Here is a 57,671-nt window from a genome sequence, read left to right as displayed (position 1 = left end):
AAGCAAGGATAATGCCGATTACACCAAAAGGAATTGCTAGTTTCAGCATACTCGGATCAATTTGATGCAACCTGGCATTGTACCAGAAGCTAACGTTTTGTGATACTTGAAAGTAAGAGGCAATCGCAGCGGAAAGACTGCTTAAAAAGGTTCCAATTACGGTACCGATGATGGCTAGTCGAATCGGAGAAAGCCCATTTCGAATGAGCGAACCAAAGCCAAATACGATGATGGCACCGAGTGCGGACCCGATCATAGAGGCAAATATCATCTGATAAGAAGAAAGGCTTGGGATAAAAACCATACATAAGGTAATGACAAAAACGGATCCATCCGTAACACCCATAATAGAAGGGGATGCAAGATAATTTCTTGTCATCCCCTGCATGAGTGCACCCGATATGGCTAGATATGCACCTACGAGTAATGCGCCTAGTGCTCTAGGGACTCGCGAACTTTGAATAATCGCATGATCCTGGTTGTCTGCATGATAGTGAAAGATTGCGTTCCAAACGGTCATGGGATCAAACGATTTTGCTCCGTAGAGAATGGATAGAAAAATGACTAGAACAATCAACAATGGAGCAGTCAAAATGATCATTTTAGGTACTCGATTTTTATTTACCATATCAGTGACACACCTAACTTACTTACTTTTTCATTTGTTCTGCTGCTTTTAAGAATGCAATTTTGCTCCACGCGGTTCCGCCTTGGGCCATTGGATCTACAGTGTTTACATAGACTTTTTTATTTTTGACGGCTTGGATGGTGTTCCAGATTGGATTCTTTTGCAGTTCTTCTAATGCTTGTTTCTTGTCCGCATTTTCACTTTCCGCAAATTGAACAAAAATATAGTCTGGATTGATTTCAGCAAATTTTTCTAAGGAAACGACTTCTTGTGCTTTAAGGGATTGAAGTTCTTTTGGAACGGTTAGCCCTAGATCGTTATATAAAACAGGATTGAAGTAAATATTGCTCGGATAAAGATTGATGTTTCCGCCGCGAATTCGAATAATAACGGCTTTCTTATCTTTCATAGGTTGAAGGGATTCCTTTAGTTTAGCGGCATCCTCTTTATATTTGCTGATAACCTGATCTGCTTTTTCCTTGTTTTTCGTTAGTTCTCCCATTAATTTAAGGTTCGCTTCCCAGTTTGTAGAAATATGGGAGACAGGGAGCATAGGAGCGATTTTGTTTAATTTTTCTACTACATCAGGTTGAAACTTTGATGTTCCCATAATGACATCCGGCTTTAATGTGAGGAGAGCTTCATAATTCGGTTGTTGTTTTTCGCCGATTGATTTAGCACCGTCTAATTCTTTAGCAAGATAACTAGGAAGTTTTCCTCCTACTGTAATCGAGCCTACTGGTTTTACACCTAGTACAGCGGCATCTTCCATCGATTCTAGACTAGCAGTTACGATGTTTTTTACTTGAGCAGGGACTTTATACTCTTTATTGAGATAAGAAAGGGTTTGTGTTTTACCACTTTCACTGGAAACGGTTTCGGTTTTGTTGCTACAAGCAACGAGTACGAATAACAACGTAAAAACAGCTACTAGATTAAATCTGACGAAATTCTTTTTCACTATAGTTTCTCCTTTATGTAAACAAATAGGTTACAATAACATTGATAATCATTATCATCATCAATATAGCTTTGATTCAAACTTGAGTCAATACAAAAAACACAAAAAGATAACGTATATAACAATCCTATTACAAAATTCATCTTTTTATATATAAAAAAATAATGTTACAACTAACTTAAAATTTATTGACTATTGAATTGATAATGGTTATCATTTATTTGCAACAATGACATTGAGAATCATTTTCGCTTGTTAAATATAGATACGTTTTGCTTCGAAAGGAATGAAGTTGGATGGAGAAGATAAATCGTCGGGTAGCGATCGTAACAGGTGCTGCTGGAGGAATCGGAAGGACAGTTGCTCTGGAGCTGGCTAAGAGTGGACTGTTGGTAGCGGCTTTTGATCGTGATGAACAAGGGCTCTATCAGTTAGAGACAGAGCTGAAAGAGGCTGGAACGGATGCAGCTGTCTTTCAAGTGGATATTCGAAACCGGACAGAAGTTGAGAGTGTGGTTGATCAGATTGAAGCGGAATTAGGTCCGATTGAAGTATTAGTGAATGTAGCAGGAGTATTGCGAATGGGGGCTGTTAACGTTCTAACAGACGATGACTGGGAGCAAACCTTCGCTGTTAACTCGACAGGTGTCTTTTATCTGTCACGTAGTGTAAGTCGGCGCATGGTTCCGCGAAGAAAAGGCTCGATTGTAACAGTCGGATCGAATGCGGCAAGTACACCGAGAATGTCGTTTTCTGCCTATGCATCTTCTAAAGCAGCCGCGGTGATGTTTACAAAATGTCTAGGTCTTGAACTAGCGCAATATAACATCCGTTGCAATATCGTATCTCCAGGATCGACAGAGACGGACATGCTTAAGATGCTGTGGGAAGATGATGAACGTAGCGAAGAACGATGCATTAACGGAGTGAGCGAAGACTACCGACTTGGAATTCCGCTGGGGAAGATAGCAAGACCGATTGATATAGCGGAAACGGTATTGTTCTTGGTTTCGGATCGATCATCCCATATTACGATGCAAAATATCTGCATTGATGGTGGAGCTACTTTAGGTGTTTAGCTGAGGAGGAGATAGAATGGCGAATCGTATGGTTCAGGAGGAAGTGCAAGAGAAACCGTTGCTCGATGATTATGCCGCAGGGGATTTTTATTTTGCTTCCCCAAGTAACGTTGTACACGGAACAGGCGTCTTCGAGCGAGTAGTGGGTAGTGGTGAAGTGGCTCACTTGGTTAAGCAGGCGTTGTCAGAAGCACGAGAGCAAGGACATGAGCATCCGGTGATAGTAGGAGCGATTCCGTTTGATCGTCAAAATGAGTTACAACTGGTAATTCCGGAAAAATGTGTATTTTCAGAGCCGCATCAATATGAAAAGGAATCAAATGAGAAGTTCTCAGCATTGATGCAATATGAAATTGAGCCAGTTCCAGCGCCAGAAGTGTATCGAGAAGGTGTGAATAAAGGGCTTGCTGGGATTGCCGCAGGGGATTTTGATAAGGTTGTCTTGTCTAGATCTGTAAAAGTTCATTCAACAGAGCCTATTGATCCAAAAGGGATTCTGCAAAATCTAGCTCAGTATAATCCACAAGGATTTACCTTTGCTGTTAATCTAGGAAATGAAGAGACAGTGGAAGGAAAACAGAGAACCTTTATGGGAGCAAGTCCTGAACTACTAGTCTCTAAATTACATCATACGGTGATTGCGAATCCACTTGCAGGCTCTAGACCTCGAAGTGAAGATCCAGTAGAAGATGAGAGACGGGCGAAGGAATTACTTCAATCCGATAAAGATCTTCATGAGCATCGAATTGTAGTGGAAGCTGTGAAGAAAGCTCTGCAACCTTTGTGTCGGAATCTAGAAGTTCCGAGTATGCCAACACTCATCCAAACAGAAACCATGTGGCACCTTTCAACGGTTGTAAAAGGAGAGGTACTAGATGATTCGATCTCTTCCTTGGATCTAGCTCTTGCCTTGCATCCAACACCGGCTGTTTGTGGTTATCCGACAGAACGAGCTTTTCAAGCGATTCAAGAAATCGAGCCGTTTGATCGAGGGTATTTTACCGGTATGGTTGGATGGTGTGATGAGAGTGGAGACGGAGAGTGGGCTGTTGCGATTCGCTGTGCTGAATTAGAAGGATCATCGATGTCCTTATATGCAGGAGCGGGAGTGGTAGCAGGTTCTAAGCCGGAGGATGAATTAGCGGAAACATCAGCTAAGCTACGAACGATGCTTTATGCGATGGGGATCGGGACAAAAGCCTTATAATTCAGAATGGAATGAGCGGAGGGGCATGATGTTATCAGGTTGTTCAACTTGGCCGAGTGATTTTGTGAAAAAGTACAAAGATTCCCAGTGTTGGCGGGGAGAAACGTTTGGCGAGATGTTGCGGGAGCGTGCTAACTTGTACGGGAAACGCATAGCTGTTACGGCAGGGGATCATGAAATTAGCTATCTGGAGCTAGATCATAGAGCGGATCAATTGGCATCAGGATTGCAACAGATGGGGATTCAAAAAGGAAATCGGGTAGTTGTTCAACTTCCGAATACGATTGAGTTTTTTGAAGTTTGTTTTGCATTGTTTCGATTGGGAGCGGTTCCAGTATTAGCTCTTCCGACTCATCGATATAGTGAGATTTCCTATTTTTGCGGATTTACAGAAGCAGTCGCTTACATCATCCCAGGAAGCGGTGCGGGATTTGACTATGCTTCTTTGGCTACAAAAGTGCAGGAAGAAGCCGCTTCTTTGAAACATGTATTCGTGACGGGAGAAGGGAATGGGAGTGGATTCACCTCTCTAGCTGATTTGTATGACCCGTCTCCAATGGTAGAGGTACAGATAAGTGGTGAAGATGTGGCTCTTTTCCAATTATCGGGAGGAAGCACAGGGCTGCCTAAGTTTATCCCGCGAACTCATAATGATTATATCTATAGCCTTCGTATGAGTAATGAAGTATGTCAGATGAATGTAGATAGTGTCTATCTGGCGGTGTTGCCGGTTGCACATAACTTTCCACTTAGTTCGCCTGGAGTGCTCGGTACTTTGTATGCAGGAGGAAGAGTTGTCCTATCTTCTGGTTCGAGTCCAGATGAGGCTTTTCCGCTCATCGAAAAAGAACAAGTAACGATTACCGCGATGGTTCCACCGATTGCACTTATCTGGCTTGAAGGGGTTAAAACGCGTACGTTTGATTTTTCCAGTTTGAAAGTGATGCAAGTTGGGGGAGCGAAATTTAGTACGGAGATGGCGAAGCGAGTAAAGCCTGCGTTCGGATGTACGCTCCAACAGGTGTTTGGAATGGCTGAGGGCTTGGTTAATTATACGAGACTTGATGATCCAGATCATTTGATTCATGAAACACAAGGTAGACCGATGTCATCTTTTGATGAGCTTCGAATTGTCGATGAAGAAGATCAGGAAGTGCCACAAGGAGAAGCAGGTGAGCTGTTAACTCGTGGTCCGTATACGATCCGAGGTTATTACAAAGCGGAGGAACATAATGCTCGTTCGTTTACCGCTGACGGCTTTTACCGGACGGGGGACATTGTGCGATTAAGCAAGGAAGGCTACATCATCGTGGAGGGAAGAAACAAAGATCAAATTAATCGCGGTGGAGAAAAGATCGCCGCTGAGGAAGTAGAGAATCATTTATTGGCTCATCCAGACCTCTTAGATGTATCCATCGTGTCGATGCCAGACTCATTCCTCGGAGAGAGATCGTGTGCGTTTATGATCGTAAGAGAGAATCGTCCTGCTCCCTCTGAGATTAGACGCTTCCTGCAAGATCGAGGACTCGCGGCATATAAAATTCCGGATCGGATCGAGTATATAGATCAATTTCCAAAGACACCACTCGGAAAAGTGAGTAAAAAAATGTTGCGTCAGATGATTGTGGAGAAGATGACACTTAAAAAAGTTTAAAAAGGAAGTGAAACCATGGGGATTCCATTGATTACACCCTATGCGATGCCAACCATGACCGATTTGCCTAAAAATAAAGTAGCTTGGGAGGCTGATCCAAAACGTTCTGTATTGCTGATTCACGACATGCAAAAGTACTTTATGCGGCCGTACCAAGTGGATCAATCACCTATCGTAGAATTGATGAAGCACATCGGATTTCTCAAAGAAGCATGTAAGGAACTTGGAATTCCCGTTGTCTATTCAGCTCAACCAGGGGACCAAAGCCCAGAAGACCGTGCGTTACTCATTGATTTTTGGGGACCTGGTATGGCAGAGGATCCTTTGCAGACACAGATTGTGGATGAACTCTCACCTGAAGAGAATGACCGAGTATTGACCAAATGGCGATACAGTGCATTCCAGAGAACGGACCTATTAGAGTATATGCAGGAGCAGGGACGTGACCAGCTCATCATTTGCGGAGTGTATGCTCATATCGGATGCCTCCTTACTGCTTGTGACGCGTTTATGAAAGACGTTCAGTCCTTTTTCGTGGCAGATGCGGTGGCTGATTTCTCTCTTCAAGATCATCAAATGGCGATGAATTATGCAGCTTCCCGTTGTGCTTACACTACCACAACAGAGCAGATCGTCGAGCAATTGAAAAAGGGGCAGTATTCCTATGACGTTTGAGACACTTTGTAAACAAGTAGCTCATTTATTAGATGAGCCAGAAGCAACGATTTCCGAAACAGAGAATCTACTTGATAGGGGTCTTGATTCCATCCGGATGATGAGTTTGGTGGAGAGCTGGAGGCAGGATGGCGTGGAAGTTGACTTTATTACTCTAGCGGAGAACCCAACCCTTTCTCATTGGTGGGAACTAATATCTTCTGCTAAACGACACGCTTAATTCTTACACCAACTTGTTTAAAGGTGGCAAAATACATGTTGAATCGTAGACCCCTTACTCGAGCACAATCAGGGATCTGGTATGCTCAGAAGTTAGATCCAGAGAATCCGATTTATAACACAGGTGAATATGTTGAAATAGAAGGAAGTATTGAGTTAGATAAACTAATTCAAGCAGTGAAACAGACGATGGTAGAAGCGGAATCGCTACATGTTCGGTTTCATGAAGATGAAGGGGAACCGTGGCAGGAAATTCGTAGTGATCAGGAGTGCGACGTTCTTGTCATCGATATGAGTACAGAGAGCGTTCCGCATGATTCGGCGATGAAGTGGATGAAAGAGGATTTGGCTAAACCGATCGACTTGCTTCATGGACCACTTTATAAGCAAGTCTTGTTTAAGCTGGACGACCATCGTACATTTTGGTACCAAAAGATTCACCACATCGCAATTGACGGCTTTGGATTCTCCCTCTTGTCGAAACAGGTTGCGAAAGCGTATACCGCTTTGGTAGAAGGAACTCCTTATGAAGGAGGTTTTTTCGGCTCATTTGAGCGGGTTATCGAGGAAGACATCACATACCGGGACTCACCAAAATATCAGGATGATCGTCTATTCTGGATGGAAAAGTACCAGAGTCAATCCGATATTGTTAGTTTGGCGGAACGTGCTGTTTTGTTATCAGGAAATACGGATTTGTCTACTTGTTTTTTATATCCTGATGACTTTGAACATCTGAAAAAATGGGCTAGAGAATGTGAAACGAGCTGGCAGGAGTGCATGATTGCGGCCGTGGCCATCTATGTGCACCGTTTGACTGGGTCGAAGGAGATCGTTTTAAGTTTGCCGATGATGGGGCGCATGGGCTCCGCTTCGTTAAAGGTGCCAGCCATGGTAATGAATATCGTGCCGCTTTGGTTAGAACTTCATCCGAGGCTTTCATTACGAGAGCTTACCAAACAAATTCGCCAAGCAATGGGTGATACAAGGACTCACCAGCGTTATCGGCATGAAGAGATACGTCGCGATTGTAAATTATTAGGTGAAAATAATCGTCTGTTTGGTCCGCAAGTTAATATTATGCCATTTGAATATGGACTTCGTTTTGCCGATGCTTGTGGCACAGTTCACAAACTAGCTACAGGACCTGTTGAAGATATCTCTCTCCATCTCTATGAACAACGAGGTGGACAAGGATTACGAATGGATCTTGCGGCAAATTCGGATCTCTACGAAGCGGAGGAAGTAATTCTCCATCTTCGCCGGATCCAGTCTGTAATCAAGCAGATGATCCAAACAGAGAGTTCCGATCCTCTAAGCTCCTTCGATCTCTTGCTACCGGAAGAGAGTAGGAAGGTTGTAGAGGATTGGAATCAATCGAAGCATCCACTTACCGAAAGTAGTGTGGTGGAGCTGTTCGAACAACAAGTATGGGCCCGTAAAGAAGCACCTGCTGTGATCTGTGAAGATATCACCCTTTCTTATCTGGGATTAAGTGAGCGAAGTAATCGTCTAGCGAATTTGCTTGCTTCGCGTGGTGTGGGTCCGGAGCAATTTATTGCGATTATGTTGCCTCGTGGTGTGGATATGGTGGTTACGATGCTGGCGGTTCTAAAGACCGGAGCCGGCTATCTCCCGATTGATCCGGAGTATCCGCTGGGCCGTATTTCATACATGTTAGAGGATGCGAATCCTGCTTACATCATTACGACAAGAGAGTTAGAAGGTCAACTATCGGAAGCGGCTCATGTCGCCAAGTTGCTTTTAGATAATAAGCAGTTACATAGAGAGTTAGACACATGTAGCCCTTACGAGTTTGCGCTAAGCGAAACGATTTCCCCGTTGCATCCAGCGTATATGATCTATACCTCAGGCTCTACGGGCAAACCCAAAGGGGTAGTCATACATCGGGAGAGTCTTGTAAACTTTCTATTAGCGATGCAAGATCAGTTTTCAATGAGCAAAGAGGATCGTCTACTAGCTGTTACCACGATCGCATTTGATATCTCAGCTCTGGAAATTTTCCTGCCTTTGATTAGTGGAGCGGTTTGCCAGATTGCTCAGAAAGAAGAGATTCAAACACCACCTTCTTTGGTCAAGATGATTCAAGAGAATGCCATTACACATATGCAGGCAACGCCGACACTTTGGCAAACGATTGCTTCTTATGAGGATGTTTCGATTGAAGGGTTAAACGTGTTGGTAGGGGGAGAGGCGCTTCTGAGCCATCTGGCATCTGCGCTGGTTGATTTAGGATGTGAGGTAACCAATCTCTACGGACCGACGGAAACCACGATATGGTCAACATCATGTACCCTTTCTGAGTCACAATTACTATCCCCTCCAATCGGTCGACCGTTGTGGAATACACAAGTATACATTTTGGATGCTAGTTTAAAGCCACTACCGATAGGAGTTCCGGGAGATTTATATATAGCCGGCACAGGCTTAGCGCGGGGTTACTTTGGACGTCCGGACCTTACGGCGGAACGATTTGTGGCGAATCCATATGGACCTGTGGGTTCGCGCATGTATCGAACAGGTGATATTGCCCGTTGGCGTCCAGATGGAACGATGGAGTATGTAAGTCGAGCGGATCATCAGTTCAAAATCAGAGGGTATCGGATTGAATTGGGTGAAGTGGAAGCGGTGATTGTGAGTCATGTGTTGGTTCAGCAAGTGGCTGTCATCGTGAGAGAGGATCGGCCGGGAGACAAACGATTGGTTGCCTATGTTGTCCCACCAGCTGGTGACACTTTAGACTGGACAGAGCTTCGCCAGTTTGTGGGTGAAAGTCTGCCTGCTTATATGATTCCATCCTCTTTTGTCTCGTTAGAAGAACTACCTCTTACTCCGAACGGCAAGTTAGATCGAAAGCGACTACCTGCACCTGATTTTGAATCGATTACTTCCAAGCGAGAGCCAAGAACGCCGCAAGAGGAGATCTTATGTGATCTGTTCGCTGGGGTATTGGGATTATCCCGGGTGGGCATTGATGATAACTTTTTCAACTTAGGAGGGCATTCGCTACTAGCAGGGAATTTGATGAATCGGATTCGGACCGTTTTTGATATTGAACTGGGTATTGGAAAATTATTCGAAACGCCTACTGTAGCTGGATTAGTTGGACAATTGGATCAAGGGAAGCCTGTTCGTCCACCGATCGTGCGAGTGGAAAGAACAGCAGAGGCTCCATTGTCGTTTTCTCAGAAGCGTTTATGGTTTCTCCATCAGTTAGAGGGACCGAGTCCTACTTATAACATTCCTCTTATCATCCAGTTACAGGGAAATGTGAACAAAGTAGCGTTAGAGGAAGCACTCGCTGATGTAGTGAAGCGTCATGAAGTTCTTCGAACGATTTTCCCAGATCAACAAGGTAGCACGTGCCAACTGATTTTAGAAGCGAGGCAGGCTGTTCCTAAGTTGCATGTTACTCCTTGCACGGTAGAAGAGCTTTCAGAGCTTCAACATCAGGCAGCACGGTATAGCTTTGATTTATCCAAAGAACCTGCCATTCGTGTCGAGTTGTTTGAGCTCTCAGCAGATTCCAGTGTTCTGGTACTATTGCTACATCATATCGTAGGAGATGGCTGGTCGCTTGCGCCACTCATCCAAGACTTGGAGTTTGCGTACCGAGAAAGAGTCAGAGGAGAATCTCCTTCTTTTGCTGAGTTACCTGTTCAGTATGCGGATTATGCCATTTGGCAAGAGGATTTGCTGGATCAAGATAGCGATCAAGATGGCTTAATTGCGCAGCAAATCGAATACTGGAAAGGGGCTCTGTCCCACCTTCCGGATCAGTTAGAGTTGCAAACAGACCACCCGCGTCCATTCGAATCGAGCTATCAAGGAGAAAGCCTTATCTTTGAGGTGCATCCTGAGCTTCATCATCGACTCACGAATATCGCCCGTAAAAATGGAGCCAGCCTCTTTATGATTCTACAAGCTGGATTCGCTGCTCTATTGACACGGTTGGGAGCTGGGACAGATATTCCACTTGGAAGCCCAATTGCGGGTCGGAATGATGATCGGATTGTTGATCTCGTGGGGCTATTTGTGAACACGTTAGTGCTACGAGTGGATACATCGGGTGAGCCAAGTTTTCGCGAACTGATTGAGCGAGTGAAGAAAGTGAACATCGGCGCATATGAACATCAGGATGTTCCGTTTGAAAAACTGGTGGAAGTACTAAATCCAGCCCGCTCCCGTTCCAAACACCCATTATTCCAGATTATGATCGCGATGCAAAACACACCTGATCTGAAGTGGAGTGCACCTGAGTTAGAAGCTCATTTTCATCTCAGTAATACAGGGACTGCTAAGTTTGACCTTACTCTGGAGTTTCGAGAGTCTTTTGATGCAGAAGGAAATGGAAACGGATTACAAGGTTTCTTAGAGTATAGTACCGACTTATTTGAACGAAATACGATTGAGCTTCTGATTGAGAGATTGCTCAGGCTCTTAGAGGGTGTATCACACGATCCAAATCAATCCATTGGTCGTCTCGAGATCTTGAGCGTTGAGGAACGGGTGAAATTAACTCAGGATGTGAAAGAGAGCCTTGAAGTAGAGGATACGATTGTCTCCCTTTTTGAACGACAAGCTACTCTTTATCCAAACAAGACGGCGCTCGTTTATGAGAATACAAGAGTCAGCTACAAGGAACTAAACGCAAAAGCGAATCAGATTGCATACTCGTTGATAGAACAAGGAGTTGGACCTGAGCAATTTGTTGCTCTTGCCCTACCGAGGTCTGCCCAGATGATGGTGGCATTACTGGGGATTCTGAAGACGGGTGCAGGATATGTACCTCTTGATCCGGCTTATCCAGCAGAGCGTATTTCGTTTATGCTGAGTGATGCGAAGCCTTCGTGCATGATTACAAATGCAGAGACTGCTCCTTCTCTGCCTCAAGATCATTCGATTCCGCTTATGTTGCTTGAGGATGCGAATCAAGGTGACGATTCTCTGCCCAATCCGGTAGATGCGGATCGGATACAGCCATTACACCCACAGCATCCGGCCTATATCATTTATACTTCTGGATCGAGTGGGCTTCCGAAGGGTGTTGTTATCCCACATCAAAATGTAATTCGTCTCTTTCAATCAACGGATTCATGGTTCCAGTTTCAATCGGATGATACGTGGACCTTATTCCACTCTTATGCGTTTGACTTCTCTGTATGGGAGATGTGGGGGGCGCTACTATACGGAGGTCGTCTAGTCATTGTTTCCTACGATACGAGTCGCTCTCCGGTTGATTTCTTACAGCTATTGGTAGAGGAAAAGGTAACGGTATTAAATCAAACTCCTTCTGCTTTCTACCAATTGATCCAGTCCGATGAGGAGCATTCTGAAATAGGGAGTCAGCTTTCCCTGCGCTATATCGTATTTGGTGGAGAGGCTTTGGAGTTTAGTAGATTAAGAGATTGGTATACGAGACATTCGGATCAAAAGCCACGGTTGATTAATATGTACGGGATTACCGAGACAACGGTACATGTAAGTTATTGCCCATTGGATCAAGCGAGTGTTGAAATCTCGGCTAGTAGTTTGATCGGAGAAGGAATACCGGATTTAGGCGTTTATGTATTAGATCAATGGTTGCAACCAGTCCCACCCGGAGTTAGAGGAGAGCTTTATATTTCTGGTGATGGATTGGCGCGAGGATACTTAAATCGCCCTGGTTTAACAGCTGAACGATTTATCGCAAATCCATTTGGTAAGCCAGGTTCAAGGATGTACCGTACAGGCGATTTAGCTTGTTTCAGACAAGATGGAACGCTAGATTACCTAGGACGAGCCGATCAGCAGATTAAGATTCGAGGCTTCCGAATTGAATTAGGTGAGATTGAAGCGGTTCTAAATGAACATCCAGATGTGAAGCAGGTAGCGGTCGTCGTTCGAGAGGATCAGCCTGGTAATCAGAGGCTTGTTGCCTATGTTGTTACAGTTTCTCAGTCTCAGGATGAGCTTTCCTCATTACGTCCACATGCGGCGAGTCGATTACCTGAGTATATGGTTCCATCTGCTATGGTGCTAATGGACCAGTTACCTTTAACGCCAAATGGCAAATTAGATCAGAAATCGTTGCCTGCACCGGACTTCTCTATGCAGGCATCCGGGCGGTTACCGAGAACGCCTCAAGAAGAGATTTTATGCGATCTCTTTATGGAAATCTTAGATCTACCACGTGTGGGGATTGATGATAGCTTTTTTGAGCTTGGGGGACATTCATTACTTGCAGTTCGCTTGATGACTCGGATTCGTGAATCGTTAGGTAGCGAAATCAATATCGGTCATCTGTTTACAGCACCGACGGTAGCTGGACTTGCTGAAAGCTTAACCATGGGGAGTAGTCATAATCCATTAGAAGTGCTTCTTCCACTGAGAGAAAATGGGGCTCGCCCGCCTTTGTTCTGTGTTCATCCAGCTGGAGGTCTTAGCTGGTGCTACGCGGGTCTCATGACGACACTGGGTGTGGATTACCCAATCTACGGGCTACAGGCTCGGGGGATCGCCCGAAAAGATGTAATGCCGAAATCGATTGAAGAGATGGCGGCAGATTATATCGAGCATATGAAAGAGATCCAACCAGAAGGTCCGTATTATTTGCTCGGCTGGTCGTTAGGGGGTAACGTGATTCATGCCATGGCTACCCAACTCCAGCGACAAGGGAATGAAGTTGCTCTTGTGGCCATGCTAGATGCGTACCCAAGCCATTTCCTTCCGATCAAAAATACACCAAGTGATGACGAGGCACTCATTGCCCTATTGGCACTAGGTGGGTATGATCCTGAGGGTCTAGGCGACAAACCGCTAGATTTAGAGGGAGCGATCGAGATTCTTAGTAGAGACGGTAGTGCGCTAGCAAGTCTAGATAAAGAGACGATCTTAAATTTGCGAAGTGCCTATGTAAATTCGGTAGACATTTTACGAAAATATGTCCCTGCACCTTTTAAAGGGAATCTTCTTTTCTTCCGCTCGACGGTGATTCCAGATTGGTTTACGCCTCTGTTCGCAGATTCATGGGAAGTGTATGTGGATGGAGAAATCGAAGTGCATGAGATTGCATGCCGACATAAAGATATGTGCCAACCAGAACCGTTGAAGGAAATTGGTCAGATTCTGGGAGAGAAATTAAAAGAATTAGCAGAGGTAGTTTATTCGTAATGGGAGGGGAGAACATGAGCAATCCATTTGATGATAAAACAGGTACCTTTTTCGTTCTATTGAATGAAGAAGGACAGTATTCATTGTGGCCGAGTTGGATCGAGGTTCCTGCGGGATGGAAAGTAGTTTACGGCAAGGATCAGAAAGAAAGTTGCCTAGCTTATATAAATGCAGAGTGGAAGAGCTTAATCCCGACACAGCTTACAAAAGCAGTAAAAATCAATCCTGTTACGTGATGAGGCGATTCAAGTGAGTAAAAGAAAAGTCGTTGTATTGGTATATGTGTTAGCCATGTTTATGGCAGCGATGGATGCGACGATTACCAATGTAGCTTTACCTGCGATGGGAGCGGCGTTTCAAATCCCTCTTTCGGCAACCAGCGCAATCAACGTAGGATATCTGGTAGGAGTGGCGATGCTCCTACCGATCGCCGGCTGGTTAGGAGATCGCTTTGGAACGAAGCGTGTGTTTTTGCTATCCCTTAGCATCTTTACAGTGTCATCGCTTTTTTGCGGCTTGGCCAATAGCTTGGTCACGTTGAACATGGCTCGAATCATTCAAGGTGCGGCAGGCGGTCTGTTGACACCTGTAGGGATGGCGATCCTCTTTCGGACATTTTCACCTGAAGAACGGCCTAAGTTGTCGCGTATGATTGTGTTCCCGATTGCCGTTGCACCTGCTCTAGGACCGATTATCGGTGGTTTTTTAGTGGATCAGCTCTCATGGCGATGGATCTTCTATATTAATATTCCATTTGGGATTTTGGCCGTTATCGTAGGGATGCTATTTCTCGAAGAATACCGAAAAGAGGCCCGTGAACGTTTTGACGGGAAAGGCTTTTTTCTCTCCGTTTTTGGATTTTCGATGTTTATGTATGCTTTGACTCAGGGACCGTCTCAAGGGTGGACTTCACCTGAGATATTGATCACAGGCGTTTTAGGACTTTCCTTTATGATTGCGCTTATTTTCGTAGAATGGCGAGCAAAAGATCCTTTGTTAGATCTAAAATTGTTGAACGAGCCATTGTTTCGAATCATGAACATCATTTCAGCTTGTTCGGCCGCCGCTTTGTTTGGAATGCTGTATATTTTCCCGCTCATGTATCAAAATGCGCTCCATGTATCTGCACTTCATACGGGACTTACTGTATTTCCTGAAGCGATCGGGTTGATGATTTCATCACAACTTCTGCCTACATCTCTAAAAAAACTGGGTGTAAAGCGATTAATGATTCTATCCTTGATAGGCTCTGTCGTAGTCTTTGCGTTAATCGCATTCTTGTCGGCATCGGCAAACCCATGGATCGTGAGAGTGCTCATGTTTAGTGTAGGGATTTTCCTCGGTCATTCGGTAGGAGTCTTGCGAGCCACTGCTTTTAACCATATCTCTCATGGTTCTATGGCGCGGGCAACGACCCTATTTCAAGTTCAGAACCGCCTTGGTTCCGTCTTAGGCGTGGCAATCTTAGCTAGTGTGATTGGGTTGGCAGACTTAATCGGTGGTAGTCAGACGAACCCAATTACCTACCAATGGGCATTATTTGGTTCTGCTATCTTTTTAATCTTATCTCTCATTTTTGCCATTCAGCTAAAAAACACAGAAAAAATAAGCGAGGCACCACCACAAAAAGCTCGTGCCTCGTAGTTCGATATAAAGTGATCTATCATCCAAGGAGATGATTATATTGTCAACCGTAACCGATTTGCGCGGGACGATTCAGGATCTAGATAGCGAGATTTTGAATCTGATGAGTAGAAGACAGGAGCTTGTACAGGATGCAAAGGAAAATCATGGATTGAAGATGAATTTTCCTTTCCAACAAGCGATTCGATACATGGATCAACAAGAAGTAGAAATGGTAGCAACACTGATCCAAGAACGTATCCAGACTCGGGCAAAAGCCGCAGCTAAAAAAGTGATGTATTACTCAAGAGAATACCAACAAGAAGATACCATTATCACGATCAATGGAGAACGAATTGGGGATGGGAATCCGCATTTTATCATGGGACCGTGTGCAGTAGAGAGCTATGATCAAACCAGCATCGTAGCAGAGAAAATGGCACAAAAAGGGGTTCGTTTGTTACGAGGAGGTGCTTTTAAACCACGTACTTCTCCCTATGACTTCCAAGGTCTCGGTGTAAAAGGACTACAGATTTTATCACGAGTGGCACGGGAACAGGGAATGGCAGTCATTACTGAAATCTTGTCCGTGGATCAATTAGATGAGGCACTTCCTTTTGTGGATGTCGTGCAAATAGGTTCACGCAATATGCACCATTTCCCCCTTTTGAAAGCATTAGGTAGAACCAATAAGCCTATTTTACTAAAAAGAGGGTTGTCAGCCACGATCGAAGAGTTCAAATTGGCGGCGGAATATATCTTAGCAGAAGGAAATAAAAACGTGATTCTCTGCGAAAGAGGGATCCGAACCTATGAGACAGCGACCCGAAACACGCTTGATATCTCAGCGGTTCCGATCCTCAAACAGGAGACACACCTACCTGTGATCGTAGACGTTACTCACTCAGCTGGCAGAAAAGATATTCTAACGGCTATGGCCAAAGCTGCCATAGCGGTTGGAGCTGACGGTGTCATGGCAGAGGTACACCCGAATCCAGCAAAGGCACTATCTGATTCAAAACAACAGATGGATTTATATGAATTTGATTGCTTTATGGATGAGATCCGTAAGATAGTTAGATAGAACAACCCTCTTATCACATAAACTACGCCCCGATTGTTAGATACAAACTAACAGTCGGGGCGTAGTTTTCTATGACGGTATTCTCTAGCAACAAAGTAGAAAGCGATATGCTTAATTAGAAGGATCAGAGTTGTACCAAGACATTTCAATTATTAACCACTTGTCATCAGAGAATGGGTAGCAAGATATCTAGAAAAGTAGGTTAATAGTAGGTGCCACCTTAGAGAATAGGAATATGATGGTAGGGATATTTACGTAGGATAAGGAGTGAACACATGTCTCAATCCAATCTACTAAATATTACCCCTAATATCTCCGTTACTCGAGAAGATGCTATTAATCTATTGTTGTCATCGATTGCATTAGAAGAGTTAGGTCTTAGTCATATTATTAATGCCGAGGGAGAAAAGCTTCAATATGTTTTAGGCACTCTCCCTGGAGTTTCCACAACCTTTCAACCTTCGATTACCGATTTACTTATGATAAATGAGAGTGTACGTGACACGATCAATGTAATCGGGAAGAAAGAATGGATTTTAAATGAGAAGTTAGAAAATGTGTTAGGTACAGATGTCACGAGAGGACCAACAGGACCTCAAGGGCCAGCGGGTGCCACTGGGTCATCGGGAGGACCGCCTGGACCCCAGGGGAATACAGGACCTCAAGGGAATACAGGACCTCAAGGACCTACCGGACCATCTGGAACAGATGGATCCATTTTTACTCGTAACAATATGACAGCATTTAAATTTTTTAGTGAATCTATCCCCTCAAATACAGATATACCGTGGGGTCAGTTTTTGTTAAATGGAAGTGATATTACTCCTTCTGACCCAACTACTCCTACTTTTTTTACTTTAGCCGAGAATAAAATGTATCTTATTTCATATATGCTAAATTATCAAGCTCCTCTTTCTAATCCTCCACCAACTCTTTCATCAGTTGTATCCTTAAATAGTGGCACTGATACGATTTTTCAAAGTCGAATTGGTGTTGGCTCCATTAATCTGTCTGGTTTATCGGGCCCTCCTCTTCCTACCAATAGTATCTCTACTAGTTTTATATTTAATTCTACTTTTCCGCCTAACGAAGTGTCCTTACGATTTGTAACAGATGACGCTTCCAGTTTGACGATCCTTGGACCTTCAAATATAACAATCGTAGAATTAGGAAATTTATGATACGAACATGCATGGAAATCAAAACATTCATCTATTTTGCCTTTCAGGATACCTTGGATTTACAAGTTAAAGGTAGAAAAACCCCTCTTATCACATAGGATAAGAGGGGTTTTTGCTTGTATAATTAATAATAAATTCCTGTTATATTTTAATAATAAACATATATATTATAAAAATATTTGCATCTTAGAGGAGAGAGTTATAGATGATTCAAGTAGATCATTCTGCTGTTCAAAGCTATATAGACTCACCGAGTAAACTAAGAAAGTTATACAAGCGTGTATTAATGATTGTAAGTTTGTCCCAAATATTTGGTGGAGCGGGTCTGGCGGCAGGCGTTACGGTGGGCGCCCTTATCGCTCAGCAAATGTTGGGGACGGATGCCTATGCAGGTTTGCCAGCTGCTTTATTCACTTTGGGATCTGGAGGAGCTGCATTCCTTGTAGGGAGACTCTCACAACGCTCTGGGCGTAGAGTAGGTCTTGCGACAGGATTTATCGTAGGTGGGATCGGGGCGGTCGGCGTTGTCGTTGCAACGATGATCAATAGTATTGTTCTTTTGCTTATTTCACTATTGATCTATGGTGCAGGTACAGCAACTAATTTACAAGCTCGCTACGCAGGTACTGATTTAGCTAACAAGAAACAAAGAGCAACTGCGATTAGTACTACTATGGTAATGACCACATTTGGTGCAGTTGCAGGACCTAACCTAGTCGATATAATGGGTAAATTTGCTGTGTCTATGGGGATTCCCAAACTTGCAGGTCCTTTCATCTTATCTGCCTTCGCTTTTTTTATGGCTGGTCTTGTTCTTTATATGATGCTTCGTCCAGATCCACTCGAAATCGCAAAAAAGATAGAAGCATATAAACAACATCATGAAAATGGCGATTCCTCTGAGCTTGAGCTTGGATGCATCCCCATAAATAAAAATAGAGGCATACTGATTGGTGCTACTGTGATGGTCCTTACTCAGATGGTGATGGTGGGCATTATGACCATGACACCTATCCATATGCAACATCACGGTCATGGTCTAGGTGAAATCGGCATGGTAATCGCCTTCCATATAGGATCCATGTACTTTCCTTCCCTCTTTACAGGAATTCTCGTTGATAAGATCGGTCGGGTCGCGATGAGTATTGCTTCTGGTGTGACACTCTTGATATCAGGAGTGGTAGCTGCATTCGCACCAAGCGATTCGGTTCCGCTCTTAATCGTTGCCCTTTCGTTACTTGGATTAGGTTGGAACTTCGGCTTAATCAGTGGGACTGCGCAGATTGTCGATTCTGCCGAACCGAAGACACGTGCGAAGGTACAAGGAACGGTAGATGTTTTTGTCGCGTTAGCTGGCGCATCTGGCGGAGCACTCTCGGGAATGGTCATGGCTAACTCCAGCTATGCAACATTGTCATTATTAGGAGGAACGTTATCCTTATTACTCATCCCCGTCATTTTATGGCCTCGAAATCAGAGATAGAAAATCACACAAGCATCCCCTCTTGTCACATCGGACGAGAGGGGATGCTTGTGATTTTCTCTTGATCTTCTAGAGTACTTTTACGTAATTTTGTATGTCTGTATCGAATTGGTTTTTCAATAAACTTCCAAGAAAGGGCTGCTATGATGATAATAGCAGAGATCTGGATAACTGCACGAATGATCGCGTATTCCTCTCCTTCCAGTATGGTAGGAAGAGGGAGTGCTAGTACAGGGAAGTGCCATAGATAAATCCCATAGGAGCGAATTCCTAACCACCTTAGCGGACCCCATTCCCAAATCCGATGAAACCACTTTGCTGAAGGATAAACGATCGCCATAATGAGAGCAGCGGTTGCTACACATTGAAGGACCATTCCTCCTTTGTAAAGAAAGGGATCAACCTCGTTTGTAAACAAGATCATCCATAATAAAATGATGAATCCTCCAGCTCCAAGTAAGCTGATGCCTACTTTTACGCGACGGGAAGTATCGATTTTCTCTGGAATATTTTGTATGGAGCAGTAAAAAGCGAGTACTGCACCAATGAGTAGAGCGAATGCACGAGTATCGGTTCCGTAATAAATTCGGCTTTGATCCAACAAGCCTGGTTGATATAGAAGTGCCATAGCAAGCGCAGAGATAAATGCTCCTAAGAGAATTATCATAACCATCCATTTCCGTTTTCTTATAACACCAAGTCCTAATGCTAGTAGAAATGGCCAAATGAGATAAAACTGTTCTTCTACCGCTAAAGACCAAAGGTGTAGTAGAGGAGAGGGTGCACTGAAATGAGAAAAATACGATGCATCACTGACGATGAACCACCAATTCGTTATATATAAAAGCGATGCAAGGAGATCGCCCCATAAGTTAGCTAATCGGGAAGGGTTGGATATTGTCATCCCGATCACGACAACGATTAATAAGAAGAGCAGTCCGGGTAGCAATCGTCTGGCACGCTTTATCCAGAAATCACGTAAGTCAATTTTTCTATGATGTTTCCACTGTGTAATGAGTATATCGGTAATGAGATATCCTGATAAAACGAAAAAGATCCCTACTCCAATGAGTCCACCCGGTGCAAACAAATTTATTTTTAGATGATAAACCACAACGGCTAGTACAGCAAATGCTCTTAGTCCATCTAATCCAGGAACATATCTATTATTTAACGGAAGGGATTGTACCTCCTTTGTCTTGATGCCATACATGATAGATCTGTCCCCTCTTATTTTTTAATTTTTTCGAGTAATAGTGGATAAAATTCTTTTTTGAAATGAATGCCGTCTTCACCATATAGGTCCGGCTTTTCCTTCAACAAAGAGGATAAATCAACATATTGGACATTTTCCTTTTTAGCAAGTTCTTCTAACTTTTTATTTACTGTAGGGATATTTTTGTATTGTGGGTTCTTTTTCACTGCCTCAGCTGTTCCGGATGGAAGGGATAGCACATGAATTTTCATCTGAGGTGCTTTTTCTTTTAGTTGTTTTATTAGTTTTTCATATTCATCTATCTCTTTTTTTACTGGATCTTTAACTGGAAAAGATAAATCGTTTAAACCCAATAACAAATAGAGGTTCTCAGGTTTTTTATCTAGGATTTCTTTCATGTTCTGTTCGATGACGAATTGAACAGTGGTCCCATCAATTGTCAATACATTTTTTTTATCAGTAAATTCAGGCAGTCCTTTAAGTAGAGAATCCCCAACAAATAAATCGGTACTTTTTTCTTTCGTAGTCGCTTTACTTTCTTCTGTTGCCTTACTTCCTGTGACGGTGGTCGACTGCTGGTTTGTTTTACCTCCACAAGCTACAACCGATACGGCTAAGATACCAACGAATAGAGACATAAATATTTTTTTCATCTCTCAAGTTCCTCCTCCTATTTTTTTCTTTCGTGTACATTAGGACTATAAGCCAGAGAGTTGAAGATAAGATAAAGATGAAATCAATTTTATATAAAACTTTGAAGTCGGAGTTCTATTCACCATCACCCTAAAACGGTTGATATGTACCGTTTTTACCATTCCATGCATAAAGGAAAATTCAGGCGTTCAAACTAGAGACAAATATTTTACGTTTCAAAAGATAGGAGCGTCATGATGAATAGTAGGATTCGAAAGTGGATTGTCGGTGGTGTAGCGGCTGGTCTACTGATGTCGCTTGTGGGTAGTTCTGAAACAGCTCCCGCTCAGGCGGCGAATGCAGGTAAAAGTTATAAGGGATTTTCCAGCAATGACGTTACATTGTTAGCACGAACGGTTCATGGGGAAGCGCGAGGAGAGCCATATGAGGGACAAGTAGCCGTTGCGGCAGTCGTGTTAAATCGATTGGACAGCACGCAGTTTCCTAATACGATCTCCGGCGTGATCTTCCAGCCACAAGCTTTTACTTGTGTGGCAGATGGACAGATTTGGATGGAGCCAAACGAGTCAGCGTATAAAGCAGCTAGAGATGCGATTGGTGGTTGGGATCCAGCAGTAGGATGTAATTATTATTTTAACCCTGCTACCGCTACCTCTAAATGGATTTGGTCCCGCCCGCAAGTGAAAAAGATTGGCAAACATATATTTTGTCGCTAAGGAGGAAGAACTGTTATGTCTACGTATGGAAAAATAGCTCGCGTTTTCTTTCCTATTACACTCGTAATACTCCTTGGTGCGGGGGCTTGGGCATATAAAGAATATCAAGAGAAAAGTTCGATCCTAATCAAAGCAGAGAACCAGTACCAAAGAGCGTTTCATGAATTAAATAACCATATGGATTCCTTGCAGGGTGAGATTGGAAAAGTGCTGGCGGTGAACTCGCAAAAGCACCTCTCTGATTCGCTTACCAATGTATGGAGACTTACGTATGCTGCTCAAAGTGATGTGGCTCAGCTACCTCTTAGTTTGATGCCGTTTCACGATACACAAAAGTTTTTAGGGCGAATGGGGACGTTCTCTTATAATGCTGGAGTGAGGGATTTCAATAAAGATCCCCTTTCGGAAAAGGAGTACCAAACACTCAATACGCTTTATCAAAACGCAACCGATATTAAAGGTAAGCTAAATGAAGTCCAATCGCAGGTTCTTTCTAAAAATCTACGTTGGATGGATGTAGAATTGGCTATCGCTACCGAGGATAAGAAACTCGATCATACGATTATTGATGGTTTTCAAGCGGTAAATAATATGGTTGTGCAATTTCCAGAAGTAGATTGGGGTCCGACGGTTAATAACTTGGAAGTGCGTAAGAAAGAGAAATTTACGACTTTAAAAGGGCGTAATATCTCAGAAGAAGAAGCGAAAGAGAAAGCAGCAAAGCTCCTTGATCGTTCTACAGAAGGAATGAAAGTAACATTTGCAGAAAAGGGCGATTTCCCGGTTTACAGTATTAGCTTTGAAGGGAAAAATGGACCTTGCAATCTAGACTTAACCCGTACAGAGGGGCATGTTACTTGGATGCTATATAATCGTCCAGTCAAAGAGTCCAAGTTAAGCCGTGAGCAAGCGTTAGAAAAGGCACAATCCTTCTTGAAGAAGATGGGATATGAGGGAATGGTACCGATTTCGCATATCGAAGAAGATCACATTGTTACCTTTAGCATGGTACATAAAGAAGGCAACATTCTCATCTATCCTGAAGCACTAGCGCTTAAAATCGCGTTAGATAACGGTGAAATTATCGGGATCCAGGCAGACGAATATGTATTTAATCGTAAAGAGCGCGTAACCGAAAAATCGACTTTGACTCATGAACAAGCTCGTAAACAAGTAAATCCTCATTTGAAAGTAACCGGAACCAACCAAGCTTATATCTACGGTGAAGATGGAAAAGAAGCACTCTGCTACGAATTCCTAGGAACGTTAAAGGATAACCAGTATCGAATCTTTATTAATGGAGATACAGGCGAAGAAGAGTTTGTGGAGAAAATAGAAAAAGAAGAACCAGAGAAGATGTAATGATTTTAAATCAAAAAAACCAACTAGAAAGCCAGTGATTTTTACCTGGCTTCTGGTTGTTTTCGTTGCAAAGCCTGATAGTCTGTGCTATTCTAAAATAAAGTAAAAGTATCATTTTTGGAAATTGTGGTCAGAACTTTTAGTCTAGTTTCTGAACCATAGAGAAATAAGTACATACTGCTTGATCATGAGTGGATGTCGACTCATGGAACTAGGTCAATTGTCGATCTGGATTGCCATTGACGGGCAGGGAGACCTGCTCTTTTTCATGTAGTCCGCTCTGCAAGTTAGGGAGGATTCGTTGTCGTAATGAACAGTCATTTATTAGTTGCTATTGATGGTCCGGCAGGAGCTGGAAAAAGTACAGTAGCCAAACGGGTAGCTAGGCGTTTGGAAATTCCATATGTAGATACAGGTTCGATGTACCGAACGATAGCTTGGTTGGCTCTAAAGGAAGGCTTAACGGCTGATCAGGAAGCGGAAATTTCGGAGTTGGCTCTTTCCACTCCTATGACGTTGGTCGAAGGTGGAGTGAAGGTTCATGATGTAGTGCTAAAAGACGAACTTAGAACCTCGGAAATATCAAACTTCGCTTCTACGATTGCGGCGATGCCTAGGGTCAGAGAAGCTTTGGTTCGAAAACAACAAGAGATTGCCCAGTTACAAAGTGTGGTAATGGATGGTCGCGATATAGGGACACATGTTTTACCACAAGCACATGTGAAAGTCTTCCTTACCGCATCCATTGAGGAACGGGCGCGTCGTCGGTTTGGAGAGTTACAAGGAAAGAATCAATCTCCTGATTATGAAAAGTTGTTACAAGAGATTAAGCAACGTGATGAAAATGATCGCAACCGTACATTTTCTCCACTTAGACAGGCAAAAGATGCAATCTTAATCGATTCCACAGATCAAACGATCGAAGAAATGGTGGAGATGATCTTGGAACTATGTTGCACCAAAATGGGCGGTGCGGAGTAATATGTGGTTGTATCAAACGCTTCGATTCCTCATCACCCTGTTTTATCGGATTTTCTTTCCATATGAAGTAATAGGAGTAGAAAAATTTCCTATATCAGGTGGTGCGGTTGTATCACCTAATCATATTAGCAACTTAGATCCACCTTTACTCGGAATTAGTTTACCTAGGCAAGTACATTTCATGGCGAAAGAGGAAATGTTTCGGGTTCCGATTATCAAAAAAGCGCTTTACATAGTCGGTACGTTTCCTGTCAAACGGGGCGGTGGGGATTCTCAAGCATTAAAGGCATCCATCCGAATCCTACGTGAAGGAAAAGTGCTCGGGATTTTCCCACAAGGAACCCGTGATAAGTCAGGTGAAATTCGTAAGGTGCATGTTGGGGCGGCTATGTTTGCCCTCCGTACGAATTCGCCGCTTGTTCCAGTAGCGGTTATTGGACCTTATCGTCTGTTTCGTAAGGTTCGAATCGTTTACGGGGAGCCTATTCTACCTGCGGAGTATCTTGTAGAGGGTAAGTCGACATCAGATGGTGTGGACCGTCTGAGTGCTCGTTGGAAGAAAGAAGTAGAATCATTACTTCATCAATATCGGTAATAGGATCAAATGCAAAGGTTATGCCTTGTCGCTTGATCTTTCTCTATATAAAAAGATGAGTTGTCATTCGATTTGAGGAGGAGTAGTCATGACGGAAGAAATGAAAAGCTTACAGGTTGGAGATGTTATTCAAGGGAAAGTGGTAAAGGTAGAAAACAGTCAAGCTCTTGTTGATATTGGTTGGAAAAGTGAAGCCATTCTTCCTATCTCTGAGTTGGCTGGTGTACACGTAAGCCACGTTTCCGATGTACTAGCGGACGGTCAAGAGTTAGAGGTAAAGATTATTCGCCACAATGAAGAAGAGGATCAATTTATTGTTTCGAAAAAAGCCATTGAAGCAGAAAAAGCTTGGGCTGAACTAGAAGAAAAATTGGCATCTGGGGCAACTTTGCAAGCTACCGTCCATGAGGTGGTAAACGGTGGCTTAGTCGTAAATGTAGGTGTTCGTGGATTTATCCCGGCATCTTTAGTAGATACAAAGTTTATCGAGGACTTTAGTGGCTTTGTTGGTGAAGAGGTGACATTAAAGGTCATCGAGCTAGACCGTGAGAAAAACAAATGTATCCTTTCTCGCAAAGCGGTTTTGGCAGAGGCATTGGAACAGACTAAAAAATCAGCTTTGGAGAAAATTGAAGCTGGCGATGTTTTAGAGGGTACAGTACAACGTCTGACAGACTTCGGTGCGTTTGTCGATCTGGGTGGCGTGGATGGTTTGGTTCACGTATCGGAGATTGCATGGTATCGTGTAGAGCATCCAGCAGATGCTTTAACAGAAGGCGATCAGGTAAAAGTAAAAGTCCTCAAAATTGATCGTGAGCAAGAGCGGATTAGCTTAAGCATCAAAGAAACACTTCAAGGTCCTTGGGAGAAAGTAGCTCTTCACTTGAATGCTGGCGATATCATTTCAGGCTTAGTGAGACGTTTGGTAACATTTGGTGCATTTGTGGAAGTGGCTCCAGGTGTGGAAGGCTTGGTTCACATTTCTCAAATCTCACATGATCACATTGCTACTCCGGGTGAAGCTCTTAAAGAAGGGCAAGAAGTGCGGGTAAAAGTGTTGGATATCCTTCCAGAGCAGAAGCGGATTAGCTTAAGCATCAAGGAAGTCGAACCAAAACCAGAACCAGTAAGAATGGAACATAAGCAAGAAGAGGAAATGAATGTAACCTTGGGAGATGTATTTCCAGATCTAAAAAATTTTAAATAAGATACGTTAACCAGCCCTTCGGAAGAATGGGCTGGTTATTTTTGTTTAGACTAACGATAAGCGTAAAAAGCCCAGTGATTTTAGCAAAGGAGTTTATCGTTATGAATCTGGATCATATGATGATGGCGGTTATTGTCAGTGGATTAGCGGGGGTTTGTACACGGATTTATCTGTTGCAAACGGATTACAGGCAATACCCCACTTACCCACATGGATATATTATTCATCTTGCGTTAGGGATTATTGCCGCGGGGTTGGGGTCTGTTGCGATCCCGGCATTAATACAAAAGGATTTTACGGCGTTTACTTTTCTGGCATTAGCGGCACAACAGTTTCGGGATGTTCGAAATATGGAGCGAACGATGTTATCAAAGGTTGATCAAATGGAATTAGTTCCGCGAGGTGTAAGTTATATTGAGGGAATCGCCATGGTATTTGAGGGGCGTAACTACCTGACGATTGCTTCTGCGCTTATTACTTCGTTTACCGTGATCATGTGGAATACTACTGTCGGGGTGATGGTAGGAGTCGTAAGTGTTATTTGTAGTCGATTTTTTATGTCTGGAAAAATGTTGAACAGCATCGTAGAGGTTCGAGAGGCAAAGTTGCGCTTAGATGGAGCTAGTTTATACGTAGAGGATATCTACCTGATGAACGTAGGTCTATCTAGCGATAAAAAAGCGATTATGGAAAATGGAATCGGTATGATCTTAACGCCTAAAGACGCTAGTAGTCGAATTACGTTGTCCAATGTGGGTCAACGACAAGCCATTTTGCATGATGTATCTACTGTGCTTGGTGTGTATCGAGATACAGGGGAACCAGCCCTTACACCGCTCGGGAAGCTCGACTTAAAGGATGGTCGGCTTGGACTTCTTCTCCTGCCGCAAGATCGAAATGTGAAGCGCGCCATAGACATTATTGGAAAAGTGCCCGTTCTAGAGAGTGCGATGAAGAAGCCACTACAAGCAAATGCAACAAGGGGTGGGACGTCATGAGTGATCAAAAGATTTTAGCCATTGTGACCCTCGAGAAAGCGACAGTAGCCGGTGGGTCTCCGATTTTCGTTGTAGATAGTAGAGAAGAGCTGGAGAGACAATCTTTTACCCTAGAGAAGATCCTCGACGCAATGGTGCACGAAGTAGCCCCAACGACCTTCATACTGGTACGCCACTCTGATTAAGGTTGATAAAACACTAGTTTCTCGTTAAGATTAGGTATGTTAGTAAGAGATAACTAAATGAATACATAGTAAGAAATGAGGATATAAGTCATGAGTTTACCCGTAGTAGCGATTGTTGGCCGACCAAACGTGGGCAAATCCACTATCTTTAATCGTCTGGCTGGCGAACGAATCGCGATTGTTGAAGACCGGCCGGGGATTACACGTGACCGAATTTACTGTAAAAGTGAATGGAACGGACGCGAATTCCATCTGATTGATACAGGTGGTCTAGAGTTTGGAGAACAAGATGAAATTTTAGATCATATTAAAAACCAGGCAGAGCTCGCCATCGAAGAAGCAGATGTCATTTTACTTGTGACAGATGGACGTGATGGTGTAACAGGCAACGACGAAGAGGTAGCACGCCTCTTGCATCGTTCAAAGAAGCCAGTGGTCATCGCTGTAAACAAACTGGATGATATTAAGCATGAGGATTTGATGTACGAGTTTTACTCGCTCGGTTTTGGCGAAGTAATCGGAATCTCATCCCTGCATGGTTCTGGTACAGGGGACATGCTTGATGCGGTGGTAAGTCATTTTCAAGAGGGTACAGATGAAGAGTACGATGAAGAGACGATTCGTATCTCCTTAATCGGTCGTCCAAACGTAGGAAAGTCTTCACTTGTCAACGCCATTTTAGGAGAAACACGAGTGATTGTGAGTCCTGTTGCGGGAACGACTCGAGATGCCATTGACACCCCATTTGAGAGCGAAGGCCAAGAGTATGTATTGATTGATACTGCTGGATTACGTAAACGTGGAAAAGTGTATGAATCCATTGAGAAATTTAGTGTGATCCGTGCGATGCGTGCGATTGAGCGTTCGGATGTCTGTTTGATCGTTTTAGATGGCGAGCGGGGAATCGCGGAGCAAGATAAAAAGATTGCAGGCTATGCGCATGAAGCAGGTCGTGCTTCCATTTTCGTAGTAAATAAATGGGATGCTGTCGAAAAAGATGATAAGACGATGAACTATTTCCGGAAATTGATCCGTGAAGAGTTTCAATTTATGTCTTATGCACCAATTCTCTTTGTTTCTGCGAAGTCAAAACAACGTGTTCATCAGATTCTTCCAGCAGCTCAAGAGGTTGCAGAGCAACATGCTCTTCGTATTTCCACCTCTGTTATCAACCAAGTCATCCATGATGCGATTATGGCAGTACCACCTCCTTCGGATAAAGGAAAGCGTTTACGTATCCACTATGCAACACAAGTCTCGGTTAAACCGCCTACCATTGTGTTGTTTGTAAATGATCCGGAGTTATCCCATTTTAGCTATATTCGTTATCTAGATAATCAGATTCGCCAAGCGTTTGAATTTAAAGGTACTCCAGTCAATATCTATCTACGAAAGAAAAATTGATCGATCGAGACAGGGAGAGGAATAGATATGATTCATTGGGTAGTGCCCATTGTACTTGCGTATCTGCTAGGATCTATCAGTTTTAGTTATGTAGTCGGAAAGATAACTCGTGGGATCGATATTCGTGAACATGGAAGTGGAAATGCGGGGGCAACGAATACGCTTCGAACCTTGGGAAAAACAGCGGCGATTGTGGTTGCTGCTCTTGATTTGTCTAAAGGGATTGCCTCTGTGTTGATTGCAGGATGGTTAAGTGCACATGATCCCATTGTCTTAATGATCTCAGGGCTTGCCGCAGTGGCAGGTCATAACTGGCCGATCTATCTAGGTTTCCGTGGTGGGAAAGGGATTGCCACTACGGTAGGTGTCTTTCTAGCCCTCATGTTTCAGGCTACCCTCATAGCAGGTGTGATTGCGATTATCGTCATTTTGATTACCCGTTATGTCTCTCTGGGATCGCTCATATTTACTGCGACATTGCCTATCGCTATTTATTTTGTTGGTACTTATCCCAAAGTTTATCTTTGGACAAGCTTGTTGTTTACCTTATTTGCATTTTGGCGCCATCGCTCGAATTTAAGCAATCTCTTTAAAGGTGTCGAGAGAAAAATTTAGTATGTAGGGAGTGAACACCAACATGAAGAATGTGGCGGTTCTAGGCGCGGGGAGTTGGGGGACGGCTCTAGCCTCTGTGTTGGCTGAAAACGGAAATGAAACCAAGCTGTATGCGAGACGTTCATCAGCTGTTCAAGAGATTAATACCTATCATACCAATGAACACTACCTACCTAATGCTTCCCTAGCGCCTTCTCTACAAGCTTCTGATGATTTATCCGAAGTGATTCAACCGAGTGATGTTGTGGTGTTTGTCGTTCCTTCGCAATCGCTCCGAGAGACGGCTAGAAGCGTCAGGCCGTATTTAAAGCCTCATTCGGTGATTGTTCATGCTTCTAAAGGATTGGAAATTCATACCTTCAAGCGTATGTCCCAAGTGTTGGCGGAAGAGCTACCTGAACATGCCAATCAGATTGTTGCCTTAACAGGTCCTAGCCACGCAGAAGAAGTGATTCAGAAGCTTCCTACAGCGGTTGTTGTCGCGTCTGTTGATCAACATGCAGCTGAGGTTGCACAGTCCTGTTTTATGAACTCCTACTTTCGTGTTTATACCAATACAGATGTGATTGGTTGTGAAATAGGGGGAGCATTGAAAAATGTGATTGCTCTGGCTACCGGATTATGTAGTGGCATGGAGTTTGGAGATAACGGGATAGCCGCATTACTTACACGTGGACTGGCAGAGATGGCGCGACTTGGTTTTGCAATGGGTGCGCAGCCCAATACATTTGTGGGATTGGCGGGTGTAGGTGACTTAATCGCCACTTGCACAAGCCCGCATAGTCGAAATTGGCGAGCTGGGAATATGATTAGCCAAGGGAAAAAGCTCGATCAAGTGTTATCGGAGATGGGTATGGTAGTGGAAGGTGTTAAAACAACAGAAGCTGCTTATACGATGGCAAAGCATTATCAAGTTGAGATGCCAATTACCGAACAGTTATACGAAGTGCTCTTTGCGGACAAATGTCCTAGGGAAGCATTGATGGATCTGATGAGTCGTGATAAAACACACGAATTACAAGACTATGTACAAGGTTGGTCATGAAATTAGGCAAAAACCCTGTGCCACATTGAGGTATACAAACATATTTTGTAGTAGGTTATGAAACCATACATTCAGAGCATAGAGCATAGAGGGTACAGGGACCAGTGCTTTGCTCATTTGCTGAGTGTAGCATGTAGCCAGTCTTGAAAAAGACTGGCTACACGTATGTGGATGAACAAAAAAGAAGGGTATTGCCAAGTGGCAACCCCTTACCTTCTTTGTTTTTGATGGTGATTCATATCGGAAGTCTGAGCAGTGACACCTCGTGAGAGGAAACTAGACATTAGTTTCTGCACAAAAGGTGATTGCATGAGCGACATAATTTGATTCAGATCCATACGCTTTAGTAATTTACCGATTAGTGGATTGGGTTTAGTGTTCATGTTTTTTGGTAGGTTAATCACTGGAATTTCATCATCTAGTAGGATATCTCCAGGATCGGATGCTTGCTCGGAGAGTGGGAATAGACTTTTTTGTTGATTTTGAACCGATCCTTTCTTCTTGCCCACGTATTGTTGGGCTAGATTGAAAAACTGATAGGTATTATCCATGATGGAAGCTACTTTTGTTAAAGAGGTGCTTAAATCTTGTACAGTTGAACGGCAAGTGAGGAATCCAGATAACATCTGTGCTAAACTAATCGATGATAGGGGCGATTTGGCTGCTTGGACGGGTGGATTTGCAGGTAATGTTACTCTTGCTTCCGTTGCTGGCTTTCTTACACGTCTTTTGTGGCGGGTGCTCGAAGCAGGACGTCTTCTTTGTTTCATAGTACCTCCTCCATTCAAGGGCTATTGTCCATTTATTGTATGCAATGCTCACGGTAGACGCTCTGGACGCTTATCCTGTATGTGGATAGGCACGAGCGGAAATATAGTTGAGCTGATAAAAAAAGAGGTGTATGTTTATGGGAGACTGGATGTATGCAGTTGGATTGTTTCTCCTTACCAATTTCATTGTGGTATGGTCTGGCTCATTAAAAAGTAATGCATTGCGAATCCTATTAAAGATCGTGGCAGTTGTTACATTCATCATGGCCTTATTATTTGGTTTACGTTCGATGAGTTAAGTGAAGAGGTGAACAAAGGATGAAGCTTCGTTTAGTATCAATACTTTTTGGAATGATTTTATTACTATCTGGATGCACGTACCCCAATGAGTTGAATCAGCAGGTTGATGATTTACCTATACATATAGAGAGAGTCCAGTCGGCTGTTTCTTCCTATCAACATGAGAAAAAAGTATTACCTTATAAATATAAAGAGGAAGAACGGATTTTTACTTCCAAGTATTTAGTCGATTTTCAATCTATTTCAGGACGGGCAGAGATTCCACCTACTGCATTTGAAAGAGGGGGAAGCTATCTGTATGTGTTGACGGATGTAGAGAAGAAGGCAACCGTTCGCGTGTTTGATCTCAGATTAAACGACAAAGTTAAAACGTTTGCGGAACGTGTAGGGCTTTACTATCAGAGGCATAATGAGTATCCGCTAGGAAATAAAGTTTCTCCTACTTTGTATGAGATAGATTTTAAGAAACTAGGCGGAGAAGTTTCGAAAGTGAAAAGCCCTTATCACTCAGATATCGAGTTATCCTATTTAATCAGTGACAAAGGTGTTTTATATCTCGACTATCGCATGGATTATATGCAATTCATTCAATCAGCGAAAGAAAAACCAGCAGTAGGAACAGACCTCAGACAATGGATCAGTCCGTTTTCTTTACAAGTACCAGCCTATTCCCCTGTAATAAAATGGGATGGAAAAGAACCTACCTTACCATAGGAAACAAACCAAACAAGTTACCAAAGCTTGTTTGGTTTGTTTTTTTGTGACATATAGGAACTTATCCGTACATAAAATGACCGCAAGAAGAGAGAGTCGAAAGGGTGTGGCAGGGTGGAAATGATATTGCTTCATCTCATTGCAATTCCTGGTATTTTCCTCTTGGGACGCCTTTCTAGCTCTGTGAAAATGACTGGTTTTAATACGAAATCGGTCAAGGTGAAGAAGTCCTCAGACGACAATTCATAGTTTGTTTCTCTTTCTTCGTAGGAATATATAGATTCTGCACTCATATATTAGTAGTGTCCTAAGGAGTGGGAAAACCGGAGAAGGGAGGATTTTGCCTTTCGCACCGGCGACAAATCCAGTAGTACGGATACCTTGAAGGAGGTTCATGCATGGAGAAAGTAGATATCTTAAAAGACATTGCAGAGCGCACAGGCGGTGACATCTATCTTGGTGTGGTTGGTGCGGTGCGCACAGGGAAATCCACCTTTATCAAACGGTTTATGGAACAAGTGGTGATCCCAAGCATTCGTGATGATTCCGAAAGATCGAGAGCAACAGATGAACTCCCACATAGTGGTGCAGGAAGAATGATCACGACGATCGAACCAAAATTTGTACCAAACCAAGCAATTAACGTAAGTGTAGATGAAGGATTAAAAGTAAATGTACGCTTAGTAGATTGTGTAGGATATGTTGTCGAAGGTGCCAAAGGATACCAAGATGAAAATGGTCCCCGAATGATTAATACACCTTGGTTTGATGAGCCAGTTCCGTTTCAAGAAGCGGCTGAGGTTGGTACGAGAAAAGTCATTCAAGAGCATTCTACCTTGGGGATTGTTGTAACAACAGACGGAAGTATCGCTGACATCCCTCGATATTCCTACGAAGATGTAGAAGAGAGAATTGTCAATGAGTTAAAAGAAGTAGGAAAACCATTTATCATGCTATTAAACTCCACTCGTCCGTACAGTGAGTCCGTACAAGCGCTTCGTGCCGAACTAGTTGAGAAATATGACATCCCAGTTGTGGCACTCTCTGTGGCGACGATGGGAGAGGACGATATTTTAGGTGTTTTACGTGAAGTATTGTATGAATTCCCGGTTCATGAAGTAAACGTAAATCTTCCTAGCTGGGTTATGGTGCTAGATGATGAGCACTGGTTGCGTCGTGATTTTGAAAACTCCGTTAGAGAAACAGTTAAAGATATCAAAAGACTTCGCGATGTAGATCGAGTGGTAGGTCACTTCTATAATTTTGAGTTTATCCAGAAAGCAGCGCTCTCAGGCATGCAGATGGGGCAAGGGATCGCCGAAATCGATCTCTATGCACCGGATGAGTTGTATGATCATGTTCTAGCAGAAGTGGTGGGCGTCGAAATCCGTGGCAAGGATCATCTGCTCGAGATGATGCAAGAGTTTTCACTAGCGAAGCGAGAGTATGATAAAGTGGCAGAAGCACTCAAGATGGTACGAACAACTGGTTACGGCGTAGCTTCTCCTTCATTAGAGGAAATGAGCTTGGATGAGCCAGAATTAATTAAACAAGGTCCTCGTTTCGGAGTTAGACTAAAAGCTACCGCTCCTTCGATTCACATGATTCGGGTAAATGTACATTCTGAGTTTGCTCCGATCATTGGTAGTGAGAGGCAGTCGGAAGAATTGGTAAACTACCTGATGAGAGATTTTGAGACAGATCCACTACGTATCTGGGAGTCGGATATCTTCGGACGTTCGCTCAATTCCATTGTTCGAGAAGGCATTCAAGCAAAATTGTCTATGATGCCAGAAAATGCTCGTTACAAGTTGCAAGAAACGTTAGAACGTATCATCAACGAAGGCTCTGGCGGACTTATCGCCATTATCCTGTAGTGAAAAAGGCCTAGATGTAACCGTCTAGGCTTTTTTTGTGTCTTTTTTGAACCATGATAGGAAAATCAAGGACATTTCTCTTGCAAAGGGGATCAGCGCTGTATTAGTATAGGATTGTCCCAATCAGTTCTAGATTTTATCTGGAATTTGCTTGGATCTAATCAGGAGGTGCGTTATGAATAAAACCGACTTGATCAATCAAGTAGCAGATGCTACCCAAATGACAAAAAAAGAGGCTTCAGAAGCAGTTGAAGCAGTATTATGTGCAATCTCCGAGTCTTTATCTCAAGGTGAGAAAGTACAATTGATTGGATTTGGCAACTTTGAAGTACGCGATCGTCAAGCTCGTAAAGGTCGCAATCCACAAACAGGTGAGGAAATTGATATTCCTGCAACCAAAGTTCCGTCTTTTAAACCAGGTAAGCAACTAAAAGATGTAGTTAACAAGTAATACAGATAAGTATATTTCTGAGTGGAATTCAGGAAACTACATATACTGAGCTACTGAGCAAAAAGTCCCTTTTTAAAAAGGGGCTTTTTGCTAACATACGTTTTATCTTACATAGTTGCATTCAGCTGAAGTATAATTATATTAGTTTTATAAATTAGATAATGAGCTGGAGGAAATAATCTTGAAACACGTCGACCATGATAAAATTGAACAAGCAGTACGTATGATTTTGGAAGCTGTAGGTGAAGATCCAGAACGAGAAGGCTTATTAGATACACCAGCCCGTGTTGCCAGAATGTATGCGGAGGTATTTCAAGGGTTGGATCAAGATCCGAAGGAGCATTTCTCTGTTGTATTTGGAGAAGACCATGAAGAGGTTGTCTTAGTAAAAGACATTCCATTCTTCTCAACCTGTGAGCATCATTTAGTTCCATTTTTTGGACATGCCCATATAGCTTATATTCCACGTGGAGGTCGGGTGACGGGTCTATCTAAATTAGCTCGTGCAGTCGATTCTGTGACCAAACGCCCTCAGCTTCAGGAGCGGATCACAAGTACGATTGCCGATTCGATGATGGAGACACTTGATCCACATGGAGTGTTTGTCGTACTTGAAGCAGAACACATGTGTATGACAATGCGAGGAGTAAAGAAGCCTGGTTCGAAAACGGTAACCAGCGTAGCTCGTGGTATCTATGCGGAAGATGTAGGTAAGCGGGATGAAGTGTTTAAGATGATTCGGATGGGATCATTGACCTAATTTATTTGATCTTGACGTGTCTCTAGTCCGATCTTATAATGAAATGGTAAGATTTACTGTTTTTTAAGATCGGGCTATGGCGCAGCTTGGTAGCGCGCTTGCATGGGGTGCAAGAGGTCGTCAGTTCAAATCTGGTTAGCCCGACCAACAAACTCTTCCAGAGATGGAGGAGTCTTTTTTATTTGGAATTCGTATGATTTGCCTATTTTGTGGTACACTTTGGTGCATAGTGAGAGGAGGCTGATTCTTATGTCAAATCATTCTGGAGAGTATTTCATTATCAAAGCAAAAGAAAATGGCGTAAATGTAATTGGACTTACAAGAGGAAAAGATACAAGGTTTCATCATTCAGAGAAATTAGATCAGGGCGAGATTATGATCGCTCAATTTACGGAACATACATCGGCTATAAAAGTACGAGGGAAATCAACGATCATTACACCATTTGGTACAATTGAATCGGATGAATAATCAAGCAAAAAAGGTCAAGCATAGCATGTTTCTGCTCTGAGTGCGTAAACTGGTGAAAAAGCCTACGGAGGATTACATGAAATGAGGACCTTTTTTCGCTATTGGTCATGGGGAATGGTGGGAGCTATTTGTTTAGCAGTAGGGCTTTCTTTCTTTGTGCGGTATTCAGAAGAACAAGTGGGACCTGTTAAAGAAGTGATGTTGCAGGATGAAAATTCATGGGTTTCGTTTGTTGTCGATCTAAACCGAAAAGGGAAAGTGGAACAGATCGATCAAAAACAAGGAACTCTTTTTATTGAATTCAAGGAAGTTGCTACAGGGTGGGAAGAGTTGGCCCAAGATGTAATTACGGAATCCTTTATCAAATTGAAACATATAGAGGTACTTCGTCTTCGTTTTGTAAATAAAGAGCCAGAAACAGCCCGATTGATTTGTATCAAGAGATCAGACTGGCAAGAGAGAATCAAAAAATCGAAGTGGTCAAAAGAAAGTATTCAAGATTTTGATTTGTCAAATGACAAAAAAACAACAGATTGATTGTGCTGATTTTCACGAAAGTATGGTATACTAGCAAGGAAATTATCTATTCTCATTTGGCATTTTTAGGGGGCGTGTAGATGACGTCCATATCTACAGATCAAAATAAAATTCTTATGGATTTAGAAAGACTTGTTATGAATTCGGACTTATTTCTGAATCTGGGGGCACCACCTATCCCAACTCGATTTGTTCGTCTATTGGACCTCTTATTAACAGCTTGCGAGGTGCCAGAAGAGCGTAAAAAGACTTTTATCCAAGCGGCAGCATGTTTACATATGGCGCTTACGACGCACGAACAAATCCCTTTGCAGACGATTGAAAATGAGGGATTGCACCGGGTTCGTCAGCTGACAGTACTCGCAGGAGACTTTTATAGTAGCTTGTTTTATCAACAATTAGCCATGGCTGGAGAAATCGATGGAATTGTGAGCCTATCTCAGGCCACTAGTCGTACAAACGAGCGAAAAATGAAAATGTATTGTGGAGAAGAATCTGTCTCCCCTTCTATACGAAAGATCGAATCGGTGGAAATCTTAACTGCTATCGCCGATTTTTTTCTTGTCGAACATCGCATAGGCAAAGAATGGATGATTGTTCTATTGCCATTATTGCTATTGGACGAGCAAGGAGAGCATACTGGATGGCAAGATCGCTTTCACGACGCCGTTTCTCAGGCAGAAAAGATCTGGAGACAATCTCATTTTCCGGTATGGCTGAGGCGCGAATTGGAGCAATGGATCGAGCAGGAGCGCAGGAATCTCTAACAGAAAGAGGTAACGGAGATGGAGAAACGGACTGGGGCTGAGAAAGAAAAATTCGTTCATGGTGTGTTTCAAAGTATCGCGAAAGATTATGATCGGATGAACACACTGCTTAGTTTCCGCCGTCATAAAGCATGGCGTAAATTTGCGATGAAAAAGATGAATGTCCAGCCGGGGCAGACGGCACTAGACATATGCTGTGGAACCTGCGATTGGACCCTTGCATTGGCTGAAGCATCTGAGCATGGAAACGTAGTCGGGCTAGATTTTAGCTCCAATATGCTAGAGATCGGGCGAAAAAAAGTGAAAGACAGCGGGCATAGCGACCAGATTGAGCTTGTACAGGGAAATGCGATGAGTCTTCCGTTTGAGGATTCTACTTTCGACTATGTAACGATTGGTTTTGCATTGCGCAATGTTCCTGATTATGTGCAAGTGTTACAAGAGATGAAGCGTGTTGTGAAACCAGGTGGTCTTGTCGTGTCGCTTGAATTATCGAAGCCTACTTGGAAGCCGTTTCGTAAACTGTACTACTTTTATTTTCAACGCCTATTACCGCTCTTAGGGAAGCTGTTTGCGAATCGATATGAGCAGTATAGCTGGTTACCTGAGTCACTCATCGCCTTTCCTGACTATGTAGAGTTAGCTAGCGTGATGAAAAATGAGGTTGGGTTAGAGGTGGATGTATACCCGCTCACAGCTGGAATTACGGCACTACATGTAGGGAGAAAGCGTTCCGAGTAAGGATGGTGTAGGATTATGAAATTTTTTCACAAGGTAAGACTCATACTAGATATGATCAAGTTTGAACACTCGATCTTTGCATTGCCATTTGCGTATCTGGGTGCCATTTTAGGTAGTTTAGAAGTACTAGGGAGATTTCCTACTTGGGCACAGATCGGATGGATTACGCTTGCGATGGTGGGTGCGAGAAGTGCCGCCATGGCTCTGAATCGCGTGATCGATCGAAAAATCGATGCCCGAAATCCGCGGACGGCTTCAAGACATATCCCAGCAGGTCTGATATCGGAGATGTTTGCTTGGGGATTCGTAGTCGTTTCCTTTGTCGTGTTGTTCGTGGCGGCATATCAGTTGAATATGCTGGCTGTTAAGCTACTACCAGTTGCTGTGTTTTTCCTAGTTCTCTATTCATACACGAAACGTTTTACGTGGCTTTGTCATGTGGTATTGGGAATTGCAACGGCATTGGGACCTTTAGGTGGTTGGGTGGCTACAACGGGTCAGGTTGACCTGAAGTCGCTTATTTTATTTGCTACGGTAGCTTTATGGATTGGCGGCTTTGATGTGATCTATGCGTGTCAGGATATGGAGTTTGATCAGCAAGAAGGCTTACATTCGATCCCGTCTCGATTTGGAGTACGAGTAGCGCTCCTCATTTCAAACTGGATGCATGTGGGAACGGCACTTGGACTGATTGCTCTTGCTCTTTTCACTCAATTAAGTTGGATTTATGTAATTGGTGTCGTGATTGCTGTTATGATCCTTGTTTATGAACATTCGATTGTCTCAGCAGATGATTTATCCCGTCTAAACATGGCCTTTTTTACCATGAATGGGGTATTAAGTATCATAGTATTCACTTTTAGCTTGGTGGATGTGTTGATGATATGAAACGTTATATTGTTGCGATGAGTGGTGCAAGTGGAGCACCTTATGCCTTATCAGTCATGGAAGAGTTGCTACGTCAGGGTCATGAAGTTCATGTAATCGTGACAGAAGCGGCTTGGAGGGTGTTATTAGAGGAGCATGATTGGGAAGTGGTAAAGAGAGAGCAAAATTTTATTGAGCGATTTGGTCATCTCTCTGGAGAACTAGTCTATCATCCCATTCGTGATATTGGCGCTTCGATTGCTTCAGGGTCTTTTCAAGTAGATGGAATGGTTGTGGTTCCGTGTACGATGGGTACACTTGCGAAGATTGCTTCGGGTATCTCGTCCAACTTATTGGAAAGAGCGGCTGATGTCATGATAAAAGAACGTTATCCCCTCATCCTCGTACCCCGTGAGACCCCACTTAGCCCGATTCATCTAGAAAATATGCTAAAGCTAAGTAGACTAGGAGTACAAATCGTTCCTCCTATGCCAGGCTTTTACCATCGTCCATCGAGTTTAGATGAGATGGTTCGTTTTGTGTCAGGTAAAATTTTAGACCAGCTAAGGGTTGCTCATCAATTATATAAGAGATGGGAGGGTGGCAAATGAAACCAATCCGAATCGGTGAGATTTCCTACACAAACGTTTTACCTGTTTTTCATTTTTTTGATTCAAGTAACCTACCTATCGAGTGGGTGAATCATGTTCCAGCTACTTTAAACCAAGCGATGTCCAAGGGTGAGATCGATTTAGGTGCAATCTCTTCGTTTGCCTTTGCGGAACACTCGGATCGCTATTACCTCTTTCCTAATCTATCAGTGAGCGCATATGGTCCAGTGGGTTCTATTTTTTTATTTACAAAAGATAAATCGCTACAAGAGCTGGATCAAGCATCGATCGCACTGACAAATGCATCGGCTTCTTCGGTTAATTTACTGCGTGTGATTCTAGAAAAATTTTCAGGTGTAAAGCCTTTATATCAAGTGATGGAGCCGAACCTAGAGCAAATGATGCAAGTGTCAGACGCAGCTTTACTAATTGGAGACGATGCCATCCGAGCAGCTTGGAGTAAACCACACTATCGTGCATATGATCTCGGTGAACTATGGTTTCAGCAAACGGGTCTCCCTATGGTCTTTGCTGTATGGGCGGTTCGAAAAGAGATTGTTCAGAAGCGCCCGGAGCTGATGGCGGAGATTTATGATCGGTTTATGAGAAGTAAGGAGAGCGGAAATCAAGAACCAATGGCAATTATAAAAGCGGCGCAACGAAAAGTGGGCGGAGAGGTTTCATATTGGAAACAATACTTTGCAGGTCTGTCTCACGATTTGGGAGAACGTGAACTGGAAGGGTTGCAGTTGTTTTATCGCTATGCGACGGAACTCGGAACGCTTCCACCAGAAATCGCTATCCAGATGTTCCAATTGTCCTTTTCTAAGAGCTAGAGAAACTAGGGTGAAGAGATGCTTCTAACAGATATATATCAAAGTTTAAAAAAGGATCTAAAACAAATTGAATATCGATTAGCGGAAACCATCCACACAGATGAGAAGGAGCTACTCCATTCGTCCCGGCATTTGCTTGATGCAGGTGGCAAACGGATGAGACCGTTATTTGTTTTATTAGCAGGTCACTTTGGGGAGTATCGTTTGTCCGAGCTGGAGAAAGTGGCGGTCTCTCTAGAATTAATTCATATGGCGACGTTGGTTCATGATGATGTGATCGATGATGCGGAGACTCGCCGTGGACGAAAAACAGTGAAAGCGGAGTGGGATAATCAGGTTGCCATGTATACAGGTGATTTTATCTTTGCTCGAGCATTGACTGAAGTAGCAGGCCTCTCAGATCCTCGTGTTCATCAAATATTAGCAAAGGCCTTGGTTTTCCTCGTTCGTGGAGAAATTGATCAAATTCATGACTTGTATCAACCAGATCAGTCCTTACGACGCTATTTGCATCGAATTAAGCGAAAAACGGCTCTGTTGATGGCGATTAGTTGTCAACTAGGGGGAATCGTGAGTGGAGCCTCTGAATCGGTTGTGAGGGCATTATATCAATATGGATATTCTGTAGGAATGGCTTTTCAGATGACAGATGATGTTCTCGATTTAACCGGAGACGAAAAGGTGTTAGGAAAGCCAGCAGGTAGCGATTTACTGCAAGGGAATGTAACGTTACCGGTTATCCATATATTAGAGAATGGGACATCTGCAGAGCAGCAAATGATCCGGCGTTATCTAGAGTCGCGGGGGACAGAAGGGGATCTGACTCAGATCTTGAAGATGGTTTGCCAATCGGAGGGCATTCCGTATACGCTTGCACTTTCGAAACGATATTTGAATCGGGCATTAGTGGCTTTGGAAAAGTTGCCGAATACGCATGAGCGGGAGTCGTTGCGTTTTATTGGAGAGTTTATTGTGACTCGATCGTTTTAGTTCAAAAACAGTTAAATTCTGGGGCTATTCTAGATAGCGTGCCCTAGGGCATGTATCTGACCACAGTTCAAATAGTGAGCTTGAGAGATAAGGGGAAGTCCGCTCCGTCAAAATCCTCTGATCTAAAACATGCAGTGATTCAAGGGGCATTTCGTAATACATATATTAAAATTTTGGTTCGCAAGTAAAATAGTTTTTAATGGCGATCGCTTCTGGACTTCAGTCTAGAGGCGATTGTTGTTGTGTAAGACATGACATCAGCTTCCTTTTCTAGAATTGCAATCTTAAACTTGTACATACTAAAACATAGCTTAAATGGGAGGTTTTAGTGTGGAGCCATTTATTCCTCAGCTGGTGTATTTTGAACCCAATGCGTTAAAATACCCACTTGGACAAGAGCTTTATGAGAAATTTAAAAAATTAGACGTTGAAATACGCGAAACGACTTCTCATAATCAAATTCGTGACTTGCCGGGTGAAAATGACTCGCAGAAATACCGAATTGCGAAGTCAACGCTCGTTGTAGGCATCAGAAAAACGTTAAAGTTTGATACATCGAAACCTTCAGCGGAATATGCAATTCCACTGGCCACTGGATGTATGGCTCATTGTCATTATTGCTACCTACAAACAACACTTGGGCAGAAACCATATATTCGAACCTATGTAAATCTGGATGATATTTTTGATCAAGCTCAGAAATATATGGACGAGAGAAAACCAGAAATGACTCGGTTTGAAGCTTCTTGTACTTCTGATATTGTAGGAATAGACCATCTAACCCACTCCCTATATAAGGCGATTGAATTTATTGGTGGAACCACTTATGGAAGATTGCGATTTACAACCAAATTTCATCATGTAGATCATTTGCTTCATGCCAAACATAACGGAAACACTCGTTTTCGATTTAGTGTTAATTCCGATTATGTGATCAAGAACTTTGAATTGAAGACTTCTTCTCTTGAACAAAGAATTGAAGCTGCTGTTAAAGTAGCTGAAGCGGGATATCCTCTCGGTTTTGTAGTGGCCCCTCTCTACATGCATGATGGGTGGGAGAATGGATATCTAGAACTCTTTCAAATGATTTCCGATAAAATCCCAAAAGAATTATCTGATAATATTACCTTTGAATTGATCCAACACCGATTTACAAAACCCGCAAAACGAGTGATTGAAAAAAACTATCCGAAGACAAAATTGGAAATGAATGAAGAGGAACGAAAGGTTAAATGGGGAAGGTATGGTATTGTGAAATACGTCTACGATACAGATCAAGCAAAGGATTTGCATAAGACGATCGAAGGATATGTTCAACAGTTTTTTCCGAACTCGGTCATTGAATATTTTACGTAAGGGATGATCAATCGATGAGGTTGTGGAGTATCCATCCAAAATATTTAGATTCAAAAGGTTTAGTGGCGCTCTGGCGAGAATCTTTACTGGCCCAAGCAGTTTTAAATGGGCAGACGAAAGGGTATACGAAACATCCTCAACTGCTTCGTTTTAAACAACATAAGCAACCTCTCCAAGCTATGGCTACTTATTTAGCGTGTATTCTTCAAGAATCTAAAGAACGAGGATATCGTTTTGATGCGACCAAAGTGGGTGACACTCGTACTCAATACAAAATGAAAGTCACGAAAGGACAAGTAGATTATGAATGGGAATGGTTATGCGAGAAGTTGAAGATGCGTGATCCATCTTTTTTGGAGCAATGGAAGCATATCCAGCAAAATGAAGTACACCCGTTATTTGAAGTAGTGGAGGGTGGGATTGAACCTTGGGAAAAAATGAAATAAGTGCACTATTGAAGAATGAAGTGCCATCAGACTGACTTAAGATCGGCACTTCATTTCTACGTTTTATCTGGTTATTATGGCTTGAAAATCAATTGCCAGCAGCATGCTCGTGAGTTCTTGCATAGTCAATAGCGTGTTGAATGGTGGTGATTTTTTCTGCTTCTTCATCTGGGATTTCGATACCGAACTCATCTTCTAGTGCCATGACTAGTTCCACAGTATCTAAGGAATCAGCCCCTAAATCATTTACAAAAGATGCTTCATTTTTGATCTCTTCGATACTAACTCCTAATTGCTCTGCAACAATGGTTTTCACCCGTTTTTCAAAATCAGACATTCAATCACCCTCCCGCTATTATGAGCCATTTATTTAAATGATAGAATATTTACATTAATATTATATCAGGAAGTCACTCTTTATTAAATAAAAAGGCTCCCAAATTCATGGGCAGAGTCGTGAGATCAATGTGTGCATAGTTAGTTATACGCGTTGTGGGACTCATGGATAGTGGATCCGAATCATAGATTGGTATAAACGATATTTTAAAGGAGATATCCATCTATGGTGACTTTTCCCGTTCATATTCACACAGAGCTTTACTCACCTAATCAACATGTTCATGTCTATTCTCCAGAAGTCTATGGACTAGCTAACCAGACAGTGCAACATAAGATCAATAGAACGATCCAGACAACACTTAATCGCTTACTTCGAGATCAAGGCTTAGGTCAGCCAGACCTTCAGGAGATGGTGGGGAATTTTGAAATTAAGACAAATGAACGAAATATTTTAAGCCTTGTTTTAAGTGTGTACTCCTTTACAGGAGGGGCGCATGGTAACACGGTCATTCGTCCTCTCACCTTCGATACGACTACCGGAAGGGAGTACAAACTGAAGGATCTATTTAAACCAAATAGTGATTACGTAGAAAAAATCTCTCAGATTATTCGATTGCAAATTAAGGAACGCGATCTTCCTGTGTTCGAACCCTTCAAAAGCATTAAGCCAGATCAAGGCTTTTATATAGCGGATAAGTCATTGGTTATTACGTTTCCGCTATATGATTTGCTCCCGTATGTTTACGGCATTCCTTATTTTCCAATCTCCGTCTACTCCTTGCAGGATGTCGTAAACGAAGAAGGGCCACTTGGGGTGATGATGGGTTAGAATTGCAGGCGGGGAGCAGGAGGATCAATATGGTACGTGCTACAACGATGTCTGCTGTACTGCCTGTTAATCGACAATTTGGCTAAAAACAAGCTGGATTTTTTAGATGGCTTGCCAAGTCTATCGTGCAAGGGACTGCTTCAGCTTTAGGATTAGAGAAGAGGGTATGTTAAAGGGGTACTGTTCACTTTCCAAATGTGAACAGTACCTCTTTTTATATTTATTCAAAGTTGCTTATGTCTGAACCGGAGGCGGTATTGGTTTTATTCCTTGAGCAATTTTAGTAGGAGAAGGTACTGGTGTCGCGCTGTTTACTGTGTAAGCAATAACATAAACAGATAGTATGGAAATACTCAAGAAAACTTTAAATGATCTCATCGTCATCGTAGTAATCCCCTTTCAAATTCGCAGAATTCTGCAATTCAAAAGCTCGACTCGCGCATAATTGATACTCTGCTTGATTGACAGGATTCCATGCGTTAGCAAGACGAGTCCATGCTTTTTGCTCTAGCTTCTTAAAGCCGTGTTTATAGGTAAGGGTTTGCGCTTGTTGATAATATTGAACGGCCGAGGAATGATCATCTAGATTGAGTACAATATCACCCGATAATAATAAAGCATGGGTGAGGCTGTGGGCATCGTTATTGTCTGTGGCGGTTTTGCATGCTTTTGAAACAAAAGGTAATGCTTTATTCCACATCTCTTGTTCCAAATAGAGTTTACCTAACTTTAGGTAGATAAACGAGAAAGCTTCTGGACGGCTAATTCGTTTCGCATCAACTCAAGGGCTAATACATAATGATTTTCAGCTTCTTCGAAATTCCCCATAGAAAAGAAGCAGTCACCAATGCACAGCCAAAACTCTAGTATCATGTTGTAGGACTTAGCCATACCAGCTAATGCAAGCCCTTCTTCTGCATACTGCAAGGCCTCTGTAAGTTTACCAGACTTACGAGTATGGCTCGCTTTTAGCCAATGGTAGACTAATTGAACATTTGGATCTTTGATCTGATTGAGGGATGATTCTAGATAATTTAAAGCCAGAATTCCTTCTGATTTATTTAACTTATAACAATATAACGACTTATTTAAATATAAGGCATATATAATGTGTTGTCTATCCCCATCAGGAACAAACGTACTAATTCCTTTATCGGCTAAGTATAATGCTTCCTGTATATCGTTTTGAAAATCTTTACAGAAGCTTAATTCTGCGTAACAAGCCGCTTCGATGTTGTCTTCCTGCGGTTCATCATCTAACAATTCGATAGCATACTGAAATGCCCTTTCAGCTTGATCGAAATTACCTAATCCAATCAAACATTTACCTTTTAGATAATGATACTTCGGTGCAAGATAGTGAGCATCATTTATTGCCTCTTTTTCTAGGTGGTATAAGGCTGTTTTATGTTGTTCAAATCTCAAGAATGTTTCTACCGATCTTAATTGAAGTTCAATTCGAGAGGTATTCTTCCTTTCTTGATCTAGTACGTAAGAAATATCGGCTATTGGAACACCGAGCTTTTCAAGTAGGTAAATGACTCTATCTATTCGAAATTTACCAACACCACGTTCTACCTTGCTAATAGTAGATGATGATGCTTCCCCATCTCCTAAATCGACTAAACGGAGACCTTGTTCATGTCTTAGCTTCCTAATCAATTGTCCTACCTCCTTTTGATTAGATTCAATTAACTGAACTACTTGTGGATCTAGAGAGAGAGAATGAAACGCTTCTCATTCATGGTACAGATTGGAATCGATTAGATATTACACGTTTAAGTGATGATCTATTACTTACAAATCGGATTATAGATCCTGATCACCATTACTCTGATTATTTTCATAGCAGTATAGTAGTTTCGGATGATAGCAAGTATTTTACTGTTAATGGCTGGAGGTGGTCGCCTGTAGATAGTGTAATTGTGTATTCTGTTGACGATTTTCTAAAACAATATGAGAAGTGTTTTAAGTCTATAGAAATGTTTGATGTTTTTTCAGGTTATAACTGGGATCGACCATTGTGCTTCATGGGAAATCACTCTATAGTGATCGGTCACAATCCAAATGAAGGAGAAGACGGAGCCGAGAAAGTGCCCTCCGAAATTTTCATTTATGATATTCACAAAGGAGAAAAAGGGGGTTTCGTTAAGGATATACCCATAGAGCATAGAGTGCAATTTGACGGGTTTCATATGGACGATGAGTATGGGGCGCAAGGTAACTTGTTTTATGATGAAGAAACTGATTATTTTATAGGATTAAATAAAGTTACTGGTCTGATTATCACCGATCGAAATGGTAATGTCCTGAAAGAAGACAATCATTTTAACTGCTATGCTTACTCATCCAAAGATAGATTATTTTATAGAGATACATTCGAGAATGGGTTTAAGTTAGAGATTATAAAGCTTGATGAGCTTATAGATAGTAAATAAGTATTTAGAGCAAAATAAAATCATCCAAGCACAAACACAAAAAGGTTGGAATTCACTTTACTGTGAACCCCAACCTTTATGCAAATAGAGAACTATGCAATAGTCTCATGATGAACTTTACTTCTAAGATTTCCACCTTATACATCAGTAGCTAACAGGATATGAAATTAATCAAGCTTAACGATTCTAATGTTAGCAGCTGGAACCGTATTTCCACTTCCAATCGAATTGATTAACCCGAATAGTCCGCCAACACCGGTATTGGTATTAATTAATTCTAAGTCTGAAATATCATCAACTGAAATGATTGCTCCTCCGGACAACGTAACAATATCTGCTAAAGCACTTGATCCTGATCTACTTGGAACAATTTCAACCCCACCTAATCGCAAACCAACTGTCGGCGGAGTTGTACTTGAAATGGGTTCTGATACGGAAAAGCCTTCTGTAGTCGCGTTATACTCTACTAAGTAAATTCCTGCCTGCAGACCTATACTAGAACTTGGAGGGAAAAAACTGATATCTGCACCTTGTAGAATTATGAGGGTATCAAAAGGAATTGCTTCTTTGCTATTTATAGTTGCAATGGTACTTAGAGAAAGAAATGCCATGCTAGGAGGTATGACCGGTGCTATTGACCCTGGAGTCCCTGGCGGTCCTTGATTACCTTGTGGTCCTGATGTACCTGCTAGCCCTGCTGGTCCTGGAGGTCCTATAAGCCCTGCTGGCCCTGGAGGTCCTAAAATCCCTGGTCCTTGAGGTCCTTGAGGCCCTGGCGGTCCTGGAGTCCCTACGCTCGTTGCAGCACCTTCTAAGACATTTTCTAACTTCTCGTTCAAGATCCATTCTTTCTTAGTTATCACGTTAATCGTATCCCGAACACTTTCATTGATCACTAAAAGATCCGTAAGCGAGGGATTTAGCGCTGACGAAATGCCGGGAAGTGTTCCGAGTACGTACTGCAATTTCTCTCCTTCTGCATTTATAATATGACTCAATCCTAGTTCCTCTAGAGCAATCGAAGACAAAAGTAAATTAATCGCATCATCTCGAGTCACGGTAATATTAGGGCTTACATTAGGTATATTGGGATAAGACATATTACTCACCTCCTGATGAAATCCATTTTCATATCTAGCATATGCTCAAAAAGAAAAAGTGTATAAACAAATTGTTCCAACAAACAGATGGAGTGCAAATTGTTGTGGAGATGCCCCACATGGTACAAGCTATGTTTTTTTCGAAGGTATCAAAATATAAGGAGTAGATAAGCTCAGATAATGGATCCCTAAATAGTCACCTGTATAATGTAATTGGGATTCCTTATTCGTGATACCTCTAGACATAGGTCTGGTTTGGAGGTATCTTTTTCAAAGGTATGTAGAATCTTGCGAATGGATAGATTAGTAGAATCTTATAAAATAGATAGATTACTTGATACCAAATATAGAAAAAAACATATATATACTAAGAATCTATAGAAATGAAGGAGGTAGATTATGTCACAGGCTAATATTCCGAACATTACACCTACCATATCCATTACTAGAGAGGATTCAATTAATCTTTTGCTAACCTCTATCGCTCTCGAAGAGCTTAGTCTTAGTCAGATTTTGTATACAGAAGGTGAAAAGCTTCAATACGTTCTAGGAACATTGAATAAATAGACTCACTGGATGTCAAAGTTTTGAGTTCAGTTCTAGTATTGATTTTCTAAGCCCAATATTTCAGATTTGAGGTGCTTCTAGACATAGGTCTGGAGGCATTTTTTCATCTATAGAGGATAGAAAAGACTACTCGAACGCATCTTAGTGGCTAAACGAAAGACATTTGTTTCTAGATACTCCTACATGTAAAATAAGTAAGTCTATCGTTTTTTGAAGGAATAGTGATTGAACTTAAGGAGGATCATATGTTATTTATCGACAATCAAGGGATCTATGACCCGAGAGTGAATTTAGCGATTGAGGAGTATGCATTAAAACATCTAGATCTGGCTGATTCCTATCTATTGTTTTATATAAATGAACCATCGATTATTATCGGGAAACATCAAAATACAGTGGAAGAAATTCATGTGGATTATGTGAGAGATCATGATATTCGCGTAGTACGACGCCTTTCGGGTGGAGGGGCTGTGTATCATGATTTTGGGAATTTAAACTTTAGCTTTATCACAAAAGACGATGGAAAAAGCTTCGCCAACTTTAGAAAATTTACCGAACCCGTCGTACAAGCTCTTCATCAAATGGGAGTACAAGCTACTTTATCTGGTAGAAACGATTTATTGGTTGATGATAAAAAAATATCAGGTAATGCACAGTTCTCCACACGGGGGCGGATGTTTAGTCACGGTACACTAATGTTTCAAGTAAATATCGAGCCATTGGTCCATGCGCTACAAGTAAAACAAGAGAAGATCCAATCAAAAGGAATTAAATCGGTTCGTAGTCGTGTTGCCAATATAAGTGACTATCTAGCTGAATCGATGACGATTGAAGAATTTCGACGTCGCTTACTAGAATCGATTTTTGCAGGGCAAAATCCGATTCCCGAATATAAACTAACTGATCAGGATTGGGAAAAAATCAATGAGATATCTCGTGAACGCTATCAAAATTGGAATTGGAATTTTGGAGAGTCTCCGGTATTTAATGTCCAACATTCCAAACGCTTTCCGATCGGTTCCATTGATGTTCGCCTACAAGTGGGGGAGAAATCCATGATCGAGAGTTGCAAGATCTACGGTGATTTCTTTGGCGTGGGTGATGTTTCGGATCTAGAGACGAAGCTAGTTGGGATTCGTTATGACCGTCAATCGCTGGAGGAAGCGTTACGTGATGTAGACATTTCGTATTACTTCGGGAATCTAGTGAAGGAAGAGTTTCTTGATTTTTTATATTAGAGTTAACATCTCACATACTTGCGTTTAAAGCCAATTCGCCCTTTGTCGATATCTTTTTGAATTCTTTCTGAAGCAAGGGAGATATTGCTTTTTTTCGTGCCTTTTTGGATTTCGACTGAACCTACAATCTTAGCCGTTTCGATCGCTTTATCATGAAGTGGTAGATAGGAAAGCCCAACTGTGTAAATAAAGTTATTCATAGCGATTTTGGTTCGATCAGGGGAGCCGTGAATGGTATTTTTCGCTTGATCGAGCATATGGACCATTTTACTGGTGCTAAATTCGCTGTCCGGGCGATTACCCAAAAGCCAGCAGTAGCAGCTCCAGCCTGCGGACATTCTAAGTTCTTCACCGCTCCTGATCCATTTATCGGCAACGGCTTGTGCGATATCGGTTTCTGACAATGTAACCGCAACGACAAAGTCAGATATCATATAGAAATATGCCCCATCCATCCATTGTTCAAAATGTTCTTCCGTCATGACCGCTGGGTCTGCGATGACGCCTGCAAAATACATAGCATCGTAGTTTCCAGTGGCGTAAAGTTGGTCGGCTAGTGGTTGATTTTTCTTGATTTTCTTTGCGAGTGGCTTCATAGCCCCTGTAGCTACGCCAAAAAGAGGCTCGTGTGCCCCGTTACTTATGTATATTTTTTTCATTCGCTCTTTACCGAGTGCTTCTAGCTCCTGCATAACGGTTTCGAAATCCATTTTCTGCACTTCCTTTCCTTATCATTCTTCCCATCTTCTAGAGTCAATACTATTTTTCCTTTCTATGAATTGAAGGTTTTACTGGGTTTCCTTTCTATGAAAACGGTTGCTTTCCTATTTACTTCTTGATACAATTTTTTTGGTCTTATACATAGCTATAAACTGGCTTAGATGCATTTTCTAGGCACATTTGTTACATAAACTGGAGGTAATATAAATGGAAAAAACATTTATTATGGTGAAACCAGACGGCGTTCAACGCGGTTTAGTGGGTGAGATTGTGGCTCGTTTTGAGAAGAAAGGCTACCAACTTGTTGGTGCAAAATTGATGCATGTATCTCGCGACCTAGCGGAAGCACATTATGCAGAGCATAAAGAGCGCCCATTCTTTGGAGAGCTTGTAGATTTCATCACATCTAGCCCTGTGTTTGCTATGGTTTGGGCGGGTGAAGGCGTGATCGGAACAGCTCGTCATATGATGGGCAAAACCAATCCCAAAGAAGCGGATCTAGGTACGATTCGTGGCGATTTTGGAATTAGTGTTGGCATGAATATCGTTCATGGCTCCGATTCTGCTGAGAGTGCTGAACGTGAATTGAGCTTGTGGTTCAAAGAAGAAGAAGTGGCAAGCTATGAAAAAACATTAAATCGTTGGGTGTAAGGCGATGGTAAGAAAAAAAGCTCGGGTGTTGACCGGGCTTTTTTCTTTTGAGAGGATATAGAGAGAATGTGATAGAGAGCGGGGGCATGTACCAGATGTCGTTTCAGTCATATCCCACTCAAAAGCGAGTGATTGAGTTTTTACAAACGGCCATCAGGCAAGATCGTGTCGCCCATGGGTACTTGTTTTATGGTCCCAAAGGTACATATAAAAGGGAAATGGCCCTAGAGTTTGCCAAGGCGATTAATTGCGAGCAGAGTCAGTTAGATCCATGTGATGAATGCCTTACTTGCAAGCAAATTCAGTCGGGGAATCATCCGGATGTACTCGTGATTGAGCCAGATGGCAATGTGATCAAGATGGAACAGATCAAACAGCTACAACATCGCTTTCGGTATCAATCTGCGGAAGGGATGACACGTGTTGTCATTCTAGACTCGGCTGATCAAATGAGAATGGAGACGGCGAACACGTTGTTAAAATTCCTAGAAGAGCCGATTTCTCCTATGTTAGCGATTTTAATAACGGAACAAGAGAAGAGTATCGTCCAGACGGTTCGCTCTCGGTGTCAGATGGTCCGTTTTGTAGAGCCTTCTTGGTTAGAGCAAGCAAAGATGTGGCAAGCTCACGGGATTGACCCGCCTATGAACTACGTACTAGCACAGTGTTCCCAAGAATTCGAGCAGTTTGAAATGGATTCGGAGGAGCTGGAACGAATCTTTCGTCATGTGATCGATTGGTCTCAGTTGTTAGTAAGTAAGCAATCTATCGCTATCATTGCCATTCAAGAGCCATGGTTCCAAGAGCTGATCCAAAAGAAGCAAGTAACGCTGATTCTAGACTTTCTTATGATATGGCTTCGCTATGTCTCGAGATTGGCGATTGGGATGGCGGATGAGAATATGGCGGACTTTATACAGCAGGGCAGTACCCAAGCTAAAAGAACGACTCAATCTGTATGTGCGAAGATGATGGAACAGGTTATGATTACGAGAAAATTAGTAGCTAGACCTGAGCTAAGTAACCAGTCATTAATCGAGCAATTCGTCATCCGGCTACAAAAAGATGCTCCTAGTGATTGGACGAAACTGGGCTATAATTAACCATTTTGAGAGGAAATGAACATAGATGAGATACCTAACAGCAGGAGAGTCACACGGTCCACAACTTACATTGATTATAGATGGTGTACCAAGCCAAGTTCCCTTTTCGAAAGAGCAGATGGACCTTCAGTTGCATCGTAGACAAAAAGGACATGGCCGTGGTCGACGGATGCAGATTGAGCGGGATGAAATCCAAATCATGAGTGGCGTTCGTTTCGGTAAGACAACCGGGGCACCGATCGCGTTAGTGATAGAAAATAAAGATTATACGCATTGGCAAAAGGTGATGAATCCGTTTCCGATGCAGGAAGAAGCAGATAAGCGAAAGCTAACGCGCCCACGTCCAGGACATGCGGATTTAAATGGAGCGATAAAATATGACCACCGTGATTTGAGAGATGTCTTAGAGCGTTCGAGTGCGAGAGAGACGGCGGCTAGAGTAGCAGCGGGAGCTTTTGCTAGGCAAATTCTTGCACTATGTGGGATCGAGATTGCAGGGCATGTCTTGCAGATTGGTGGAGTGAAGGCAGAGCGAGTTTTAGATGTTCCTCTGGCTGAGTTCATCACTCGCACAGAAGAATCGCCTGTACGTTGTTTAGACCCAGAAGCAGAACAGGCAATGATGAAAGAGATTGATGATGCGAAGGCAGAAGGGGACTCGATTGGTGGCATCGTGGAAGTGATTGTAGGGGGGATGCCAATCGGTCTCGGAAGCCATACCCAATGGGATCGGAAACTGGATGCGAAAATTGCGCAAGCGATTGTAAGCATCAATGCGTTTAAAGGAGTCGAGTTTGGAATTGGCTTTGAGGCGGCTAATCTACGCGGCTCACAAGTTCATGATGAGATTATCTGGTCAAAAGAGCGTGGATTTACTCGTGCAACCAATCGCCTCGGCGGCTTCGAAGGTGGTATGACGACTGGTGAAGAGATTATCGTGCGTGGTGTGATGAAACCAATCCCTACTTTGTACAAGCCGCTCATGAGTGTGGATATCGATACAAAAGAGCCATTTGCGGCAAGTATTGAAAGATCGGACTCTTGTGCAGTTCCAGCGGCTAGTGTGGTAGCTGAAGCTGTAGTTGCTTGGGAAGTGGCTCAAGCATTACTTGAAAAATTCCCTGCTGATACAGCGGAGGAGTTAATTGACCAAGTCCAGCGCTACCGAGAGCATACGAGAAATTTTTAATGGGAGTGTGAGCAAATGAGAAAGTTAGAGGTCTCGTTACCTGAACAGTCCTATTCCATCTTGATTGGTTCCGGATTACTAGCTAAGTTGCCTGATCTACTAGAGATGCATGGTGTTCAAAAACAAGATCGCTTATTTCTCATCACGGATGATCAGGTGGCTATTCATTATTTGGAGCCAGTTCGGAGAAGTCTCTCTGAATCTGGCTTCTCTATCAATTTCGCGGTCGTCCCTCACGGTGAACAATCGAAATCTGTAGCAACCTATGAATCTTTGATCGGGAAGTTAATAGAGGCTGGATGCAACCGGAAAAGTGTCATCCTAGCGTTAGGTGGAGGGGTCATCGGGGATCTGGCTGGCTTTGTCGCGGCTACATACATGCGTGGAATTCGTTTCTTTCAATTGCCGACTACTCTACTCGCACATGATAGTAGCGTGGGTGGGAAGGTAGCGATTAATCACGCGCTGGGCAAAAACATCATGGGTGCTTTTTATCAGCCGAAAGGTGTGATTTACGATGTGGATACCTTACAAACATTGTCAATGCGAGAACTTCAATCAGGGTTTGCTGAAGTTATCAAACATGGATTGATTTGGGATCGATCTTTTGTCGACTGGCTATTCGAAAACAAAGATGAATTACTACAACGAAATCCACTCTACCTAACAGAAGCAATCGAAAGAGCATGCGCCGTCAAAGTAGCGGTCGTCAGCCAAGACGAAACCGAACAAGGCATCCGTGCCATTCTAAACTACGGACATACCATCGGTCACGCTATCGAAGGAACCACTTCCTATACCACCTATACCCACGGAGAAGCAATCTCGATTGGCATGGTCGGATCAGCCTGGATGAGCGAACAACTCCACTCCTCCAACCAAGGATTAACCGAGATGACTGGGGAACTACTAACTCACTTCGGTCTACCTACCAAGCTACATACACCTTTACCCGAAGATGAATTAATGAACTACCTACGCCGAGACAAGAAGCACACTTCTACTGGCTTCACCTTTGTTCTATCACCCACGTGCGGACAAGTTCGAATCACAGAGCACATCCCCGAGGGATTGATCCGCCAAGCGTTGCGTAGGATAGGAGCTTGCTAATTTTATATGCGTAATCGAAAATATCGCTAAGCCTACGGAAAGAGTACTTACTAGAAAGCAATCGGGGATTCTAAAATCTTTGGTAGGCATGTGGTTCAATTCATTATGACAGAAGGACGGAGCGGACTTGCTTTTCACATCCTCGCTGGCTCACTATTTGAGCTGTGGCTAGACACATGCTCCGGAACAAACTTCATTCATTGGTATTCATCAGTTGCTCTTCCATTCCCGCTTCTACGAAAATTTAGACCTTTCCGCCTTCAACTATTGTAAAATAAAAGAAAGGGAGGAATACATCCATGATCAAATCTAAAAAATCCATTCACGGCTTACCTGTCTATCAACCTGGCAAGCCCCTAGAAGAAGTACAACGAGAACTCGGTCTTGAGCGCATCATCAAATTAGCTAGCAATGAAAATCCATTTGGATCATCAAAAGCAGTTTGGAAAGCAATCGAGCAAGGAAAAGATTCCCTCCAACTTTACCCCGAAGGGTCTGCTCCCACTTTGCGTGAAAAAGTAGCTGAGCACCTCGAAGTGGACACACGACGTCTCATCTTTGGAAATGGATCAGATGAGATTGTCCAAATGATTGCGAGTACATATCTAGAACAAGGTACAGAGGCAATAATGGCGGATCTTACCTTTCCTCGCTATGAAACGGTAACCAAAATAGAAGGAGCCACTTCTGTTCGAATCCCCCTGAAAGAAGGTACTCATGACCTTGAAGGAATGCTGGCAGCGATTACAGATAAAACGAGAGTGGTTTGGATCTGTAATCCCAATAACCCGACGGGCACGATAGTAGGTCGTGAGGAACTCGAATCATTTCTAGACCAAGTTCCGGATCATGTTTTAACCGTACTTGATGAGGCTTACGCTGAGTATGTAACAGATTCTAGTTACCCAGACTCCTTGTCTTTACTTGACTACAATCCAAATATCATTGTGCTACGTACCTTCTCTAAAATTTATGGCTTGGCGGCGCTACGGGTAGGGTTTGGAGTTGCACACCCAGAGGTGGTAACCGAGTTAAATCGGGTACGGGATCCTTTTAATGTAAATCGTTTGGCTCAATTAGCAGCAAGCGCTGCAGTGGAAGATCAAACGTTTGTTTTCTATTGCCGTAATCAAAATGAGAGTGGACGTAAGCAGATTACAGGACGACTCGATCAATTAGGCTTATTCCACTATCCCTCGCACGGAAATTTCATCTTATTTGATACAGGTTTCCCAGCCAATGATGTATTTCAATTCTTACTTCATCGTGGAGTGATTACCCGTTCAGGAGAAGGACTCGGATTTCCTACATTCCTTCGGGTTACCATTGGTAGTAAAGAGGAAAATGAGGTTTTTTTGAAAGAACTTGAGTCCTTTTTAGAAGAGCGAAAATGTTAGAAATTACTTGCATTTCAGATAATAAATGGGTTATATTTAATATACAGTATGGTTTCTCTCCACTCCTATCCTATATTGCCATGTTAGAACCGATTAGCGGTTCTTTTTTTTGGTTTGTCCACATAATGTGGGGTGAGGAGGGTTGTCTATGGGCGGGCGAATCTGGCATTTTTCATTGGAATTTTTCTTTGTTTTAATTTGTATTTTCGTTTTGAAAACATGGGTATTTCCTTTTTTTATCTCTATTTGGTTCCCTATTAGCGATATGACGGAGCTTCTTCATGAATGGACGTTACTCATGGTCGGAGCGATTACCTTATTCGCTTATATGGGTCTAGGCTCTACTGCTAAATGGAGCTATCACCTTAACTGGAAGAGTTCGAGCGCCTTGTTTTGTTTATATCACCTGCCTTTTTTTGTTCTACCATGGACATGGTTTGGGCAAATACAGGCAGATTGGACATATCTAGTAGGTGAATTCTTTATCCTATTTGGCTTACGAGAGTGGGATTCACCGTTCGCTATTTTAATCGTCTCTTGGGCAGCTTTCTTATTCGGGAGATGGATGAAGATCAAAGATAAGGATGAACAAGGAGGCAGATTTGCTTCTAAGCATAAAGTATTCGTTCAGAAATGATTTGATTTTATCTGGTAAAGAGTAAAAAGATTGTCATTCTCTCTTTTTTTTGTCACAATGGACAAAGATCTCTAAAGAGGAGAATGAATATGAGCCAAGAGGTTGACTTGACCCTCCATGTCCGCTATCAACGCGATGAGTGGAATGGGCGCCAGCAGGCAACTCCTTTTTCACTGTCGCCAGAAGCGTATGTGAAATTGATTGATAAACTAAAAATCTCTGAACATGAAATTCGTCAAGTGTATCTCCCAATTGCTTCTCGCTTTGTGGAGCTATATCATCATTTACAACAAGCTCCGCGTACTGCTAACATTCCGCTCATTATTGGAGTGGCAGGTAGTGTCGCAGGTGGAAAGAGTACCATTGCCCAGATTTTTCATACGTTATTCGAAGATTCGTTGGGTCACGATTCGGTGGCAGTTGTATCAACAGATAGCTTTTTATATCCGATGAAAACCATGACTGAGAAAAATATGTTACATAGAAAAGGTTTTCCTGAGAGTTATGATATGGAAGGATTCGTCCGCCTTCTCTATGAATGCAAATCTGGCTTTTCGAACTTTAAGGTTCCGATTTACTCACATGATACCTACGATATATTGCCAGATGAAACCCTTACATTCACACGACCGAAAATGGTGATTGTAGAAGGGTTAAATGTGTTGCAAGTCGTTCCCGTTCAATTAGATTTGCTGAAGCGAACCTCATGGATTGCTGCTGATTTTCTAGATATCTCAATCTATGTGGATGCAGAGGAAGAGAATCAGATTATGTGGTATCTAGAGCGAGTCAAAAGGCTCTGGAAGGAAGCTCGAACAAACCCGAGTTCCTACTATCATCAATTTACCTCGCTGAGCGAAGAGGAGCTATTAACCCGAGCTACTAACGTATGGAACGAGATTAACCATGTAAATCTACATAACTATATCTTACCTTCACGTGAACGGGCAGATGTGATTCTACATAAAAATGGTGATCACTCCGTTACCGATATATATGTACAGAGGAAATTACGGATTTAAATATGACTAACTTAACACCCTTTCGTCCAAACTATTATTAATAGGGATGAAAGGGTGTCGTAGTGAGATGAGAATAGCAGAATGGCTTACCTATGCAGGAATTGATCAATTAAAACAATTACATGGGTACTATGGATGTGAACAAACAGATCAACACTCGAAGCATGAGTTAATCTGTAGCTTACTACGTCAAATCAGTAAAAAAAGTTATATCCATAATTTGCTGGAAGGGTGCTCTACGACTGAATTGCGATTTATTGAGTTAATTACGCTTGACCCAAGCCCAGCCTACACGATGGAAGAGCTACTTGCAAAAGGTCGCGCGGCCTTATCTGGCGAAGAAGGGACGCCTAGGTCCTTTGTCGTGGCGGCATTAAAAAAGGGCTGGTTATTTCCAGGCTATTCTCACCAAACCCAGTATCTCTATCATATGCCTAGTGATACTAGAGAACAGATTCAACAAGCATTTGTTCAGTCGTATATTCCTTTTCAGCAATCCCACTCACCTAATTGCTATCGTGATGAAGAAAATCAGATGATATATGACTTACAACGTTTTTTACGATATTTACAGCAAGATATTGTGCGATTGACACAAGATCAAGCGATTTATCGTCAGCAATTCAAGCAGATACTGCAAACGTTTGCCATTCCAGAAGAGCCTATTAAAAGCGGAGGACCAAGATTTGGTTTTGGGCGAATGTATCATCTATATCCGAATCGCTTCTCACTTCTGTATGATTATGCATACTATGAAAAATACATCTTAGAAGATCAAGGATATCTGGGCGTTACTTTCTATTTAGCCCCCAAATTAAATTTGAGTAATCTCCTTTATCCTGTAGAATGAGTTATATACAGTGGAGGAGATTTTTTATGCAAAGAAGACGGT

55 protein-coding genes, 1 tRNA gene and 2 pseudogenes (1 of these 58 running past the window's edge) are annotated in these 57,671 nt (G+C 42.5%); 48 read left to right on the top strand and 10 right to left on the bottom strand.

All coding sequences use genetic code 11. The annotated features are described in order from the left end of the window. Together J2Z48_RS11070 and J2Z48_RS11065 are read right to left on the bottom strand one after the other, a co-directional pair. Positions 1-628: the 5' portion of a FecCD family ABC transporter permease gene (locus J2Z48_RS11070; protein WP_307253506.1), read on the bottom strand. The gene continues 380 nt to the left of window position 1, outside the view; the window shows 628 of its 1,008 coding nt (coding positions 1-628); the start codon lies at positions 626-628; its stop codon lies off the left edge, out of view. A 22-nt stretch (positions 629-650) separates the two neighbouring features. Then, a complete protein-coding gene (locus J2Z48_RS11065; protein ID WP_370872923.1) occupies positions 651-1,589 on the bottom strand; it encodes an ABC transporter substrate-binding protein in 939 nt (312 codons plus the stop codon). Positions 1,590-1,885: 296 nt separating this feature from the next. Here J2Z48_RS11065 and J2Z48_RS11060 point away from each other — a divergent pair, with 296 nt between their 5' ends. The 10 genes and pseudogenes from J2Z48_RS11060 (at position 1,886) to J2Z48_RS11015 (ending at position 18,967) form a co-directional block, all read left to right on the top strand. Continuing rightward, complete coding sequence (locus tag J2Z48_RS11060; RefSeq protein ID WP_307253503.1) at positions 1,886-2,668, top strand: 2,3-dihydro-2,3-dihydroxybenzoate dehydrogenase; 783 nt, start codon at positions 1,886-1,888, stop codon at positions 2,666-2,668. Positions 2,669-2,684: 16 nt separating this feature from the next. After that, positions 2,685-3,875, top strand: coding sequence for an isochorismate synthase DhbC (gene dhbC, locus J2Z48_RS11055; RefSeq protein WP_307253500.1), 1,191 nt, complete (start codon positions 2,685-2,687; stop codon positions 3,873-3,875). Between the two features lie 28 nt (positions 3,876-3,903). Then, entirely contained in the window at positions 3,904-5,529 is a 1,626-nt protein-coding gene (locus J2Z48_RS11050) for a (2,3-dihydroxybenzoyl)adenylate synthase (RefSeq protein WP_307253685.1), read from the top strand. A gap of 15 nt (positions 5,530-5,544) precedes the next feature. Further along, positions 5,545-6,424: pseudogene (locus J2Z48_RS11045) on the top strand (isochorismatase family protein). A gap of 35 nt (positions 6,425-6,459) precedes the next feature. Continuing rightward, positions 6,460-13,596 carry a non-ribosomal peptide synthetase gene (locus J2Z48_RS11040; protein WP_307253497.1) on the top strand — a complete coding sequence of 2,379 codons (7,137 nt, stop codon included), beginning with the start codon at positions 6,460-6,462 and terminating at the stop codon, positions 13,594-13,596. A 14-nt stretch (positions 13,597-13,610) separates the two neighbouring features. Then, positions 13,611-13,832 carry an MbtH family protein gene (locus tag J2Z48_RS11035; protein WP_307253496.1) on the top strand — a complete coding sequence of 74 codons (222 nt, stop codon included), beginning with the start codon at positions 13,611-13,613 and terminating at the stop codon, positions 13,830-13,832. Between the two features lie 7 nt (positions 13,833-13,839). After that, on the top strand, positions 13,840-15,240 hold the full coding sequence (locus tag J2Z48_RS11030) for a DHA2 family efflux MFS transporter permease subunit (protein ID WP_307253683.1): 1,401 nt from the start codon (positions 13,840-13,842) through the stop codon (positions 15,238-15,240). A gap of 40 nt (positions 15,241-15,280) precedes the next feature. Further along, the gene (locus J2Z48_RS11025) at positions 15,281-16,303 is read left to right on the top strand and encodes a bifunctional 3-deoxy-7-phosphoheptulonate synthase/chorismate mutase (protein ID WP_442342009.1); all 1,023 of its coding nucleotides are present in this window, start codon (positions 15,281-15,283) and stop codon (positions 16,301-16,303) included. 275 nt (positions 16,304-16,578) lie between these two features. Continuing rightward, complete coding sequence (locus tag J2Z48_RS11020) at positions 16,579-17,484, top strand: alpha-helical endospore appendage domain-containing protein (protein WP_307253492.1); 906 nt, start codon at positions 16,579-16,581, stop codon at positions 17,482-17,484. 205 nt (positions 17,485-17,689) lie between these two features. Further along, positions 17,690-18,967 (top strand): MFS transporter, encoded by a 1,278-nt coding sequence (locus J2Z48_RS11015; protein ID WP_307253490.1) that lies wholly within the window; start codon positions 17,690-17,692, stop codon positions 18,965-18,967. 25 nt (positions 18,968-18,992) lie between these two features. Here J2Z48_RS11015 and J2Z48_RS11010 read toward each other — a convergent pair whose 3' ends face one another. Both J2Z48_RS11010 and J2Z48_RS11005 read right to left on the bottom strand, forming a co-directional pair. Continuing rightward, a complete protein-coding gene (locus J2Z48_RS11010) occupies positions 18,993-20,180 on the bottom strand; it encodes an acyltransferase family protein (RefSeq protein ID WP_307253487.1) in 1,188 nt (395 codons plus the stop codon). 17 nt (positions 20,181-20,197) lie between these two features. After that, positions 20,198-20,836 carry a GDSL-type esterase/lipase family protein gene (locus J2Z48_RS11005; protein ID WP_307253485.1) on the bottom strand — a complete coding sequence of 213 codons (639 nt, stop codon included), beginning with the start codon at positions 20,834-20,836 and terminating at the stop codon, positions 20,198-20,200. 303 nt (positions 20,837-21,139) lie between these two features. Here J2Z48_RS11005 and J2Z48_RS11000 point away from each other — a divergent pair. The 10 genes and pseudogenes from J2Z48_RS11000 to J2Z48_RS10955 all read left to right on the top strand — a co-directional run. Further along, a pseudogene (locus J2Z48_RS11000) lies at positions 21,140-21,553 on the top strand (cell wall hydrolase); the annotation flags it as partial. A gap of 15 nt (positions 21,554-21,568) precedes the next feature. After that, a complete protein-coding gene (ypeB, locus tag J2Z48_RS10995; RefSeq protein WP_307253482.1) occupies positions 21,569-22,915 on the top strand; it encodes a germination protein YpeB in 1,347 nt (448 codons plus the stop codon). A 309-nt stretch (positions 22,916-23,224) separates the two neighbouring features. Next, entirely contained in the window at positions 23,225-23,896 is a 672-nt protein-coding gene (cmk, locus tag J2Z48_RS10990) for a (d)CMP kinase (protein ID WP_307253480.1), read from the top strand. Between the two features lies 1 nt (position 23,897). Next, positions 23,898-24,491, top strand: coding sequence for a lysophospholipid acyltransferase family protein (locus J2Z48_RS10985; RefSeq protein ID WP_307253479.1), 594 nt, complete (start codon positions 23,898-23,900; stop codon positions 24,489-24,491). An 88-nt stretch (positions 24,492-24,579) separates the two neighbouring features. Then, complete coding sequence (gene rpsA, locus J2Z48_RS10980) at positions 24,580-25,698, top strand: 30S ribosomal protein S1 (protein WP_307253477.1); 1,119 nt, start codon at positions 24,580-24,582, stop codon at positions 25,696-25,698. A gap of 101 nt (positions 25,699-25,799) precedes the next feature. Continuing rightward, positions 25,800-26,696, top strand: coding sequence for a YIEGIA family protein (locus tag J2Z48_RS10975; protein WP_307253475.1), 897 nt, complete (start codon positions 25,800-25,802; stop codon positions 26,694-26,696). Continuing rightward, positions 26,693-26,881 (top strand): capping complex subunit for YIEGIA, encoded by a 189-nt coding sequence (locus J2Z48_RS10970; protein WP_307253472.1) that lies wholly within the window; start codon positions 26,693-26,695, stop codon positions 26,879-26,881. The genes J2Z48_RS10975 and J2Z48_RS10970 overlap by 4 nt, the downstream gene beginning before the upstream one ends. A gap of 90 nt (positions 26,882-26,971) precedes the next feature. Further along, a complete protein-coding gene (gene der, locus J2Z48_RS10965) occupies positions 26,972-28,285 on the top strand; it encodes a ribosome biogenesis GTPase Der (protein ID WP_307253469.1) in 1,314 nt (437 codons plus the stop codon). Between the two features lie 27 nt (positions 28,286-28,312). Continuing rightward, complete coding sequence (plsY, locus tag J2Z48_RS10960; protein ID WP_307253467.1) at positions 28,313-28,900, top strand: glycerol-3-phosphate 1-O-acyltransferase PlsY; 588 nt, start codon at positions 28,313-28,315, stop codon at positions 28,898-28,900. A 22-nt stretch (positions 28,901-28,922) separates the two neighbouring features. Next, the gene (locus J2Z48_RS10955; protein WP_307253463.1) at positions 28,923-29,945 is read left to right on the top strand and encodes an NAD(P)H-dependent glycerol-3-phosphate dehydrogenase; all 1,023 of its coding nucleotides are present in this window, start codon (positions 28,923-28,925) and stop codon (positions 29,943-29,945) included. Between the two features lie 209 nt (positions 29,946-30,154). On the opposite strand, the gene J2Z48_RS10950 is transcribed toward J2Z48_RS10955, so the two are convergent. Further along, complete coding sequence (locus tag J2Z48_RS10950; protein ID WP_307253462.1) at positions 30,155-30,715, bottom strand: hypothetical protein; 561 nt, start codon at positions 30,713-30,715, stop codon at positions 30,155-30,157. Between the two features lie 137 nt (positions 30,716-30,852). Here J2Z48_RS10950 and J2Z48_RS10945 point away from each other — a divergent pair, with 137 nt between their 5' ends. The 16 genes from J2Z48_RS10945 to J2Z48_RS10870 all read left to right on the top strand — a co-directional run bounded on the left by J2Z48_RS10945 (position 30,853) and on the right by J2Z48_RS10870 (position 42,439). Continuing rightward, positions 30,853-31,014, top strand: a complete 162-nt coding sequence (locus J2Z48_RS10945) for a hypothetical protein (protein WP_307253461.1) — start codon at positions 30,853-30,855, stop codon at positions 31,012-31,014. A 19-nt stretch (positions 31,015-31,033) separates the two neighbouring features. Next, entirely contained in the window at positions 31,034-31,729 is a 696-nt protein-coding gene (locus tag J2Z48_RS10940; RefSeq protein ID WP_307253459.1) for a YphF family lipoprotein, read from the top strand. A 398-nt stretch (positions 31,730-32,127) separates the two neighbouring features. Then, the gene (spoIVA, locus tag J2Z48_RS10935) at positions 32,128-33,606 is read left to right on the top strand and encodes a stage IV sporulation protein A (RefSeq protein ID WP_307253456.1); all 1,479 of its coding nucleotides are present in this window, start codon (positions 32,128-32,130) and stop codon (positions 33,604-33,606) included. A gap of 175 nt (positions 33,607-33,781) precedes the next feature. Further along, on the top strand, positions 33,782-34,057 hold the full coding sequence (hbs, locus tag J2Z48_RS10930; RefSeq protein WP_307253454.1) for a non-specific DNA-binding protein Hbs: 276 nt from the start codon (positions 33,782-33,784) through the stop codon (positions 34,055-34,057). Between the two features lie 181 nt (positions 34,058-34,238). Continuing rightward, positions 34,239-34,817: a GTP cyclohydrolase I FolE gene (folE, locus tag J2Z48_RS10925; RefSeq protein ID WP_307253452.1), complete on the top strand. Its 579-nt coding sequence runs from the start codon at positions 34,239-34,241 to the stop codon at positions 34,815-34,817. Between the two features lie 70 nt (positions 34,818-34,887). Then, positions 34,888-34,964, top strand: a tRNA-Pro gene (locus J2Z48_RS10920). 102 nt (positions 34,965-35,066) lie between these two features. Continuing rightward, complete coding sequence (gene mtrB, locus J2Z48_RS10915) at positions 35,067-35,288, top strand: trp RNA-binding attenuation protein MtrB (protein WP_307253449.1); 222 nt, start codon at positions 35,067-35,069, stop codon at positions 35,286-35,288. A gap of 81 nt (positions 35,289-35,369) precedes the next feature. Further along, a complete protein-coding gene (locus J2Z48_RS10910) occupies positions 35,370-35,825 on the top strand; it encodes a hypothetical protein (protein ID WP_307253447.1) in 456 nt (151 codons plus the stop codon). Positions 35,826-35,905: 80 nt separating this feature from the next. Continuing rightward, positions 35,906-36,592 (top strand): heptaprenyl diphosphate synthase component 1, encoded by a 687-nt coding sequence (locus J2Z48_RS10905; RefSeq protein ID WP_307253444.1) that lies wholly within the window; start codon positions 35,906-35,908, stop codon positions 36,590-36,592. Positions 36,593-36,610: 18 nt separating this feature from the next. Next, positions 36,611-37,333 (top strand): demethylmenaquinone methyltransferase, encoded by a 723-nt coding sequence (locus J2Z48_RS10900; protein ID WP_307253442.1) that lies wholly within the window; start codon positions 36,611-36,613, stop codon positions 37,331-37,333. Between the two features lie 15 nt (positions 37,334-37,348). Next, positions 37,349-38,221, top strand: coding sequence for a UbiA-like polyprenyltransferase (locus J2Z48_RS10895; RefSeq protein WP_307253441.1), 873 nt, complete (start codon positions 37,349-37,351; stop codon positions 38,219-38,221). Further along, positions 38,218-38,811 (top strand): UbiX family flavin prenyltransferase, encoded by a 594-nt coding sequence (locus J2Z48_RS10890; RefSeq protein ID WP_307253438.1) that lies wholly within the window; start codon positions 38,218-38,220, stop codon positions 38,809-38,811. The genes J2Z48_RS10895 and J2Z48_RS10890 overlap by 4 nt, the downstream gene beginning before the upstream one ends. Continuing rightward, positions 38,808-39,647, top strand: a complete 840-nt coding sequence (locus tag J2Z48_RS10885; RefSeq protein WP_307253436.1) for a menaquinone biosynthesis protein — start codon at positions 38,808-38,810, stop codon at positions 39,645-39,647. Before J2Z48_RS10890 ends, J2Z48_RS10885 begins: the two co-directional genes overlap by 4 nt. An 18-nt stretch (positions 39,648-39,665) precedes the next feature. Further along, positions 39,666-40,637, top strand: coding sequence for a polyprenyl synthetase family protein (locus tag J2Z48_RS10880; protein ID WP_307253434.1), 972 nt, complete (start codon positions 39,666-39,668; stop codon positions 40,635-40,637). A 330-nt stretch (positions 40,638-40,967) separates the two neighbouring features. Further along, positions 40,968-41,993, top strand: coding sequence for a spore photoproduct lyase (splB, locus tag J2Z48_RS10875; protein ID WP_307253432.1), 1,026 nt, complete (start codon positions 40,968-40,970; stop codon positions 41,991-41,993). 14 nt (positions 41,994-42,007) lie between these two features. Further along, entirely contained in the window at positions 42,008-42,439 is a 432-nt protein-coding gene (locus tag J2Z48_RS10870) for a pyrimidine dimer DNA glycosylase/endonuclease V (protein ID WP_307253431.1), read from the top strand. 88 nt (positions 42,440-42,527) lie between these two features. On the opposite strand, the gene acpP is transcribed toward J2Z48_RS10870, so the two are convergent. Then, positions 42,528-42,776, bottom strand: coding sequence for an acyl carrier protein (acpP, locus tag J2Z48_RS10865; RefSeq protein WP_307253429.1), 249 nt, complete (start codon positions 42,774-42,776; stop codon positions 42,528-42,530). 225 nt (positions 42,777-43,001) lie between these two features. Between acpP and J2Z48_RS10860 the strand changes: the two genes are divergently transcribed. Beyond that, on the top strand, positions 43,002-43,607 hold the full coding sequence (locus J2Z48_RS10860; RefSeq protein ID WP_307253427.1) for a DUF3298 and DUF4163 domain-containing protein: 606 nt from the start codon (positions 43,002-43,004) through the stop codon (positions 43,605-43,607). Positions 43,608-43,971: 364 nt separating this feature from the next. Here J2Z48_RS10860 and J2Z48_RS10855 read toward each other — a convergent pair whose 3' ends face one another. Both J2Z48_RS10855 and J2Z48_RS10850 read right to left on the bottom strand, forming a co-directional pair. Then, entirely contained in the window at positions 43,972-44,319 is a 348-nt protein-coding gene (locus tag J2Z48_RS10855) for a hypothetical protein (protein ID WP_307253425.1), read from the bottom strand. Between the two features lie 17 nt (positions 44,320-44,336). Beyond that, positions 44,337-45,269 carry a helix-turn-helix domain-containing protein gene (locus tag J2Z48_RS10850; RefSeq protein WP_307253423.1) on the bottom strand — a complete coding sequence of 311 codons (933 nt, stop codon included), beginning with the start codon at positions 45,267-45,269 and terminating at the stop codon, positions 44,337-44,339. A gap of 44 nt (positions 45,270-45,313) precedes the next feature. On the opposite strand from J2Z48_RS10850, the gene J2Z48_RS10845 reads away from it, so the two are divergent. Continuing rightward, entirely contained in the window at positions 45,314-46,045 is a 732-nt protein-coding gene (locus J2Z48_RS10845; protein WP_307253422.1) for a hypothetical protein, read from the top strand. 167 nt (positions 46,046-46,212) lie between these two features. On the opposite strand, the gene J2Z48_RS10840 is transcribed toward J2Z48_RS10845, so the two are convergent. Beyond that, positions 46,213-47,145, bottom strand: a complete 933-nt coding sequence (locus J2Z48_RS10840; protein WP_307253420.1) for a collagen-like triple helix repeat-containing protein — start codon at positions 47,143-47,145, stop codon at positions 46,213-46,215. A gap of 399 nt (positions 47,146-47,544) precedes the next feature. Between J2Z48_RS10840 and J2Z48_RS10835 the strand changes: the two genes are divergently transcribed. Together J2Z48_RS10835 and lplA are read left to right on the top strand one after the other, a co-directional pair. Then, positions 47,545-47,712 (top strand): alpha-helical endospore appendage domain-containing protein, encoded by a 168-nt coding sequence (locus tag J2Z48_RS10835; RefSeq protein WP_307253418.1) that lies wholly within the window; start codon positions 47,545-47,547, stop codon positions 47,710-47,712. 245 nt (positions 47,713-47,957) lie between these two features. Next, the gene (gene lplA, locus J2Z48_RS10830; RefSeq protein ID WP_307253416.1) at positions 47,958-48,950 is read left to right on the top strand and encodes a lipoate--protein ligase; all 993 of its coding nucleotides are present in this window, start codon (positions 47,958-47,960) and stop codon (positions 48,948-48,950) included. Between the two features lie 2 nt (positions 48,951-48,952). On the opposite strand, the gene J2Z48_RS10825 is transcribed toward lplA, so the two are convergent. After that, positions 48,953-49,660, bottom strand: a complete 708-nt coding sequence (locus J2Z48_RS10825; protein WP_307253414.1) for a DNA alkylation repair protein — start codon at positions 49,658-49,660, stop codon at positions 48,953-48,955. A gap of 217 nt (positions 49,661-49,877) precedes the next feature. On the opposite strand from J2Z48_RS10825, the gene ndk reads away from it, so the two are divergent. The 8 genes from ndk (at position 49,878) to J2Z48_RS10785 (ending at position 57,629) form a co-directional block, all read left to right on the top strand. Next, a complete protein-coding gene (ndk, locus tag J2Z48_RS10820) occupies positions 49,878-50,321 on the top strand; it encodes a nucleoside-diphosphate kinase (protein WP_307253412.1) in 444 nt (147 codons plus the stop codon). 95 nt (positions 50,322-50,416) lie between these two features. After that, complete coding sequence (holB, locus tag J2Z48_RS10815; protein ID WP_307253411.1) at positions 50,417-51,424, top strand: DNA polymerase III subunit delta'; 1,008 nt, start codon at positions 50,417-50,419, stop codon at positions 51,422-51,424. 25 nt (positions 51,425-51,449) lie between these two features. Next, positions 51,450-52,613 (top strand): chorismate synthase, encoded by a 1,164-nt coding sequence (aroC, locus tag J2Z48_RS10810; RefSeq protein WP_307253409.1) that lies wholly within the window; start codon positions 51,450-51,452, stop codon positions 52,611-52,613. Between the two features lie 15 nt (positions 52,614-52,628). Beyond that, complete coding sequence (gene aroB, locus J2Z48_RS10805; RefSeq protein ID WP_307253406.1) at positions 52,629-53,723, top strand: 3-dehydroquinate synthase; 1,095 nt, start codon at positions 52,629-52,631, stop codon at positions 53,721-53,723. A 299-nt stretch (positions 53,724-54,022) separates the two neighbouring features. Further along, on the top strand, positions 54,023-55,120 hold the full coding sequence (gene hisC / locus J2Z48_RS10800) for a histidinol-phosphate transaminase (protein WP_307253404.1): 1,098 nt from the start codon (positions 54,023-54,025) through the stop codon (positions 55,118-55,120). A 148-nt stretch (positions 55,121-55,268) separates the two neighbouring features. After that, the gene (locus J2Z48_RS10795; RefSeq protein ID WP_307253402.1) at positions 55,269-55,757 is read left to right on the top strand and encodes a hypothetical protein; all 489 of its coding nucleotides are present in this window, start codon (positions 55,269-55,271) and stop codon (positions 55,755-55,757) included. Positions 55,758-55,846: 89 nt separating this feature from the next. Further along, positions 55,847-56,779: a type I pantothenate kinase gene (gene coaA / locus J2Z48_RS10790; RefSeq protein ID WP_307253399.1), complete on the top strand. Its 933-nt coding sequence runs from the start codon at positions 55,847-55,849 to the stop codon at positions 56,777-56,779. 67 nt (positions 56,780-56,846) lie between these two features. Next, entirely contained in the window at positions 56,847-57,629 is a 783-nt protein-coding gene (locus tag J2Z48_RS10785; protein ID WP_307253396.1) for a hypothetical protein, read from the top strand. The last annotated feature ends 42 nt before the right edge of the window (positions 57,630-57,671 follow it).

This window comes from Croceifilum oryzae, assembly GCF_030814315.1.
In the GTDB taxonomy this organism is placed as follows: Bacteria; Bacillota; Bacilli; order Thermoactinomycetales; family Thermoactinomycetaceae; genus Baia; species Baia oryzae.
The sequence above is the reverse complement of the archived record's forward strand: the minus strand, read 5'-3'. Positions and strand labels throughout refer to the sequence as shown.

What these genes read in the sequence shown, in the direction of transcription:
- J2Z48_RS11060 (WP_307253503.1), top strand. Translation starts at nt 1,886, where the DNA reads ATGGAGAAGATAAATCGTCGGGTAGCGATCGTAACAGGTGCTGCTGGA.
- dhbC (WP_307253500.1), top strand. Translation starts at nt 2,685, where the DNA reads ATGGCGAATCGTATGGTTCAGGAGGAAGTGCAAGAGAAACCGTTGCTC.
- J2Z48_RS11050 (WP_307253685.1), top strand. Translation starts at nt 3,904, where the DNA reads ATGTTATCAGGTTGTTCAACTTGGCCGAGTGATTTTGTGAAAAAGTAC.
- J2Z48_RS11040 (WP_307253497.1), top strand. Translation starts at nt 6,460, where the DNA reads ATGTTGAATCGTAGACCCCTTACTCGAGCACAATCAGGGATCTGGTAT.
- J2Z48_RS11035 (WP_307253496.1), top strand. Translation starts at nt 13,611, where the DNA reads ATGAGCAATCCATTTGATGATAAAACAGGTACCTTTTTCGTTCTATTG.
- J2Z48_RS11020 (WP_307253492.1), top strand. Translation starts at nt 16,579, where the DNA reads ATGTCTCAATCCAATCTACTAAATATTACCCCTAATATCTCCGTTACT.
- J2Z48_RS11015 (WP_307253490.1), top strand. Translation starts at nt 17,690, where the DNA reads ATGATTCAAGTAGATCATTCTGCTGTTCAAAGCTATATAGACTCACCG.
- J2Z48_RS11010 (WP_307253487.1), bottom strand. Translation starts at nt 20,180, where the DNA reads ATGTATGGCATCAAGACAAAGGAGGTACAATCCCTTCCGTTAAATAAT.
- J2Z48_RS11005 (WP_307253485.1), bottom strand. Translation starts at nt 20,836, where the DNA reads ATGAAAAAAATATTTATGTCTCTATTCGTTGGTATCTTAGCCGTATCG.
- ypeB (WP_307253482.1), top strand. Translation starts at nt 21,569, where the DNA reads ATGTCTACGTATGGAAAAATAGCTCGCGTTTTCTTTCCTATTACACTC.
- cmk (WP_307253480.1), top strand. Translation starts at nt 23,225, where the DNA reads ATGAACAGTCATTTATTAGTTGCTATTGATGGTCCGGCAGGAGCTGGA.
- J2Z48_RS10985 (WP_307253479.1), top strand. Translation starts at nt 23,898, where the DNA reads ATGTGGTTGTATCAAACGCTTCGATTCCTCATCACCCTGTTTTATCGG.
- rpsA (WP_307253477.1), top strand. Translation starts at nt 24,580, where the DNA reads ATGACGGAAGAAATGAAAAGCTTACAGGTTGGAGATGTTATTCAAGGG.
- J2Z48_RS10975 (WP_307253475.1), top strand. Translation starts at nt 25,800, where the DNA reads ATGAATCTGGATCATATGATGATGGCGGTTATTGTCAGTGGATTAGCG.
- J2Z48_RS10970 (WP_307253472.1), top strand. Translation starts at nt 26,693, where the DNA reads ATGAGTGATCAAAAGATTTTAGCCATTGTGACCCTCGAGAAAGCGACA.
- der (WP_307253469.1), top strand. Translation starts at nt 26,972, where the DNA reads ATGAGTTTACCCGTAGTAGCGATTGTTGGCCGACCAAACGTGGGCAAA.
- plsY (WP_307253467.1), top strand. Translation starts at nt 28,313, where the DNA reads ATGATTCATTGGGTAGTGCCCATTGTACTTGCGTATCTGCTAGGATCT.
- J2Z48_RS10955 (WP_307253463.1), top strand. Translation starts at nt 28,923, where the DNA reads ATGAAGAATGTGGCGGTTCTAGGCGCGGGGAGTTGGGGGACGGCTCTA.
- J2Z48_RS10950 (WP_307253462.1), bottom strand. Translation starts at nt 30,715, where the DNA reads ATGAAACAAAGAAGACGTCCTGCTTCGAGCACCCGCCACAAAAGACGT.
- J2Z48_RS10945 (WP_307253461.1), top strand. Translation starts at nt 30,853, where the DNA reads ATGGGAGACTGGATGTATGCAGTTGGATTGTTTCTCCTTACCAATTTC.
- J2Z48_RS10940 (WP_307253459.1), top strand. Translation starts at nt 31,034, where the DNA reads ATGAAGCTTCGTTTAGTATCAATACTTTTTGGAATGATTTTATTACTA.
- spoIVA (WP_307253456.1), top strand. Translation starts at nt 32,128, where the DNA reads ATGGAGAAAGTAGATATCTTAAAAGACATTGCAGAGCGCACAGGCGGT.
- hbs (WP_307253454.1), top strand. Translation starts at nt 33,782, where the DNA reads ATGAATAAAACCGACTTGATCAATCAAGTAGCAGATGCTACCCAAATG.
- mtrB (WP_307253449.1), top strand. Translation starts at nt 35,067, where the DNA reads ATGTCAAATCATTCTGGAGAGTATTTCATTATCAAAGCAAAAGAAAAT.
- J2Z48_RS10910 (WP_307253447.1), top strand. Translation starts at nt 35,370, where the DNA reads ATGAGGACCTTTTTTCGCTATTGGTCATGGGGAATGGTGGGAGCTATT.
- J2Z48_RS10905 (WP_307253444.1), top strand. Translation starts at nt 35,906, where the DNA reads ATGACGTCCATATCTACAGATCAAAATAAAATTCTTATGGATTTAGAA.
- J2Z48_RS10900 (WP_307253442.1), top strand. Translation starts at nt 36,611, where the DNA reads ATGGAGAAACGGACTGGGGCTGAGAAAGAAAAATTCGTTCATGGTGTG.
- J2Z48_RS10895 (WP_307253441.1), top strand. Translation starts at nt 37,349, where the DNA reads ATGAAATTTTTTCACAAGGTAAGACTCATACTAGATATGATCAAGTTT.
- J2Z48_RS10890 (WP_307253438.1), top strand. Translation starts at nt 38,218, where the DNA reads ATGAAACGTTATATTGTTGCGATGAGTGGTGCAAGTGGAGCACCTTAT.
- J2Z48_RS10885 (WP_307253436.1), top strand. Translation starts at nt 38,808, where the DNA reads ATGAAACCAATCCGAATCGGTGAGATTTCCTACACAAACGTTTTACCT.
- J2Z48_RS10880 (WP_307253434.1), top strand. Translation starts at nt 39,666, where the DNA reads ATGCTTCTAACAGATATATATCAAAGTTTAAAAAAGGATCTAAAACAA.
- J2Z48_RS10870 (WP_307253431.1), top strand. Translation starts at nt 42,008, where the DNA reads ATGAGGTTGTGGAGTATCCATCCAAAATATTTAGATTCAAAAGGTTTA.
- acpP (WP_307253429.1), bottom strand. Translation starts at nt 42,776, where the DNA reads ATGTCTGATTTTGAAAAACGGGTGAAAACCATTGTTGCAGAGCAATTA.
- J2Z48_RS10860 (WP_307253427.1), top strand. Translation starts at nt 43,002, where the DNA reads ATGGTGACTTTTCCCGTTCATATTCACACAGAGCTTTACTCACCTAAT.
- J2Z48_RS10840 (WP_307253420.1), bottom strand. Translation starts at nt 47,145, where the DNA reads ATGTCTTATCCCAATATACCTAATGTAAGCCCTAATATTACCGTGACT.
- J2Z48_RS10835 (WP_307253418.1), top strand. Translation starts at nt 47,545, where the DNA reads ATGTCACAGGCTAATATTCCGAACATTACACCTACCATATCCATTACT.
- lplA (WP_307253416.1), top strand. Translation starts at nt 47,958, where the DNA reads ATGTTATTTATCGACAATCAAGGGATCTATGACCCGAGAGTGAATTTA.
- J2Z48_RS10825 (WP_307253414.1), bottom strand. Translation starts at nt 49,660, where the DNA reads ATGGATTTCGAAACCGTTATGCAGGAGCTAGAAGCACTCGGTAAAGAG.
- ndk (WP_307253412.1), top strand. Translation starts at nt 49,878, where the DNA reads ATGGAAAAAACATTTATTATGGTGAAACCAGACGGCGTTCAACGCGGT.
- holB (WP_307253411.1), top strand. Translation starts at nt 50,417, where the DNA reads ATGTCGTTTCAGTCATATCCCACTCAAAAGCGAGTGATTGAGTTTTTA.
- aroC (WP_307253409.1), top strand. Translation starts at nt 51,450, where the DNA reads ATGAGATACCTAACAGCAGGAGAGTCACACGGTCCACAACTTACATTG.
- aroB (WP_307253406.1), top strand. Translation starts at nt 52,629, where the DNA reads ATGAGAAAGTTAGAGGTCTCGTTACCTGAACAGTCCTATTCCATCTTG.
- hisC (WP_307253404.1), top strand. Translation starts at nt 54,023, where the DNA reads ATGATCAAATCTAAAAAATCCATTCACGGCTTACCTGTCTATCAACCT.
- J2Z48_RS10795 (WP_307253402.1), top strand. Translation starts at nt 55,269, where the DNA reads ATGGGCGGGCGAATCTGGCATTTTTCATTGGAATTTTTCTTTGTTTTA.
- coaA (WP_307253399.1), top strand. Translation starts at nt 55,847, where the DNA reads ATGAGCCAAGAGGTTGACTTGACCCTCCATGTCCGCTATCAACGCGAT.
- J2Z48_RS10785 (WP_307253396.1), top strand. Translation starts at nt 56,847, where the DNA reads ATGAGAATAGCAGAATGGCTTACCTATGCAGGAATTGATCAATTAAAA.